52 protein-coding genes (2 of these 52 cut by a window edge) are annotated in these 57,671 nt (G+C 36.4%); 46 read left to right on the forward strand and 6 right to left on the reverse strand.

What is annotated here, in order from left to right:
* On the forward strand, nucleotides 1-520 hold the final stretch of the coding sequence (locus EHW90_RS02815) for an AAA family ATPase (RefSeq protein ID WP_124951076.1). 632 nt of this gene lie to the left of the window's left edge; 520 of the gene's 1,152 nt are visible here — the last part of the coding sequence; its start codon lies off the left edge, out of view; the stop codon is at nucleotides 518-520.
* A 12-nt stretch (nucleotides 521-532) separates the two neighbouring features.
* A complete protein-coding gene (locus EHW90_RS02820; protein ID WP_124952623.1) occupies nucleotides 533-1,051 on the forward strand; it encodes a hypothetical protein in 519 nt (172 codons plus the stop codon).
* A gap of 140 nt (nucleotides 1,052-1,191) precedes the next feature.
* Here the strand turns inward: EHW90_RS02820 and glmS are convergent, their stop codons facing one another.
* Nucleotides 1,192-3,033, reverse strand: coding sequence for a glutamine--fructose-6-phosphate transaminase (isomerizing) (gene glmS, locus EHW90_RS02825; protein ID WP_124951078.1), 1,842 nt, complete (start codon nucleotides 3,031-3,033; stop codon nucleotides 1,192-1,194).
* Nucleotides 3,034-3,350: 317 nt separating this feature from the next.
* Here glmS and EHW90_RS02830 point away from each other — a divergent pair, with 317 nt between their 5' ends.
* From EHW90_RS02830 to EHW90_RS02885, 10 genes are all read left to right on the forward strand, one after another.
* The gene (locus tag EHW90_RS02830) at nucleotides 3,351-4,358 is read left to right on the forward strand and encodes a hypothetical protein (protein WP_124951080.1); all 1,008 of its coding nucleotides are present in this window, start codon (nucleotides 3,351-3,353) and stop codon (nucleotides 4,356-4,358) included.
* Between the two features lie 83 nt (nucleotides 4,359-4,441).
* Nucleotides 4,442-5,995 carry a glutamine-hydrolyzing GMP synthase gene (gene guaA, locus EHW90_RS02835; protein WP_124951082.1) on the forward strand — a complete coding sequence of 518 codons (1,554 nt, stop codon included), beginning with the start codon at nucleotides 4,442-4,444 and terminating at the stop codon, nucleotides 5,993-5,995.
* Between the two features lie 289 nt (nucleotides 5,996-6,284).
* Nucleotides 6,285-7,676, forward strand: a complete 1,392-nt coding sequence (locus tag EHW90_RS02840; RefSeq protein WP_124951084.1) for an SIR2 family protein — start codon at nucleotides 6,285-6,287, stop codon at nucleotides 7,674-7,676.
* Between the two features lie 962 nt (nucleotides 7,677-8,638).
* A complete protein-coding gene (locus EHW90_RS02855) occupies nucleotides 8,639-9,292 on the forward strand; it encodes a virulence RhuM family protein (RefSeq protein ID WP_124951086.1) in 654 nt (217 codons plus the stop codon).
* A gap of 129 nt (nucleotides 9,293-9,421) precedes the next feature.
* A complete protein-coding gene (locus EHW90_RS02860; RefSeq protein ID WP_124951088.1) occupies nucleotides 9,422-10,126 on the forward strand; it encodes a lantibiotic protection ABC transporter ATP-binding subunit in 705 nt (234 codons plus the stop codon).
* Nucleotides 10,116-10,874 carry an ABC-2 family transporter permease gene (locus EHW90_RS02865; RefSeq protein WP_243113896.1) on the forward strand — a complete coding sequence of 253 codons (759 nt, stop codon included), beginning with the start codon at nucleotides 10,116-10,118 and terminating at the stop codon, nucleotides 10,872-10,874. Before EHW90_RS02860 ends, EHW90_RS02865 begins: the two co-directional genes overlap by 11 nt.
* Nucleotides 10,867-11,598, forward strand: a complete 732-nt coding sequence (locus tag EHW90_RS02870) for an ABC-2 family transporter permease (RefSeq protein ID WP_060930390.1) — start codon at nucleotides 10,867-10,869, stop codon at nucleotides 11,596-11,598. Before EHW90_RS02865 ends, EHW90_RS02870 begins: the two co-directional genes overlap by 8 nt.
* A gap of 5 nt (nucleotides 11,599-11,603) precedes the next feature.
* On the forward strand, nucleotides 11,604-12,272 hold the full coding sequence (locus EHW90_RS02875) for a response regulator transcription factor (protein ID WP_060930391.1): 669 nt from the start codon (nucleotides 11,604-11,606) through the stop codon (nucleotides 12,270-12,272).
* Nucleotides 12,251-13,594: a sensor histidine kinase gene (locus tag EHW90_RS02880; protein WP_124951090.1), complete on the forward strand. Its 1,344-nt coding sequence runs from the start codon at nucleotides 12,251-12,253 to the stop codon at nucleotides 13,592-13,594. The genes EHW90_RS02875 and EHW90_RS02880 overlap by 22 nt, the downstream gene beginning before the upstream one ends.
* 55 nt (nucleotides 13,595-13,649) lie before the next feature.
* Complete coding sequence (locus EHW90_RS02885) at nucleotides 13,650-14,219, forward strand: hypothetical protein (protein WP_009446453.1); 570 nt, start codon at nucleotides 13,650-13,652, stop codon at nucleotides 14,217-14,219.
* Nucleotides 14,220-14,275: 56 nt separating this feature from the next.
* Here the strand turns inward: EHW90_RS02885 and EHW90_RS02890 are convergent, their stop codons facing one another.
* Entirely contained in the window at nucleotides 14,276-14,785 is a 510-nt protein-coding gene (locus EHW90_RS02890) for an SMI1/KNR4 family protein (RefSeq protein ID WP_124951092.1), read from the reverse strand.
* A gap of 113 nt (nucleotides 14,786-14,898) precedes the next feature.
* Between EHW90_RS02890 and EHW90_RS02895 the strand changes: the two genes are divergently transcribed.
* From EHW90_RS02895 to EHW90_RS02915, 5 genes are read left to right on the forward strand one after another with little or no spacing between them, the layout of a single operon-like run.
* The gene (locus tag EHW90_RS02895) at nucleotides 14,899-15,327 is read left to right on the forward strand and encodes a hypothetical protein (RefSeq protein ID WP_009446451.1); all 429 of its coding nucleotides are present in this window, start codon (nucleotides 14,899-14,901) and stop codon (nucleotides 15,325-15,327) included.
* Between the two features lie 8 nt (nucleotides 15,328-15,335).
* Nucleotides 15,336-15,845 carry a HEPN domain-containing protein gene (locus tag EHW90_RS02900; protein WP_124951094.1) on the forward strand — a complete coding sequence of 170 codons (510 nt, stop codon included), beginning with the start codon at nucleotides 15,336-15,338 and terminating at the stop codon, nucleotides 15,843-15,845.
* Between the two features lie 17 nt (nucleotides 15,846-15,862).
* Nucleotides 15,863-16,135, forward strand: coding sequence for a hypothetical protein (locus EHW90_RS02905; protein ID WP_330507728.1), 273 nt, complete (start codon nucleotides 15,863-15,865; stop codon nucleotides 16,133-16,135).
* A gap of 10 nt (nucleotides 16,136-16,145) precedes the next feature.
* Nucleotides 16,146-16,514 (forward strand): fluoride efflux transporter CrcB, encoded by a 369-nt coding sequence (gene crcB, locus EHW90_RS02910; protein ID WP_124951096.1) that lies wholly within the window; start codon nucleotides 16,146-16,148, stop codon nucleotides 16,512-16,514.
* Between the two features lie 30 nt (nucleotides 16,515-16,544).
* Complete coding sequence (locus EHW90_RS02915) at nucleotides 16,545-16,973, forward strand: hypothetical protein (protein ID WP_124951098.1); 429 nt, start codon at nucleotides 16,545-16,547, stop codon at nucleotides 16,971-16,973.
* A 47-nt stretch (nucleotides 16,974-17,020) separates the two neighbouring features.
* On the opposite strand, the gene EHW90_RS02920 is transcribed toward EHW90_RS02915, so the two are convergent.
* Nucleotides 17,021-18,709 carry an amino acid ABC transporter ATP-binding/permease protein gene (locus EHW90_RS02920; RefSeq protein ID WP_124951100.1) on the reverse strand — a complete coding sequence of 563 codons (1,689 nt, stop codon included), beginning with the start codon at nucleotides 18,707-18,709 and terminating at the stop codon, nucleotides 17,021-17,023.
* The gene (locus EHW90_RS02925; protein WP_124951102.1) at nucleotides 18,709-20,457 is read right to left on the reverse strand and encodes an ABC transporter ATP-binding protein/permease; all 1,749 of its coding nucleotides are present in this window, start codon (nucleotides 20,455-20,457) and stop codon (nucleotides 18,709-18,711) included. Before EHW90_RS02925 ends, EHW90_RS02920 begins: the two co-directional genes overlap by 1 nt.
* Before the next feature lie 165 nt (nucleotides 20,458-20,622).
* Here EHW90_RS02925 and pfkB point away from each other — a divergent pair, with 165 nt between their 5' ends.
* From pfkB to EHW90_RS03030, 21 genes are all read left to right on the forward strand, one after another.
* Nucleotides 20,623-21,543: a 1-phosphofructokinase gene (gene pfkB / locus EHW90_RS02930; protein WP_124951104.1), complete on the forward strand. Its 921-nt coding sequence runs from the start codon at nucleotides 20,623-20,625 to the stop codon at nucleotides 21,541-21,543.
* Between the two features lie 10 nt (nucleotides 21,544-21,553).
* Nucleotides 21,554-23,503 (forward strand): PTS fructose transporter subunit IIABC, encoded by a 1,950-nt coding sequence (locus EHW90_RS02935; protein ID WP_124951106.1) that lies wholly within the window; start codon nucleotides 21,554-21,556, stop codon nucleotides 23,501-23,503.
* 123 nt (nucleotides 23,504-23,626) lie between these two features.
* Nucleotides 23,627-24,106, forward strand: coding sequence for a pyridoxamine 5'-phosphate oxidase family protein (locus EHW90_RS02940; protein ID WP_124951109.1), 480 nt, complete (start codon nucleotides 23,627-23,629; stop codon nucleotides 24,104-24,106).
* An 83-nt stretch (nucleotides 24,107-24,189) separates the two neighbouring features.
* Nucleotides 24,190-26,415, forward strand: a complete 2,226-nt coding sequence (locus EHW90_RS02945; RefSeq protein ID WP_124951111.1) for a beta-carotene 15,15'-monooxygenase — start codon at nucleotides 24,190-24,192, stop codon at nucleotides 26,413-26,415.
* Nucleotides 26,416-26,439: 24 nt separating this feature from the next.
* Complete coding sequence (locus tag EHW90_RS02950) at nucleotides 26,440-27,720, forward strand: VWA domain-containing protein (RefSeq protein WP_124951113.1); 1,281 nt, start codon at nucleotides 26,440-26,442, stop codon at nucleotides 27,718-27,720.
* A gap of 12 nt (nucleotides 27,721-27,732) precedes the next feature.
* Nucleotides 27,733-28,908 carry a macro domain-containing protein gene (locus tag EHW90_RS02955; protein WP_124951115.1) on the forward strand — a complete coding sequence of 392 codons (1,176 nt, stop codon included), beginning with the start codon at nucleotides 27,733-27,735 and terminating at the stop codon, nucleotides 28,906-28,908.
* 80 nt (nucleotides 28,909-28,988) lie between these two features.
* Complete coding sequence (locus EHW90_RS02960) at nucleotides 28,989-29,669, forward strand: vWA domain-containing protein (protein WP_124951117.1); 681 nt, start codon at nucleotides 28,989-28,991, stop codon at nucleotides 29,667-29,669.
* A 66-nt stretch (nucleotides 29,670-29,735) separates the two neighbouring features.
* On the forward strand, nucleotides 29,736-30,341 hold the full coding sequence (locus EHW90_RS02965; RefSeq protein WP_124951119.1) for a ClpP family protease: 606 nt from the start codon (nucleotides 29,736-29,738) through the stop codon (nucleotides 30,339-30,341).
* Entirely contained in the window at nucleotides 30,341-31,780 is a 1,440-nt protein-coding gene (locus tag EHW90_RS02970) for a type IV secretory system conjugative DNA transfer family protein (RefSeq protein ID WP_124951121.1), read from the forward strand. The genes EHW90_RS02965 and EHW90_RS02970 overlap by 1 nt, the downstream gene beginning before the upstream one ends.
* A gap of 29 nt (nucleotides 31,781-31,809) precedes the next feature.
* On the forward strand, nucleotides 31,810-32,679 hold the full coding sequence (locus EHW90_RS02975) for an MBL fold metallo-hydrolase (RefSeq protein WP_124951123.1): 870 nt from the start codon (nucleotides 31,810-31,812) through the stop codon (nucleotides 32,677-32,679).
* A gap of 37 nt (nucleotides 32,680-32,716) precedes the next feature.
* Nucleotides 32,717-33,106, forward strand: a complete 390-nt coding sequence (locus EHW90_RS02980) for a thioesterase family protein (RefSeq protein WP_124951125.1) — start codon at nucleotides 32,717-32,719, stop codon at nucleotides 33,104-33,106.
* Nucleotides 33,107-33,218: 112 nt separating this feature from the next.
* A complete protein-coding gene (locus EHW90_RS02985) occupies nucleotides 33,219-34,700 on the forward strand; it encodes a hypothetical protein (protein WP_124951127.1) in 1,482 nt (493 codons plus the stop codon).
* Nucleotide 34,701: 1 nt separating this feature from the next.
* A complete protein-coding gene (gene dinB, locus EHW90_RS02990) occupies nucleotides 34,702-35,931 on the forward strand; it encodes a DNA polymerase IV (protein ID WP_124951129.1) in 1,230 nt (409 codons plus the stop codon).
* A 34-nt stretch (nucleotides 35,932-35,965) separates the two neighbouring features.
* Nucleotides 35,966-37,507, forward strand: a complete 1,542-nt coding sequence (locus EHW90_RS02995) for an SWIM zinc finger family protein (RefSeq protein ID WP_124951131.1) — start codon at nucleotides 35,966-35,968, stop codon at nucleotides 37,505-37,507.
* 11 nt (nucleotides 37,508-37,518) lie between these two features.
* Nucleotides 37,519-38,352 (forward strand): HEAT repeat domain-containing protein, encoded by an 834-nt coding sequence (locus EHW90_RS03000; protein ID WP_124951133.1) that lies wholly within the window; start codon nucleotides 37,519-37,521, stop codon nucleotides 38,350-38,352.
* 12 nt (nucleotides 38,353-38,364) lie between these two features.
* A complete protein-coding gene (locus EHW90_RS03005; protein WP_124951135.1) occupies nucleotides 38,365-39,450 on the forward strand; it encodes an ATP-binding protein in 1,086 nt (361 codons plus the stop codon).
* Nucleotides 39,451-39,459: 9 nt separating this feature from the next.
* The gene (locus EHW90_RS03010) at nucleotides 39,460-41,688 is read left to right on the forward strand and encodes a DUF5682 family protein (RefSeq protein WP_124951137.1); all 2,229 of its coding nucleotides are present in this window, start codon (nucleotides 39,460-39,462) and stop codon (nucleotides 41,686-41,688) included.
* Nucleotides 41,689-41,697: 9 nt separating this feature from the next.
* On the forward strand, nucleotides 41,698-42,876 hold the full coding sequence (locus EHW90_RS03015; protein WP_124951139.1) for a VWA domain-containing protein: 1,179 nt from the start codon (nucleotides 41,698-41,700) through the stop codon (nucleotides 42,874-42,876).
* A 12-nt stretch (nucleotides 42,877-42,888) separates the two neighbouring features.
* Nucleotides 42,889-43,602, forward strand: coding sequence for a hypothetical protein (locus tag EHW90_RS03020; protein WP_124951141.1), 714 nt, complete (start codon nucleotides 42,889-42,891; stop codon nucleotides 43,600-43,602).
* Nucleotides 43,603-43,671: 69 nt separating this feature from the next.
* On the forward strand, nucleotides 43,672-44,142 hold the full coding sequence (locus EHW90_RS03025; protein ID WP_124951143.1) for a GNAT family N-acetyltransferase: 471 nt from the start codon (nucleotides 43,672-43,674) through the stop codon (nucleotides 44,140-44,142).
* A gap of 281 nt (nucleotides 44,143-44,423) precedes the next feature.
* Nucleotides 44,424-47,501, forward strand: coding sequence for a hypothetical protein (locus tag EHW90_RS03030; RefSeq protein WP_207667028.1), 3,078 nt, complete (start codon nucleotides 44,424-44,426; stop codon nucleotides 47,499-47,501).
* Nucleotides 47,502-47,563: 62 nt separating this feature from the next.
* Here the strand turns inward: EHW90_RS03030 and EHW90_RS03035 are convergent, their stop codons facing one another.
* Both EHW90_RS03035 and EHW90_RS03040 read right to left on the reverse strand, forming a co-directional pair.
* On the reverse strand, nucleotides 47,564-50,329 hold the full coding sequence (locus tag EHW90_RS03035) for an AAA family ATPase (protein WP_124951147.1): 2,766 nt from the start codon (nucleotides 50,327-50,329) through the stop codon (nucleotides 47,564-47,566).
* 1 nt (nucleotide 50,330) lies between these two features.
* Nucleotides 50,331-51,461 (reverse strand): exonuclease SbcCD subunit D, encoded by a 1,131-nt coding sequence (locus tag EHW90_RS03040; protein ID WP_124951149.1) that lies wholly within the window; start codon nucleotides 51,459-51,461, stop codon nucleotides 50,331-50,333.
* Between the two features lie 173 nt (nucleotides 51,462-51,634).
* Here EHW90_RS03040 and EHW90_RS03045 point away from each other — a divergent pair, with 173 nt between their 5' ends.
* The 8 genes from EHW90_RS03045 to EHW90_RS03080 all read left to right on the forward strand — a co-directional run.
* Nucleotides 51,635-52,021 (forward strand): SdpI family protein, encoded by a 387-nt coding sequence (locus EHW90_RS03045; RefSeq protein WP_124951151.1) that lies wholly within the window; start codon nucleotides 51,635-51,637, stop codon nucleotides 52,019-52,021.
* A 2-nt stretch (nucleotides 52,022-52,023) separates the two neighbouring features.
* Nucleotides 52,024-52,518, forward strand: a complete 495-nt coding sequence (locus EHW90_RS03050) for an NUDIX hydrolase (protein WP_124951153.1) — start codon at nucleotides 52,024-52,026, stop codon at nucleotides 52,516-52,518.
* A gap of 32 nt (nucleotides 52,519-52,550) precedes the next feature.
* Entirely contained in the window at nucleotides 52,551-53,420 is an 870-nt protein-coding gene (locus EHW90_RS03055; protein WP_124951155.1) for a DMT family transporter, read from the forward strand.
* Nucleotide 53,421: 1 nt separating this feature from the next.
* Entirely contained in the window at nucleotides 53,422-53,877 is a 456-nt protein-coding gene (locus tag EHW90_RS03060) for a DIP1984 family protein (RefSeq protein WP_124951157.1), read from the forward strand.
* A gap of 173 nt (nucleotides 53,878-54,050) precedes the next feature.
* Nucleotides 54,051-54,944, forward strand: coding sequence for a TIGR01212 family radical SAM protein (locus EHW90_RS03065; RefSeq protein ID WP_124951159.1), 894 nt, complete (start codon nucleotides 54,051-54,053; stop codon nucleotides 54,942-54,944).
* A gap of 60 nt (nucleotides 54,945-55,004) precedes the next feature.
* The gene (locus EHW90_RS03070; protein ID WP_124951161.1) at nucleotides 55,005-57,206 is read left to right on the forward strand and encodes an ATP-dependent helicase; all 2,202 of its coding nucleotides are present in this window, start codon (nucleotides 55,005-55,007) and stop codon (nucleotides 57,204-57,206) included.
* Between the two features lie 76 nt (nucleotides 57,207-57,282).
* A complete protein-coding gene (locus EHW90_RS03075; protein ID WP_040458151.1) occupies nucleotides 57,283-57,549 on the forward strand; it encodes a DUF4366 domain-containing protein in 267 nt (88 codons plus the stop codon).
* Nucleotides 57,550-57,628: 79 nt separating this feature from the next.
* Nucleotides 57,629-57,671, forward strand: partial view of a class I SAM-dependent RNA methyltransferase gene (locus EHW90_RS03080; RefSeq protein ID WP_124951163.1) — the 5' portion only. The gene runs 1,385 nt beyond the window's last position; only the first 43 of its 1,428 coding nucleotides appear in the window; it begins with the start codon at nucleotides 57,629-57,631; its stop codon lies off the right edge, out of view.

The raw sequence follows: 57,671 nt of genomic DNA on the forward strand, positions 1-57,671 counted from the left end.
TGATCCGACAATTGAAAAATTGTGTTTCGAACAGATAGAGGGAAAAACATTTATCCATTTGAAATTCAGGGACGATGAAGAGATTATTTTGAATAATGCGACAGACCTTGAACGGTATTTATCATCCGGTACAATCAAGGGTATCATTATATTCTCAATGATAAAAGAAGTTCTTCAGTCAGGCGGTTATCTTTTGGTAGATGAAATTGAGAATCACTTTAATAAAGAAATTGTGATAACTTTGATGCGCTTCTTTATGGACAGTAGACTTAACAGAAACGGTGGAACACTTGTTTTTACTACACATTATCCGGAACTGCTTGACGAGTATGATAGAAATGATGGAATTTGTATTGTAAGAAACCGAAACGGAATTACAGTAGAAAATTTGAGTTATATATTGAAACGTAACGACATTAAAAAGAGTGATGCATATCAGAGCGGTTTTCTTGAAGGTACAACTCCGGCATATGAGGCGTATATGCTTTTGAAGAAAAATCTTGATGCCTTAATCAGCTAGGGAGCAAATATGATGAAATTAGCAAAATATAAGGCATGCATATGTGAAGGTTCTTCAGAAGAAGCGGTTATCGACATTCTGATTGATCATGATCTACTGATTTTTAAGAGAGAAGAATTGTTGGAAGAACGTGTTATTCGATGCAGAAATGCCAAGCGATTTGAGGAGCGATACTTGCGAAAGGGATTCGATGAGAAGATTTCTGTGATAAGGATTTTGGATTCTCGCAGAGAAGAGTTTCGATTAAGTAAGGCATATGAAAAGAAAATTGATGTGATAAATATTATCACCGCTCCGGAAATTGAAATGTTAATTATTCATGCAGAAGGAGCATATAATCAATTTAAACGTTCAGGGAAAAAGCCAAGTGAATTTTGTAAATCAAGTCTTAGGATGCGTGATGTAAAATCGTATGATTTTGTGAAGGAGTACTTTAGTGACCCTAAGACCTTGGTAAAAGCTGTAAGAGAGTACCGTAGAACAGCAAATATTCATAATGGAGAGTATAGTTTGTCTGATTTACTTAGATAAGTTTGATGGGGTTTTGATACAATTGAAATAGATGCAAAGAGCATAAATTAAGTATAATAATCAATAAGAAGCGGTATCTGTATTGAATGAAATATTAAATACAGATGCCGCTTCAAGCAAATAATAAATAAAAAAGTTTTTTATTCCACCGTAACAGATTTTGCCAGGTTTCTCGGCTTATCAGGATCTAAGCCCTTTAGGAGGCTTACCTGATAGGATAAGAATTGTAATGGAACTACCAAAAGACTTCCTGCAAAGAGAGGTTGGGTCTTCGGGACACTAAGTATTTGTGCAAAGTCGTCTTCCTCTACTGAAATATCCTCCATGGTGAAAGCAAAGCATTTGGCACCACGGCTCTTTACCTCGTGAATATTTGAAATGCTCTTTGCGGCAAGCTCCTCTTGAGAAAGAAGCGCAATCACAGGACTGTCTTTTTCTATTAGACTTATTGTACCGTGCTTTAACTCGCCGCTGCTGTAGCTTTCACAGTGAATATAGCTGATTTCCTTAAGCTTCAAAGCTCCTTCCATAGAGACTGCCCAGTCAAGACCTCTTCCAAGAAAGAAAATATTTTTATCATCCTTCAGTTTTTTTGCCATAGTTAGGGTTTCACTGTCAAGTGAAAGACATTGTTGAATCTTTCCCGGAAGGCTGAATAGCTCCTCTTTAAGTATATGAGCCTCTTCGTCACCAATTTTGCCTTTTGTTTTAGCTAAAAGCAGTGAGAAAATATAGCCGGCAACAAGCTGGCAGCTATAGGCTTTTGTGGTGGCTACCGCAATTTCAGGTCCTGCCTGTGTATAAAATACAAAGTCGGATTCACCGGCAATGGCTGAGCCGTTTACATTTACTATGGAAAGGGTTTTAGCCCCCAATTTTTTGGCTTCCTTTATTGCGGCTAAAGTATCTGCAGTCTCTCCTGACTGGCTGATACCGATTACAATTTCGCCGTCCTCTAAAATCGGGTGATTGTAGCGAAACTCACTTGCAAGTTCAACCTGTACCGGAACTCTTGCCAAGCTCTCACAAACCGATTTTAATACATATCCTGCATGATAGGCGGAGCCACACGCAATGATTCTGATCCTTGTAATATCTCGGAAATCCTTTTCGCTCATTGAGAATGCTTCATAGGAAAATTCATTATTTTCCTTGTCGCAGGCGTAGAGCAGGGTATCCTGTACAGCTTGTGGCTGCTCAAAGATTTCCTTTTCCATAAAGTGAAGATATTCTCCTTTATGAATCATACTGCTGTCAAGCTCTGCGACAGAGGAGGAGCGCTTTACTTCCTCGCCGTTTTTATTGTATATATGTATTTCATTTTCAGTAAGACTTAAAATCTCTTTATTTTCTAATTTATAGAACTCCTTGGTATAATCAAGAAAGGCTGAGACATCTGAAGCCGGATAGAATCCGTTTTCGCCCTTTCCTACAACTAAAGGACTGTCCTTTCTCATGGCATAAAGTGTATTTGCATCATCCTTGAACATAATTGCAAAGGCGTAAGAACCTTTCAACTCATTTTGTACTGCGAGGAGTGCTTTTAAGACATTCTTTTCCTTTAGGTAAAAATACTCAATCAGATTTACAGCCACTTCAGTATCTGTGTCTGAATAGAAACTGTAGCCTTTTTCTTGTAAAAAGTTCTTCAAATCCGCAAAGTTTTCAATAATACCGTTATGTACCAACACCACTTCCTTATGCATTGACAGATGTGGGTGGGCATTTTTTTCATCGGCTTTACCATGAGTTGCCCAGCGTGTGTGACCGATTCCCATAGAGCAGGGAAGTTCACATTCCCCCGAAGCTGCGACCTTCTTTTTCAACTCTTTTAATTTACCGACAGCTTTTACCACAGTGAAAGGTCTTGAATATAGGGCTATTCCCGCAGAATCATAACCTCTGTATTCAAGACGCGAAAGACCGGACAGTAGAATATCCTTTGTATTCCCCTGCCCAACAAAACCGACAATACCGCACATAGTATTTTCTCCTATTCGATTGTTTATTGTGCGAAGAAAGCTTTTGTTACGATCTTGATTTCGCTTTTTGTCTTCCTCTTACGATACACTACTCCGAAACAGCATCCGCCGAATATTTCGATAACTGTTTACCTCGTCAGCTTGGGTCTCCCCGAAGCCCCGGCGCTAATCTTCCTTTTTTCCTCAGAAAAGAAAAATTTGTGTTATGATAACACATCAAAAAGAACTTGTGAATGCTTTTTTGCAAAAATTAAAAAAATTTTATATAAAATATGGTAGAATAATATTATATAAATGCAGTAAGGGAAGGGATAAGTATGAGCGTCAGATTAATATTTATAGGGTTAATGGTATTTCTGGGATTTTGGTATGTTGCTATACTTCTTTGGTTGATGAACAGGCTTAACAAAAGTTCCGAGTACGGTATAAGCGGAGAGAAAAGTTCTCAAAGCGGTAGCGGCAAAATGAAAATCAGTGATCTGTTTTTTCATATTTTGGTTATCGTTATTGTATTTTTTACAGTAATAAAGCTGATGAGTTATGTCGGACCGGCTTTTGCATCTCTTGGAGGTGTGATTGTAGCTATACCTGTCAGAGCACTTATAAATGCAAGCGGACGTAAGACCAACGTTATACTTACGTTTTCGGGGATGGCACTATTATTTGTTTATTTATGCTTTTGGTATATTCTTATCGGTGTACCGGTAAAGCCTCCTGTAATGACTGTAGGAGGGATGAAAGTAACACTGAGTAAGACAAGTGTAGAAGACCTTTTAGATAACGGATTTGATATATATATCATGAATGATGAGAATACATATGAGTACAGTGAAATGCTGACAAGCGGTTCTTACACTAAATATGACGAAAATCAGGATATTACTGTAGAAAAAGGATATAGAAGTACAGGAGAGACCTTAAGGGGAGCGCCATATTTATTGGCAAAAGATGATACACTTATAGGCGCAATAGATTTGTACGGAAGTCTTAATAAAGATGTGGATATAAAGGATTCCAAGGTCGTAAATTTCTATATGGATAAGGACTGTAAAGATACACTTAAAAGTTCGAATATAGATGTTAAGCTTGGTGATTTGAGTCTGTTGGGCACATTTTATACAGATGATTTAAAAAAGCTTTTTAAAAAGAGACTTTGGATGATACCGGATGAATCCAATCCTACGGATTCGGTATATGGAATAGCATGGCGTACCAACAGTGATTCTATATTCTGGAACGAGTATTATGCCTATATTCGAATTGATGAAAATAAGAATATGAGAGCTTTTATAATATCAACAAGCGTTGCAAAGGATAAGCATTAAAGACAACTTAATAATTGCGTTTTTTTTCTATTTAGGATATATTATTGTAAGTAAAATTATTTTATCAAGTATAGGAGATACAGATGGAATTAAAGCAGGAGCTTATAATTGTTTTGGACTTTGGAGGTCAGTACAATCAATTAGTTGCAAGAAGAGTAAGAGAGAACAATGTATATTGTGAGATTTACTCATATAAAACCCCTTTGGAAGAGATAAAGAAGAAAAATCCGAAGGGAATCATACTTACAGGAGGACCGGACAGTTGCTATCTGCCTGATTCGGCCACATATTCAAAAGAGCTTTTTGAACTTGGAGTTCCTGTACTTGGACTATGCTACGGTGCACAGCTTATGCAGCATCTGCTTGGCGGAAGGGTAGAGAGAGCAAGTGTAAGAGAATACGGTAAAATAAAGCTTACAGTTGATAAGGCTGACAGTGCATTGTTTGAGAATGTGCCTAAGGAAAGCATTGTATGGATGAGCCATACAGACTATATAAGTAAACTTGGTGAAGGATTTGAGATTACATCACATAGCGATGACTGTCCTGTAGCTTCATATGAGAATACAGCAAAGAATCTCTATGGAATACAGTTCCATCCTGAGGTTTTACATTCAGAATACGGTTCTGTAATGCTTGGAAACTTTATAAAGAATGTCTGCAAATGTGAATGTAACTGGAAAATGGATGCCTTTGTAGAAAACAGTATAAAGGCAATCAAAGAAAAGGTAGGCAACGGTAAGGTACTTTGTGCACTTTCAGGCGGTGTTGACTCATCAGTTGCAGCGGTAATGCTCAGCAAGGCGGTAGGTGAAAACCTTACTTGTGTATTTGTAGACCATGGACTTCTTAGAAAGAATGAAGGCGATGAGGTTGAGGCTGTATTCGGACCGAACGGCAATTATAAGCTGAACTTCATCAGAGTAAATGCAGCGGAAAGATTCTACTCAAAACTTGCAGGTGTAAGCGAGCCTGAAAAGAAGCGTAAGATAATAGGTGAGGAATTTATCAGAGTCTTTGAAGAAGAGGCTAAAAAAATCGGTAAGGTAGATTTCTTGGTACAGGGAACAATTTACCCTGATGTTGTAGAATCGGGACTTGGCGGAGAGAGTGTAGTAATCAAGTCACATCACAATGTAGGAGGACTTCCTGACTATGTTGATTTCAAGGAAATCATAGAGCCGCTTAGAGATCTTTTCAAGGATGAGGTAAGAAAGGCGGGACTTGAGCTGGGTATACCGAAGCATCTTGTATTCCGTCAGCCGTTCCCGGGACCGGGTCTCGGAATCAGAATTATCGGTGAAGTTACAGCCGAGAAGGTAAAAATCGTTCAGGATGCAGACGCTATATACCGTGAGGAGATAGATAAGGCAGGACTTTCACAGGAAATCAACCAGTACTTTGCAGCTCTTACAAATATGAGAAGCGTAGGAGTAATGGGCGATTACAGAACTTATGATTATGCTATAGCACTTCGTGCAGTTAAGACAATAGACTTTATGACAGCAGAGGCTGCAAGACTCCCTTGGGAAGTACTTGAAAAGGTGACAAACAGGATTATCAATGAGGTAGACCATGTAAACAGGGTACTCTATGATATCACCAGCAAGCCACCGGGAACTATTGAGCTGGAGTAAACAAAATAACGCCACAAATCCTTTAAATAAGGGTTTGTGGCGATTTTTCTATGTGGGTTGATTATAAAATTTATGTTTATTAAATATATAGTTTGATAAAATATTGTTATAGAGTATAATTAAAATAGTAATGTTAAATATATAATTTATACTGAATTGAGAATATATAATCTAAAACAATTAGTACTATTGTTTTAGATTATAGAATTTATTATAGTTAACGGTTAATTTAAAAATAATAAATAAACTTAAGATTAGTATAAAGCGAAATGGAGTAAAGCATAATTATATGAATAAAAAGGAATTACTTTTTGACAATGTGGACTCGTTGAAAAGATTTATAATATATATATTAAACGATCGTATTAGAGAAATAGAGGATATTACTGTAGATGATAGATTTAACTCTATTAATGTAAAGACAGATAAGATAGTAGATTTATTAAAAATCAAAGATAAAAACATAGGAGATACTACTATATTTTTGTTGTTTTTGGATTTAAAAAAGATAAAGAATATAAATATTCAGTTAAATAGGATTGAAAAAGAATTTGAAAATGATATAAATATTGTCATTGTTTCTGCATCAGATATAGAAAATTTAATAAAAAAAATTGAAAAAAAATATTGGATAGATTTTTGGGGAAAGGATAAACTAGAGGAACTAGTAAAAGTTAATAGGGTATATTACTCAAATTCATTAGATATTTCAAGATTATATAATAATAAAAATATAGATGAAATTAATGAATTAGACTTTAAAACATATAGAATAAATACTATAGAAAACCTAAAGAGTGTAGTGGATAGGAAAAGAATTTCTTTGGTATTAGGTGCGGGAGTGTCTTGTTCAGAGGGAGCATTGAGCTGGAAGAGTTTGATTGCTAATTTTGAATCAGAATTAAATTCAAGGTGTGGAATTAATATATCCCAAGTATTAAATAAGATAGGAGATAGTGATTTGATATCTGCACAGCTTTATAGAGAATTATTAACAGAAAACACATATTATGAAATAATCTTTAGAAGCATTTATAATAATTATAAGATACCTGATAAGAAGTATGATACTTTAGCTAATTGTATCGCGTGCTTAATTAAAAAGTGTGCTATAGCTAGGGACTTTAGAGTAATGACTTATAACTATGATAATTATTTAGAGCAATATTTAGATTACTATAGTGTGATATATGATGTAATGTTTGAAAGTAGTAATACACAGAAAGGTAATATACCAATTTATCATGTACATGGATATTTTCCAATGATCGGTTATGAGAAAAATAGTGAGCAAATTAAATTTGATTTTTCTCATTATAAAGGTATTTATGCAGATAGTATTAAGCTTACTGAAGATGACTATAATACAATGTATAACGATGCATATAAGTGGCAAATAGGGACTCAGCTTTCTTTTTTTAGAGAAAATAAATGCTTATTTATAGGGTGTAGTTTAACAGATCCAAATATTAGGAGGCTAATAAGGATGGCTGAAAAGGAAAGAAAAAAACATTTTGCCATTATATATAAAGGAGATATGAGTATTATAGATCTTGTGATTGCAACAAACCACTTTTCTAGAATGGGAGTAGATGTTATTTGGACATCAAGTTATGATGAATGCAAAGATATTATTAAAGGTTTTGTGAATAATTGTGGTTATAATGGTTTAATAAATTAATACATTTTTTTGGAACAAATTCTAATTAATATTATATGCTAAAATCAGTATAAAAGAGAGGATTTATTAGTATGTCTAGGCAAAGAAGAAATTTTAGCGCCAAATTTAAATCAGATCTTGTAATCTAGATACTTAAGGGGCGAGAAAAATCTCAATACACTTGTAACAGAGAATAATATTCAGCCAAATCTGATTGGTAATCAAAAAAGAATTTTTTAATAATGCCTCCGCTATGTTTGATGACAAGCGTGATGAGAATCTCAAAGATAAGCCTGACGAAGAATGCAGGTAAAAGCAGAGTATGCAAAAAAGTCGGTTAGTTAACCATGTAGGTTGAAAAGCACATAATATTAAGAGTATAATATCTTAAATATGTGCTTTTTATATGTATATCATCCATATTCACTACACATAAATTTTTGTTGTCTGCATTTATAAAGAGATAACAAAGAAAGGTTCGACAGGTTATATTTTATATGAGCTAAATTCCATGACACAGTAACTACATTAAAAAAAAGAAAATTTGATAAATCAGGGAAAATTGTATCCAATTTTATATCGGTCATTACAGGATATATGAGGAGTTAAATATCCAAAACACGGGAGATACTGATTATGCAGAACAAATTATTTTTAAAGGCATTCAATATATTTGAACTTTCGGAAGTAAAACATACATCGTCGTATGAGATCTTCAGAAATCTGAACAAATGACCGGGAAAACATGGATATTTGACGTTTAGAGGAAAGGTTTAGAAAAAATATATTGTTAAGCGTTTCTACGTAGTAGAAGATACCTGTGAGATTCCACAGAAAGAGGGAAATGAATGGTTTCTTACATAAGATTAAAATGTATCTATCAGTGGAAGAAATTGCCGAACTCTTTGGATTGTCAGTTTTGTTTGATTAATTTGAAGTACCGGAAATGTTATCGGTAAATATTCGTGGAGAGTAAATAAAGTATGAAGAATGAAATTGTATTATTTACAGATGGTGATATTAATATAGAAGTTCAAATCAATCCTGAACTGGAGACCGTTTGGCTGACACAAAAACAAATGGAAGTATTGTTTGATGTTAAACACGCTACAGTAAGCGAACATATTTCAAATATTATTGCTTCAGGAGAACTGGATGAGACTTCTGTCGGTTTTTCCGACAAAAGTACAGGGGGAAGAAAACCTAAAATTTATAATTTAGATATGATTTTGTCTGTCGGATATCGAGTTAATTCAAAAAGAGGTATAGCTTTCAGAAAATGGGCAAATAATGTTCTTAAAGAGTATATTTTGAAAGGCTATGCAATCAATGAAAAGCGTCTTCAAGCGCTTAAGAAAACAGTTGATATCCAGTCAAGGATGATTGCAGATGCACTCGATATAGAGGAAAAAGATGTGCTCAGAGCTGTGAATGAATACACGGATGCATTGATTCTTTTGGATCAATATGACCATCAGGCATTAAGTAAGCCGGAGGGAAGTACTCCGGTATACCGCATCACCTATGAAGATTGTGTTAAGATGGTTTGTCGGATGAAAGATTCTTTTGAAACAGATGTATTTGGCGTAGAAAATAATACAGCAAAAGCACATAGCTTAAAGACTTATAATCTTTAAGCTATGTGCTTTTTTATGTGCCTATTTTAACGAAATATATCCAGGCAGATCCATAAAATTTTTTACGGTTATAATTTAGTTATTTTTATCGGCTATAACAATACCATGAAAATGATGGAGGTTAATCAAATGAGTATTATATTGGAAACGAAAGGGCTGACAAAAAAATATAAAAATGGGATTGCACTGGATAATGTTTCAATTCAAGTGGAAAAAGGTACGGTATATGGTCTGTTAGGTCCTAACGGTGCCGGGAAATCAACATTATTGAAAGTCATAACAAGAGCGATTCCAAAAAGCTCGGGTGAAATGATGTTTGAAAATCATCTGTTAGCTGCAGATGATGTAAAGAAAATCGGGGCGATTATAGAACATCCTGCTATTTATCCGAATTTAACGGCTTATGAAAATTTAGAGGTTATTACTACTTTACTGAATATTGACAGAAAGAAAATTGATGAAGTACTTAGCATGGTTTCATTGATGAATACCGGTAAAAAGTTGGCAAAAGAGTTCTCCCTAGGTATGAAACAAAGACTGGGTATTGCAATGGCACTGATTAACAGCCCGTCATTACTGATTCTTGACGAACCTACAAACGGGTTAGACCCTGTGGGAATTCAAGAATTAAGAGAACTGATAAAAATGCTTTCAGGTCACGGTATCACAATCATACTATCAAGTCATATTTTGAGTGAAGTGGGGCAGATTGCGGATAAAATCGGTATACTTAATAAGGGACATTTAAGTTATGAAGGACAAAATACAGATTCGTCTAAGTTGGAAGATTTATTTATGGAAATTATCAGAAAGGATGTGACGAATGATGATTAAGATGCTGAAAGCGGAATGGATTAAGGAAAGGAGAGCTGCCAATTCTACATTAAAATATATAGTACCTGTTATTTTTGTGCTATTTAATCTATTTATGGTCAGTATCATGGGGCAAAGCCCTGTAGGAAGAAGTTATTTAATGGCTACAGCATTTAATTGGTATCCTGTTCTGATTTTACCTATTGTATTAAGTCTGCTTGTAGTTAATATTGCCGGTAAAGAGAAAGAAGAGCATATTGCCTTGTTGCAAAGATTGAATATACTTCCGGAAAAGATGTTAATTGCCAAGAACGGAATAGTTATTTTTGAATTATTTACTGTTTTGATATTGTCATCGACAGGAATATATTTAATAGGTAGATTTTTATTACATGAGGAGATTAGTCTTAAAATCATGATAGCAGCTACCTGTTGTTTATTTATTGGGAGTTTGCCGATAGTTGCTTTATCTTTTTTTATTTACAAATTATTTCATAAAAGGTTTTTAGTGATTTTAATTAATTTTATATTTACCTTTCCGTCGGCAATTATTGCTGTAACCTCGTATTGGAAATTTTTCCCTTGGGATTATAATTTACGTATACTATGTCCGATTATTGAGGTTCATCCTAACGGCACTTTTTTGGAAAAATCATCGCCTTTAACATCTATGAACGCAGTATATGTCGGATTAGTGTTAAGTGTCATGGTGTATATCATAATAACATTTATAAATATAGTGATGGAAAGAGGAAAAGGTCATGATTAATATTTTAAAGTCTTATCTGATAAGAACCAAAAGAACACCGGTCAGAATGGTAATTATCTTGTGTCCGTTAATTTTTACCGGTCTTTTTATTGTATATCTTTTAAGTGCAACAGGTTTAAAAGAAGTAGAGCTTGCCTACTTTTTTGGAGCTTATACGATTTTAGCAGGCTTTTCTGTCAGCTTTTTAATTCCCATGTTATATGAAAGCGATAAAAAAGCCGGGAACTATGCCAATGATTTGAGAATAGGGATTTGTCGAAAAAAATTGTTTTTTGTAAGATTTATCTTTATCTTTATTTTATTAATGGCTATTGAAGGTATAGCAATCTTACCGTTTATATTGTTTTTACACTTTTATGGAATCAATATTCAAATATTGGATTTGACAGTTTATGGTATGATCGGGTCTGTGGGATTGATTAGTATGGTACCTGTTTATCAATTTTTAAGTTTAAAATTCAATTATACAGGCTCTATTTTGGCAGGTACTATTTTCACTTTGGCTGCCGTTCTTTTAGGCACAACGGATTTAGGAACCGGTATATGGTATTACTTTCCGTTTGTGTATCCGATAAGACTTATATATGGATATGTCAGTGGACTCTTCAATGTAGATACTGTTATTTTTTACCTTTTTATATCTTTGTTGCTCTCATTTGTAAGTGTGGGAATATTTTCATTTTGGTATAATAGTTGGGACGGAATAAGTGAAATGGAGGAATAAAAGGTATGAATCTTCTCATAATAGATGATGACAAAGATTTGCTAAAATTATTAAAGCTAACCTTTGAGAAAGAATATAATGTTGTTATTTGTGATTCGGCACTGAAAATCCGGCCAAGTGATTTATGTAAATATGACTTGATTATTCTTGATATAATGATGGAAGAAATGTCGGGTTTTGAATTTTTGACTAAATACAGAAATATGATAGATATTCCTATTATTTTACTTACAGCGAAAGATTTTGAAAAAGATAAAGTCGAAGGATTTGCACTAGGGGCAGATGATTATGTGACAAAACCGTTTTCTCTTGCTGAAATTAGAGCAAGGATAGCAGCACATATCAGACGAGAAAATAGAGAAAAACATTCAAAACTTATAGATTATCCGATATCTTGTGATTTGCTTTCAAAAAAAATTTATTTTGATAATGAAAAGATAAGTTTTACAAATAGCGAATATGAAATTTGTGAGTTCTTATTAAAAAATAAAAATCAAGTATTTTCGAAAGAAAAAATTTATACGGAAATTTATGGCTATGACAAGGAAGGTGACAGTTCTACAACGATTACCGAAAGAATCAAATTAATAAGAAGTAAATTTGAGCCATATTATATAAATCCTATAAAAACAGTTTGGGGAGTTGGTTATCAGTGGGAAATAAAAAAAGTTTAAGATATTTAATCAGCAAATACGCAATTATGGAGTTGGTATATACTTTATTTATCATTTTGCTGTTTTATGTCGGATTAAATGTATTATTAAATACCGGAGTAGTATATCCGGCTAACTATGCTGACATTCAGTCGGAAAAAGTGGAAGCAGGTTTTCAAACAGAAGATTGGACAACGGCTGAAATACCATATTATTATGATTTTTTATATTTGAAAGACGGGAAAATAATAGAAAATACCATTGATAAAAAATATGATGATTTAGTAAAGGAAGCCATAAAAAACGGAAAGGCAACAAGCGATGAGGTTATAGGCTCAAATATTTTTAAAGCTTATACTATAGGAAATAGACAACTGGTAATAAGATACAGAGTTAATGCTATATTTGCCAGTGAAAAGCTTTATAGACTCTTTGAAAATTTCGAGTGTGGATATATTGTCCTGATACTAATTATTTGGTTTTTGGGATTCGCTTTGTTTCTCATTCGCTCATCAAATATATTAAAAAGGGAAATCCACAAAATTGCGATGGCTAATGATAACATCAGTCGTATGGATTTGGATTATGAGAGAGAATATTCTAAGTATAAAGAAATAGATGGAGTACTGGTTTCGATTGATGTACTGGCTAAAAATCTAAAAAAGTCTCTTGGTGAGCAATGGGATATGCAAGTTAAGCAAAAAGAGTTGGTGGAACAGCTTACCCATGACATAAGAACACCGATAACACTGATTAAAGGAAATTTAGAACTATTAAAAGAAGAGCATAGTGATTTATCTTCTGAAAGATTTGCAGATATTTCAAACGGTATTGACAGACTGGAAAAGTATATTGATAAATTGAAAAAATTTTCTTATACAATGGAAGGAAGAAAAGATGTTGTAAGTAATGAAGTGATTTTATATTGGATTGAGATAATGTCCGGTATATGTAGGTTAAACGGTTTGAATTTGGAAGTAATAAAAAGTGACTGTAGTAATATTAAGCTGGATAAAGAGGAAGTAGCTGTAGCTCTGCAAAATATAGTTACCAACGCGGTTGAATATTCTAAAAAAGGTTCTAAAATAACGGTAGAGTTTAAAGATGAACCTGAAGAGTTTATTTTGACAGTCAGAGATGAAGGAACAGGTTTTAATAAAGACTTATTACCTTTACTTACAGAAAAATTCATTTCCGGAAAAGTAAAAGATAAGTCTAATAAACATGGTTTAGGCTTATGGGTAGTAAAGAATATTGTCTCGGAAAATAACGGCAACTTGTATTTGAAAAATTATACAGGAGTGACTGCAGGGGCTGAGGTTAAAATGGTATTTAATAAATGATTGAAGAATAATTACGGTTAAGGATACCCTTTTCCAATAAGAGTAAGGAGGATAAATGAACGAATTTAATAAGTACAAATTATTAAGCGAAGGTAAAGCATTTGGAGATAGAGCTAAAATTGCTTTAGTATTACTTGATAGCAACACAGCTTATGAAGAACTAAAGGTGGAAGGTGCACAAACTTCAGTTGCCGGAAGTTATAGCTGTGTCGGTGGAGATCCGGCTTCAATACTTGAAATGATAACGATAGAGTTGATATGCCGCAATCCTCGTGATACCTGGTATTTGCCTGACAATGTAAAATTTTGGGACAGGAGATTTGGCAGTTTGTTTGAAACAAAGTTCTTTTGTTATGATGACGATGTAGAAACTTGGAGCAAAATACTGAATAAATTCTTTATAAAGCTGCAGTGGATGCCTAAAAGAGAAGATTACAGTTCAACAAAAAGTTATAATAATGCCTGGGGATATTTTGCAGAGCTTTTAGCGGTAGTAAAAGAAAACAATCATCCTGAATTTAATGTTTATTATGAGATTGCTACCGGGAAAGGTATGAGTGATTCAGTATTTGAAAGAAAGCTAAAAGAGCTGGCAGAATTAAAACAGTCATTTGAAAAAGGGTAAATATTATCATTTAATTAAGCCGACAGAGTTTAAATTCTGGCGGCTTTTTGAAAATTTTACTCAATTTCCCCTGAGGCTCTAAGCCCCAATATAAATTCTTCAAAGTTAGATGCAAGTATAATTATCTCGAAATCATCTTCTTGTATACATATTGATACCTTCGGTTCTCCGTCTTTGCCACAATCTCTGTAGTCTAAATATATCATTTCATGTCCACCTGAGATTGTATCGGCAATAATAACACCTACATTTCTTGGATATTCCCATTCATCATGCCAAAACTCATTTCCGAATTTTCCAAATAAGGAATCTTCTTTTTCTTCCGATATACTGTAGAATTCCTCTACATCAACACGGTACCTATTCTTTTCATCAAACCAGACATTTTTATTGGGTTTACCACCGTTTTGTGTTTTCATAAGCTCTATATATGATTTCGGTAACTTAACGCCCAGTCTTTTTTCAGCTTCTTGCACCATCTCATCTGTTAAATTCTCTCCGGTACAGACTTTATTTATATACTCACTTTCCTTCCAAAAACTTTTAAAGTCAATATTATCAAACATTGTTGATCCCCACTTTTTTCAAACTTGAATTAACTTATCAACTTATATTATAATCATGTTTAGCAATTAAAGTAAATATTAATAAAGATAAATCCTACCTAGGGGAGGTTTTAATGAGTGAAAATGGACTTATGGATTTGAAAAAATATATGATAAAGCTGATTGAACATTTAGGCAATGAAAATATTGTTACAGGTGTAAGTGCAAATGATTTAGGTAGTAAAACATTTGATGAGTTGGTTATTTTACTGAGAGATACACTCAAAGAAGAATACCCGAAGACAAAGTTGAAAAGAATTATGAAAAGCGTTCATTATGCAAACGGTTTTAGTGATTCGGATTTGAAACAAAGTGCATTTATACTTGATGAAATTGAACAGTATCTTTGTATAAACAAATTTCTTAATCATGATAAGTCGGTTAAGTATTTTAATAAGCGTATAGTATCAAACGAGTTTGAAATAAATCCACAAAATATGGTTTTGCTTATGATAGAAAGTTTACTTTGCAGTAAGGGTAAGTATAAAATTATAAGAATTTAGGAGAATATATGTATTTAGGTAATCGAAAGTTTTTGAAGGATTCTATAGAAGTTGCACATGAGTATCTTAAAACTGCTATGCAGGATGAAAAATCTGCGGTTATACTTGAGAGCAGGGAGCTTTATAATCAGGCTGCGTATTTTTATGTGCAGGCTATGGAAAAACAAATTAAAGCAAAAATTGCTCAGATTGTTGATGTGACAAATGCTTACTATAAGGAAATGATAAAAAAGACTATCGGGCATTCACTTGACAAGTCAATTGAGATATTGGTGCAGATATACGGCAAAGGTAATGCTATGGTTGAGGACAGGCTGAGAGAACAGCTGATTACAAAGGTTCTAGAGGATATCAAATTCTCGGCACTTCACAATAAAACCAGATATCCGGATTTTGATGAGAATAAGAAAAAATATGCTGTAATAGAGATGGCCAAGATAGATTGTGTGGAGCTTGCAAAAATGCTCAAAGCACTTAAGCAATACTTAACGGACTTGGAAAGATATACTGACTTATAGGAACGGAATGATTACGGTTGGTAAAAAATATGTGTGATTATTGTTCAGATATTAAAAAGACAGAATACTTTTCCTCGCCCAAACTATATGAAGAAACCATAGAGTATATTAAAGATCTGGTTGAAAACAGGGGTTTTATAGTAGTTGAGGAAAGTTGCAAATTAGGGGAACATATAAAAGACGGACATTGGATTGATGATATAATTTACCATGTGATAAAATGTCCGAAATGTGGGAAGAAATTTACCTGCACTGTAAATACATATAGAGGTGGCGGGTCTTTTAAATAAAGGAGGAATTATGAGTTTTTTATTTGTGGCACTTGGTGGAGCTATAGGAGCAATGGCGAGATATGCGATAAGTCTTATACCGGTTAAAACAGGATTTCCGATACTTACACTTATTACAAATATAGCAGGTGCGATATTGATCGGTTTTATTGTCGGGTTTACAAGTAACAAGGATAATATATCGGGTAATACCGTGCTGTTTTGGAAGACGGGTGTATGCGGCGGATTCACTACATTTTCAACATTCTCACTTGAGGCGTTTAACTTGCTTGATAATAAGCAATATACATCAGGCGGATTATATATTGTATTAAGTGTTGTATGCTGTATATTCGGTATCTTATGCGGAAAGAGGTTGGCTTCGGTGGTAAAGTTATAAAAATATAATATAACGGTGGAGGAGTAAGATATGCTGTTGGATGCAGAAAGATATGCAAGTGTTATCGAATACGGTAAGGACGCAGTAACTAAAATCAACGAAGGCAATTTAAAAGAGGGATTTGAAAGTGCAGATAAAGGCTGGAGTGCATTCCCGGAGTCCGGAGCCAAGTGGAATCAGGGCTATGGGTATGCCAAATCTTTCTTTAATAAAGCTATTGAAAATAATGATTTGGTAAATGCCAAAATATGGCTTGAAAGAATGACTGAAAATAATGATAACCTACATAATTTTGATGAAGAATTGGAGCATATGAAGGGAAAGTATGCATATGAAAGCGGTGAGCTCGATAAGGCGTTTGAAATATGGCAGAAACTTGTAAAGATAAAGGCGGTAAGTTACAGATACTTTGAATATGACGATCCAAAGTACAAGGAATTTTATAAGTCTAGGAAATAAAATATAAAGCACATAGCTTAAAAAATTCTGCTATGTGCTTTTTAATTTTATGAGAATCGGCCTTTAGCCATCTCATATGTCTCATCTGCAAGAGACATTGTAGATTTTCTATGTGAAACCAGTACAATAGTCTTTCCTGCGCTTTCCTCTGAGAGTGACTTTAAGATAATACCCTCGTTCAGTACATCAAGATTGCTGGTAGGCTCATCCAAAAGCAGAAAGTCACCGTCATGCAGGAAGGCTCTGGCAAGCCCTATACGCTGCTTCTCACCGTCTGACAGTGAATCACCCAGCTCACCGACATTGGTGTCATAGCCGTTTGGAAGACTTGATATAAAATCATGTATACTTGCTTTCTTAGCAGCATTTTGAATCTCTTCAAGAGTTGCATTTTGCTTTGCAACTCTTATATTATCTGCAATAGTTCCCTGAAACATCACAGTTTCCTGAGTAACATATCCTGTCATTTCACGAAGATCCTCGGTGTTAACATTTTTAATATTCTTACTTGAAATATGAACTTCACCTGTATTTACGTCCCAAAATCTCATTAAAAGCTTCAACAAGGTGGATTTACCGGATCCGCTTACACCATGTATTCCAAGGACCTTACCTTTTTTGATATCCAGTGAGACATTTTCAAGTATATTCTCTTCACCATATGAGAAGCTTACATTATCAACATCTGCACCTTCAAAGGATGTAGCTTCTTTTCCTGATACTTCTTCTACAGTAGGTTCTTCCTCAAGCAATGATAATACACGTTCACCACTTGCCAGAGTTTGACTAAGATTGTTTGAGAGAGAAGACAGTGCTGCGGTAGGACCGAATGAGCTGATCATAGCCAATGTTGCAAGGATAAGTTGAAGAAAATCGGATATTTTGTTCATATACAATATGAGCATAAAAAAGAACATTCCCCAAGAAAAAAAATGAATAACAAGATTGGTGACCGCTTTTTGAGAACCTTCAAATACACTTAGATCTTCCTGAGTGTAATATAGGTTTTGCAATCTTTCATCCATCTCATCCAATCGCGCCGACCCTTGATTATATTGAAGTATTTCATCAATTCCATAGGTACTGTTGATAATGAAGTTATCAAGTTCGCCCATATTGTTTCTATAATTTCTACCGCTATCGGCAGTACGTCGACGGTTCCAAATAGGAAGAATTACTCCTACAGAGATATAGGCAAATATTGAGAATACAGCTGCAAGAGGATGTTGGTACCACATGAATACAACCATTATAACGGATGTTATAAATGCTATTGCTATAGGCGATACGGTATGTGCAAAAAATACCTCCAACAGTTCTATATCGCAGGTGATTACAGTAATCAGATTTCCTTTTTCCTTGTTCTCAAGTTTTGCGGGACAGAGCTTTCTAAGTGCCGCAAAAACCTTGTGTCTTATGATTGCAAGAATACGGAATGCAATATAGTGGTTGCAATATTGTTCACCGTAGTGGAAAACAGCTCCTGCCACGGCGAATACTATAAGTGCCGTCATAAGTACTCCTGAAGCATCATAACCTACTGAAAAGCCGCCGTGAATGAATTTATAAATGCCGTATATTATACAATAACCTCCTGCAACTGTAAGGAAGATAGCGCATAAAAATCTAAGTACTCCAAGTAAAATTCCAAGTAACATAATGCCTGTTAACGGCTTTATCAAAACAATCAAACTCTTCATAATTGACAGTCCGGATCTTCTTGTGTTTTTTTCCATTATACTATTGCCTCCTTTTTCTTTGAGAAGTTCTCAAGATTCATTTGCTCTGTAAACAGCTTTTCATAAGCACCTTCATTGTTCATCAGTTCATCGTGACATCCGGATTCGATAATGCTTCCGTTTTCAAGCATAAATATTTCATCACTGTCAACTACATTGGCCAGTCTGTGTGATATAAGTATAACGGTTTTTGTTTTTGATAACTCATGTATTACATTCATTATTGTCTCTTCACTGTCTGCATCAATATTTGATGTTGCTTCATCAAAAATATATACAGGTGTATCATGAAGAAGAGCCCTTGCAAGCGAGAGCCTCTGCTTTTGTCCTCCTGAAAGGTTGCCCGCATTTGAAGTCAGGCATGTATCAAGTCCCTTTTGAGAGTTTACAAAGTCAAGAAGATTGACCTTCTTAAGTGCCTCATTCATTTTTTCCTCTGTAGCATTCGGGTCATCCATCAAAAGATTTTCTCTTACTGTACCTGCAAATATCCAACTGTTATGTCCCACTAAAGTAAAATGAGAGAGTATTGTTTTATTTGTAAGTTCAATATGTTCATCATGATTTATCTTAATACTTCCGCCGTAGTTTGAATGTCTTCCCATAAGTATGTTTGCTATGGTAGATTTACCTGAACCTGATACACCTACTATAGAAACAAAAGACTTCGGCTCAACAGTTAGATTTATTCCTTTCAATACGGTCTTACTTGAATCATATGAAAAAGAAAGATTCTTTAGTGATATTTTCACATTATTATCTGTTATCTCTTTATTACCTCTTTTTTGTTCAGGAAGGTCAAGGAATGCGAATATACGATCACTTGCTTTCATGCCGTTCATTCCTATATGGAAGAAGCTTCCAAGTGTTCTCATAGGAAGGAAGAACTCTGCGGCTAAGAATAAAACAATAAACGTATCCGACATAGTAATTCGGGATCGGGCATTGTAAAACTGTGATAAAGCGCTGATAATTCCTGCAGCTGCACCGCCATATGCTATGAAATCCATAATGAGAGTACTGTTAAGTTGCATCATTAAAACCTTCATAGTTATTTTTCTAAACTTTTCAGACTCTTTGTCCATATCATCAGCAGCTTTCTTATCGGCCTGATAAATCTTAAGCGTTGTCATACCGTTAAGCTTTTCAAGGAAACTGTCTCCAAGACCGTAATATATATCAAAATAACGACTTAGAAGTTTTTTTGAAATCGTTATTACAAGTATAATTACTATAGGAATCAGAAAAACTGCAATAAGCATAACAGTGGCGACTTTAATATTAATCTTCATTATAACAAAGAATAGAGTTATCGGAGCAATCAAAGAATATAATAATTGTCCAAGATATTTGCTGAAATACACTTCAAGCTGTTCTACGCCTTCACCTGCCATTTGAACTATTTCAGATGTGTGAATCTGTTCTTTGTATGAAGGGCCGAGACGGAGTATTTTTTCGTAAATAAGATTTCGCAATACCTTTTTTACATTGGCACCTGCATAAAAGTTTTGGGTTGTGTAGGCATAATCACATAATGCCCGTACCAAAATATAACCGATTATAAAAAGAGCATCTATGATAATTTCCTTTTTTGACAGTCGGTTTATTGTAATCATTCCTATGCGATCGGTAATGTTAAATACAATAGATATTTGCATAATGAGTGATACCCATTGCATCAGAACTCCGCATAATATATGTTTACCGGAGCCTTTCAACAGACGAATAAGCCTCATACTGATCATAAAATAAAGACCTCCATGATTTTGTTGTATAGAATAAATATATCATATATGGAGTTAAATTTTAAATGAAAGTGTATTCTTTTTTATTTTACACAATGTATAATAAGTATGTTATAATGTACCCACAAGTAGGGTATTTACTGTATATAGTCATGGAGGTTTTATATGTACTATACAATTACATTGAATCCGGCTATTGATATGCTTACAAAGGTTGAAAATTTTGAACTTGGTAAGCTCAACAGGACCGGTGAGTCGAAATATGTTGTGGGAGGCAAGGGAATAAACATTTCTCTGTTGTTAAAAAACATCGGTAAAAAGAGCAAAGCACTTGGCTTTATTGCCGGATTTACAGGGTATTACATCAAAGAGGAATTAAAGAAGCAACAAATAGATTCAGACTTTGTTGAAACGGACGGGTTTACAAGAATCAACATAAAACTTACTACAGAAACCGAGACTGAAATTAATTCACAGAGTAGCAGTGTAAATAAGAAAAATATAGATGATTTCTTTAAAACTTTAGACGGACTTTCAAGTGAGGACTGTGTATTTTTATCGGGAAACATTATACCGGGAATGGAAGCTGACGACTTTGTAAATATAGCAAAGAAAGTAAGAGAAAAAGGCGCCAAGCTCATAGTTGACAGTAATAAGGATATGGTACTGAATACTCTTAAATACAAACCTTTTGTAGTAAAGCCTAACGAGTTTGAACTTGGAGAGATGTTTGGTGTAAATATAGATACTGTTGAAGATATTGCAAAGTATGCAAGAAAGCTTCAGGAAATGGGCGCTTTAAATGTATTGGTTTCAAGAGGAAGCAAGGGAGCAATACTCTTTACAGGGGAAGGTGAAGTTTTCAGTGCAAATATTGCAAAGGGAAAGGTGGTTTCCACAATAGCTGCAGGTGACAGTATGCTTGCGATGTTTGTAGCAAAGTATGATGAGACCAAAGACTATAAGCTTAGTTTACAGTATGCATCGGCGGCAGGAGGAGCGACATCATTTTCTGCAGGTGTAGGAAGAAAAGAGCTTATTGATGAATTATTGGTACAAATAAAAGTAGATAAATGTAATCTGTAAAGGAGGTTATATGACTTTAACAGAGTTGATCAGATTTGATTTGATTCAGTTCGGGTTCAAAGCCACAGATAAAAAGGATGCTTTGAACAAACTGACCGATATGCTTGTGGAAAAGAAGGTTATCACTACAAAGGATGAGTTTTTAAATGCTCTTTTGGAGAGAGAAAAACTTTCCACAACCGGTGTGGGAGACGGGATAGCCATACCGCATGCCAAGGCAAGTTGCTTTGATAAAGCAATGATTATATATGCAAAAAGTGATGATGGTGTGGAGTGGGAGAGTTTTGACTCTCAGCCTGCAAAGCATATATTTATGATCTGTGCTCCTGCAAACGGAGCGGACGAGCATCTTAAGGCGCTGTCCACACTTTCTACGGCACTTATGAATCCTGAGGTGAAGGGCAGACTTGACAAAGCGACCACAAAGGAAGAGGTACAGAGTATATTTGAGGACTTTGTAAAATCGACTGAGGAGCCAAAAAAAGAGCCTGAAGAGGAAAGTACCAAGTCTGATGAGAAAAGAAAATATATTGTAGCCGTTACAGCCTGTCCTACAGGTATTGCGCATACATTTATGGCTGCCGAGAAGATAAAGGAAGCCGCAAAAGAGATGGGACTTGATGTAAAAGTTGAGACCAACGGACAGATCGGCGTTGAAAACAAGCTTACAAAGGAAGATATTGACAGGGCCGAGGGTATTATAGTAGCGGCTGATAAAAAGGTCGAGATTGCAAGATTTGACGGACATCCTACATTGTTTACAAAGGTTGCCGACGGCATCAATAAGCCTAAGGAACTTATACAGACAATACTTGACGGCAAGGTAAGCATATATCATCATAAGGGCGATGAGGGCAGCAGCGAAGGTGATGACGGTGAGAGCGTAGGAAGAAAAATCTACAAGTACTTGATGGACGGTGTCAGCAATATGCTTCCGTTTGTTGTGGCAGGCGGAATACTTATAGCTTTATCATTTTTCTGGGGCATCAATTCATTTAACCCTGAAGACCCGAGCTATAATAAGTTTGCCGAGCTTTTGTTTGTACTCGGTAAGCTGTCATTCAGTATGATGCTGCCTATACTTGCAGGTTTCATAGGAAGAAGTATTGCGGACAGACCGGGATTTATTGTAGGTATGGTAGGCGGTATACTTGCAGACCCTAGTATACTCGGTCTAAAGAGTGAGGCGTGGTTAAGCTATACACCTTCAGGATTTTTAGGCGCACTGGTAGCGGGATTCTTGGCAGGAGGCATTATAATCGTACTCAGATATGCATTCTCATGGATTCCCCGCTCAATGGACGGTATCAAACCGATATTTTTATTCCCTGTACTCGGATCATTTATAATGGGAGTGTTGATGTTGTTTGTAGTGAATGCACCTATGGCGTTTATTATGACGGCATTCAAAAACTTTATTGAAAGTATGAGCGGCGGTGAAAAGGTTGTATTAGGATTTATTGTAGGATCTATGATGGCTATAGATATGGGCGGTCCTATAAATAAGGCGGCATATGTCACAGGAACGGCACTTGTTACTACAGCAGGTACAGCCGGAAGTGATGTAATGGCGGCAGTTATGGTGGGAGGTATGGTACCTCCGCTTGCAATCGCACTTTCCGCTACAATTTCAAAGAAGCTTTGGTCACAGGCACAGAGAGGAAGCGCTTTGGTAAACTATGTTATGGGACTTTCATTTATAACTGAAGGGGCAATACCTTTTGCGGCAAGTAATCCTTTAAGGGTTATACCGCCTCTGTTTTTATCAAGCGGTGTGGCAGGAGCTTTGAGCATGGTATTTGATTGTAAATCAAAAGCACCTCACGGCGGAATGTTTGCAGTATTGGTAGGAGCAGTTTCAAATCCGATTATGTATATAATCGCACTGATTGTAGGTACGGTTATGGGCGCACTTCTTTTGATAGTGTCACTGAATCTTGGAAAAAAGAAAGAAAACTAGAACTTACAGGCTTATGGGTTTTACCATAGGCCTTTTTTTGCGTTAAAATTGTATTCAGTAAGAATTATTCTATGATATAATTATTTGTAAGACTTATATAGTTTGAAACAGAATGGAGATAAGATGGAATTTAGAGCAATGAGAAGATTCAAACAGCAACTTTCAGAAGATGAGTGCGTTGAAATATTAAAGAGTGCGCCAAGAGGAGTTATAGCTATGAACGGTGAGAACGGATATCCGTATGCCATTACTATAAATCAATATTTTGACGAGACTGACGGTAAAATATATTTTCACGGCGCACTTCAGGGGCTGAAGGTAGACCTTTTGGAAAAGGATAATAAGGTATGTTTTACAACTACAGACGAGGGGCATATAGAAGAGGGAGACTGGGCAAATACCTTCAAAAGTGTGGTATGTCTTGGTCATGTAGAGGAAGTGAACGATGTGGAAAAGATCTATGATAGGTTGAGAAGGCTTGCAAATGGATTTTATCCAAGTGAAGAATCCATTGAAAAGGAAATTGAAAAAGCAGGCAGTAGAGTAAAAATGTATGTGATAAATATTGATCATATGACGGGTAAACTGGTACATGAAAAGTAAGAAGTCGGCACATTGATAATGGTGCTTTGATGTTTTGTAAGATATGAGTATGAATTAAATTTTGGAACCGGCGGAGAATACATATGACAAAAAAGCGACTTATATGTGTATTGTTGTTTATAATTTCGGCTGCAATAAGTATATACAGCTACTTGCTGTTGGCTAATCAGACTCAAATATTGGAATATATAGAAGAGTCGGCCACAAAAGAATTATTTGTTGAGCATTTTTTACTTTTTATAGGTTTTTATCTGATTTTCAGAGTTGTAAAAAGTAAAAGTATAATTGTTTTTACGGTAAGCTTTATATCAGGAACATATTTGTATCTGCATCAGGCCGCCACGGCTTTGATTATAGTCTTTATATATGTTAAGGCGCTGATATGGCTTGGAGAAATATTACTACTGTTTATAAGAAAAAAATATAAAGAGGAGAGCAATATGACAAGGATGTTAAACAGCTTTGTTATAGGCAGTCTTTTTTATATTATTTCTGTTTGCATAATGTCGGCCTTACATATAGCTTCAATAGAAGTGCTGAGAGTATATACACTTTTGCTTGCAGCGCTCACTATAGTGTTATATCTTTGGCTTAGAATTTTTAAAGTTATAGAAATAAAGCCCGATTCTATATTTGAAGAAGAGTTTGTAAAGCTTAAGGGTAAAAATTACTTCTGTGTAGGTACTGCAATAATGCTTTCGGCTTTGCTTTTGCAGCTTGGCAGAATAAATATTGCGCTTGACTACGACTCATTAAGATACGGACTCAGGAGCTTGTCGGTACTTATCGGAAATACCGGAATCTATGACAAGCTTGGCACTGTAAATGATGTATATGTATACCCTAAAGGGCTTGAAATACTTACACTGGCTTTGAACAATAAAATTACTTTCGGTTTTGTACTCAGCTTCAATTATATTTGTGCAATATTGATGCTTATATGTGTATATGAGATAATATCGGTATGTACTGAAAGTATAAATAAGGCATGGCTTGGAGTTGTACTTGTATCAGTGACACCTGCCGTTATGAATATGAGCATATCTGCAAAGACGGATATGATAACATTGCTTATGCAGCTTGTTTCGGTGCTGAATATCTGCCTTTATATCAAAAGTAAGAAAAATCTCTATATAATATTTGCACTGACGGCATTGCTTGCAAGCATTATATATAAGCCCACAAGTCTTTTATTCAGTTTCGGAATAGGAGCGGCAAATCTTATTTATTTATTTTTTGAGCATATACTTAATAAAAACAATCCTGAGAGAGTAAAGGATAAGAAAAGTTTTGATGTAAGTTTTATATATCTGCTTGCATTTCCTTTGCTTGCCGCAGTATTTGTATATGCAAGGACATATATGCTTACAGGGCATATCATCACATCTGTGTATTCATCTGTATGGTATAAGCTTGGAATACAGACAAAGTATCCTTATACGATCGGAATATATAAAAGTGGCGGTATGAATATGTCATCCGGAGAGAGTGTGGATATGCTCTACAGGTTGTTTCAGCTTTTTATAGCTCCGACTAAGGAAGTGCATATCTATATTGCGTCGCCGACTGTACTTATAGCGGTATTGGCAGGTGTATCAATTATACTCTTTGTGAGATTTTTATTTAAGAAAAATAATAATAAGGAGATATTTGCATACATCGCTGTTTTATTGGCGGTGGATGCCTTGGTAAGTTTAATAAGCCTTTTTATATTGAATCAGATAGACGGCAATTATTTTATACTGCTTTTCACACTGATAATAACGGCAACCTGCTTTTTGGTGGAGAGAGATTCTCTAAAGTATCTCTTTAGAGGACTGCTACCCTGTATAGTTTTTGCATTTTTTATAACAGGTTTAACAAACTGGGCAGGCGTAAGAGGACTCAGTACAAAAATAAATGACGGAAGTACATTCGGAATCTACAATCATCATACCAAGTTTTTAGACAGAGACTTGAAAGAGAGAAAAGAGTTTGCAGACGCGTATGAGGATTTGAAGGAACTTGGAAATCCCAGAACGCTTTTATTGTCGGATGACGATTCATTATCCGCTCTGGGACTTGATATCAGGACATATACGGATATTACGGGAAGTGGCGGCAATCCTGCAGTGGTAAAGACACTTGACCACTTCAAAAGATACCTTGACTATGCACAGATTAAGTATATCTGTGTGGATAAGGAATATTTAAAGGACAGACAAAGAGCATCGGATGTGGTGAAATATATGTATGAAGAGGGCAGTACAAAAATTTATAAAAAATATGGTGATGTAGTGATATATAAAGTGGATGTGAAGCAGAACTAATCGGTAATTTTAGGGAGAAGAGATATGATAAGAGGTTGGAAAGATAAGCTTGAAAAGTATGTAAATTTGAATGAAGATATCTGTGTGGATATGCAGATTTGCGGTAATGCGGAGTATGATTTTTGCTGTTTCGGAGTGGACCGGGAAGGGAAACTCTCAGATGACAGATATATGGTGTTTTATAATCAAAGGCAAAGTCCTGAAGGTGAGTTATCCTTAGAAGATATAGGGAACGGTGTTAGGTTTAAACTTAAGCTTTCAAAGTTACCTGAAAAAATAGACAGACTGATTTTTACTCTGAGTATAGACGGCGCTCAGACGGTAGGGGAGATGCAAAGCCTTACTACAAAGGTATATCAGGCAGGCAAAGAAAGTATAGATTTGGAACTTAGCGGAAAAGACTTCTCAAATGAAAGGGCTGTTATAGTTATAGAAATCTATCGCAAAGATACCTGGAGAATCGGCTTTGTGGCAGGTGGATTTGACGGCGGACTTTCCGCGCTTTTGAAGCATTTCGGCGGAGAAGAGATAAAAGATGAAAATACTGATGATACGCTAAAAGAGACAAAGAAGCCTGAGGCTACAAACACCGGTTCTGAAAGTGTCACGGTCAAAAAAGTATCGCTTGAAAAGAAACTTGAAAAAGCTCCCCATCTTGTCAGCCTTGTAAAGCCGCTTGTATTTGAGCTTAAGAAAAAGAATCTTGAAACCACAGTTGCAAGAGTAGGGCTTGTTTTGGATATATCGGGATCTATGAGTCAGCGTTTTAAAAACGGAACTGTGCAGGAAATAGTGAATAAGACATTACCTTTAGCGGTACAGTTTGATGATGACGGTGAACTTGATTTTTGGTACTACGGTACTACAGCCAGAAGAATGAAGAGTGTAAATCTTGACAACTACATGGAGGCGGTTCCGGTTGATTGGAAGCGTCTTATGATGGAGCTTGGCGGAAGGAATAATGAGCCGACAGTACTTAAAATGGTGGTGGATGCCTATAAAAACACAAAGATACCTGCATATGTGCTGTTCATTACAGACGGAGGAGTCAACCATAAGAAAGAAATACAAAATATTATTACAGAGGCTTCACATCTTCCAATCTTTTGGCAGTTTGTAGGAGTCGGAGGACAAAACTACGGAATACTTGAAAGGCTGGATACTATGACGGGAAGATATGTTGATAATGCCGGTTTCTTTGCACTGGATGATTTCAAGAAAGTATCAAATGAAGAACTTTATGCAAGACTTTTGGAGGAGTTTCCGAAGTGGCTTGAGGAGATAAGGAAAAAGGGAATGATTTAGACGAGGTGATTTATGCCTTTTAAGATTATAAAAAATGATATAACAAAGGTAAAGGCGGACGCAATTGTAAATACGGTAAATCCGAATGTAAAGATAGGTGAAGGCGTTGAGTATGCCATATATAATGCGGCAGGTAAAGATGAGCTTTTAAAAGCAAGAGAAAAGCTTGGGTATATGCCGCCGGGTGAGGTGGGTATCACACCTGCCTTTAAGCTTGATGCAAAATATATTATTCATGTAAGCAGTCCGGTGTGGACAGGGATTTGGTACGGAGAACGCCCGCCTGAAAGTGTTTTTACAAAAGATACGATATTACTTACCGATTGCTATATGAAAGCTCTTTATATGGCGGCAGAAAACGGATGTAAGTCAATAGCTTTTCCTTTACTTGCGACAGGTACATACAAATTTCCGAAAGAGATAGGTATGGCTGTGGCGGTAAGAGCTTTTACAGAATTCTTGAAAAACTATGATATGGAAATTTTTCTGGTGGTATTCGGAAGGGATTCTTTTAATATTTCAGGAAGTCTGTTTAGAAAAGTAAAGAAATTTGTAGATTATGAAACAATATGTGCCGAGTTTGCTCCCGGAGACGATTCAAATTGGATTGACGGCAGTATAATTGATGATGATTCAGACAGTTTTGATGGAGGAAATCACTACTATTATAATGATGGGAGAGCTAAAAGTTATCGGGATATAAGTGAGGACGAGAAGCCAATTGAAAGTTATTGGGATATAAGTGAGGATGACAATGATGAATTATACTATAAAAGTTCGCAAAGGTCACATAAGTACTCCGAATCACGTAAGCACTCCAAATCTTTAGAGGAGTCGCTAAAGAAAATCCATAAGTATTCATTTGCAGGCTATTTGCAGCAGCTTATAAACAAAAAAGGAATGAAAAATTCCGAAGTTTATGCTACGGCAAATATTACAAAGCAATATTTTTCAAAGCTTATAAACGGCAAAGTAAATCCTTCAAAAGAGAAAGTGATTGCACTTGCAATCGGGCTGCACCTGAATATGGATGAGACAAAGGACATCTTGAAGATTGCGGGATATGCTTTCTCACCTTTTTCACAGACCGATACTGTAGTGAAATACTTTATAAACAATAAAGATTACAATGTAATAAAATTGGATATTTTACTTTATGATTTCGGATTGGATCCGATTTCAAGCTGACAAAGGTCGCCTCAGGGTTGACCTTTTTTATTTTAATTTGATGTATCATAAGTTTACAAAATAAATTTAAGGAGAATCTTATGGATAAGAATTTAACAGAGATAGTTTATATACTTGACAGAAGCGGTTCAATGAGCGGACTTGAGGCGGATACTATAGGCGGATTTAACTCTATGATATCAAAGCAAAAAGATACCGGTGAGAGTGCGTATATTTCAACAGTATTATTTGATACTGTAAACGAGGTGATACATGACAGAGTACCTATTGAAAAAGTGGAGGAGATGACGGAAAAGGAGTATTTTGTAAGAGGAGGTACCGCACTTTTGGATGCGGTGGGAGGTGCTATACGGCATATAGCAAATATCCACAAATATGCAAGGAAAGAGGACAGACCTGCAAAGACCGTTTTTATTATAACCACTGACGGAATGGAAAATTCCAGCAGATATTATAATTATGAACAGGTAAATAAGATGATAGAAAAGGAACAAAAAGAGTACGGCTGGGAGTTTATCTTTATCGGAGCAAATATTGATGCGGCAAGAGAGGCGGAAAAATTCGGTATCCGAAGAGACAGAGCACTAAATTATGTACCTGACGCAATGGGTACAGGTGCGGTATATGAAAGTATCTCAAATGTTACATGTGGTGCTATGAGAGCAAAGAACGCAGGTGATATAGGAGCATTTTTAGATAGTGGCGAGTGGGGAAAAGTTATAAAAAAAGACTTTGAAAAGAGAGCAAAAAAGCGCAGATAAGGCCATTACATATATGTTATAATGGTAGATGAGTAGAGTAATAATGCATGATTATAGGAGAGATTTATGAGTTCAACCACATTGATAAAGAATAACAGCGGTGTTACACAGGTTTCGCTGCAGGCAAAATTTTTAGGTAAAAGATGTATAAGCATCAGCGGAGAGATAAATGAGGAGTCGGCTGTTGACTTCACAGATAAGATACTTGATTTGAATCTGGAATCAAATGAGCCTATAACTGTGCTTATAAACAGTAACGGCGGTGAAATAAACAGTGGACTTTTGATGTATGATGCAATAGTAGGCTCAAAAGCTCCTATAAGAATGATATGCAGAGGTAAGGCTTACAGTATGGGTGCAGTACTTTTTGCCTGTGCAAAAGAAAGGTATATGCTTCCAAACAGTGAACTGATGTTACATCAGCCTATGCTTGGTGGCAGAGTTTCAGGAAATGCCTCAAGTATAAAGAGTATATCCGACAGTATGCTTGAAACAAAGAAAAAAATAAACAGGTTGCTCTCAAAACATACAAAAAAGAGTGAAGAAGAGATAGATGAGGCTACAGGTTTTGACCATTATTTCTCACCGGAGGAATCTATAGAATTCAATCTTTGTGATGAAATAATAGAGTTTTCAAAAGTTATTGACTTTATAAAAGAGGTGGAGTGGTAATGAAAGTTAAAGCAGACAGAGTGATTTTGGGTGAAGACTGTGTATACAGTACTGACAGCAATGTAACCGGTATCAACAATAATATTTTGGTAGTAGGAGGATCAGGTTCCGGAAAGACCGTTTCTATAGCTGAAGCATTTTTACTTGAGTCATATAACAGAAATATAATTGCTACAGTGACTAAAAGAAGAATAGTGAAAAAATATATTCCGCTTCTTATGGAGAGGGGATACAGTATCTGGGATCTTGACTTTGTACATCCTGAAAACGGAAATGTAGGCTATGATCCGCTTGATTTTGTGAAGAGCTATCAGGATATAGTATTTGTGGCAAAGAGTATAGTTGATGCAGATAAGAAAAAAGAAAACAGCAATGCAGACCCTTATTGGAATGAAGCCGCTACATCACTTTTTTCGGCCATCATAGCATATGTGCTTATGAAAAAGCTACATCCGAATTTTGCCGATGTGCTTGAGATGATTGACAAGCTTACATTTGAAGAGGACGGCGGATCGATAACAACCTGTTATGACTTTGAATTTTTCAAGCTTGAAAAGGAGAATCCGTCAAATTTTGCTACAGTGAACTGGAAATCTTTTAGAAAATTGCCTATAAGAACGGCAAGTTGTGTGTTCGGCGTACTAAATGCGGCAACCTCATATGTATTCACTCCGGAACTTAGAAAAATATTCAGGTTGAGAAGGAAGATAAGTTTTGAGAGATTGGCAAGAGAAAAAAGGGCGTTATTTGTGACCAGCAGTCCTGTAAATCCAAGTTTAAATACTTTTATAAATATGTTTTATGCACATATATTTAAGGAACTATTTGAGATAGGAGAAAGAAGAGAGAGCGGGGTGTTGCCAAGGCAGATACATATGCTGGCGGATGACTTTGCAACAGGCTGTCCTGTGCCTTTATTTGATCAGTATATCTCTATATTCAGAGAAAAGGGTATATCTGTGACACTTCTGGTACAGTCGGAGTCACAGCTTTCATCACTCTATGGAGACGACAAAGCCACAACTATCATTAATAACTGCGATACATATGTGTATATGGGTTCGAACGATTTGGAGACTGCAAAGAATATTGCAACAAGGGCAGGTATACTGACTGAAGACTGTTTGAATATGAAACTTGGCAATCAGATAATCTTCAGGAGAGGATCAAAACCGATATTTTCTAAAAGGTACAATATTTTTGAGAATAAACTTTACAAATCAATACCGGAGAGTTTTAATGGTGAAGATAAAATATATGCCTTAAATGAGGAAAGAAATTCATTTATCAGAGAACTTAGAGCCGGTATAGGTATGGATGAATATGATTGTTTTGATGAAAACGGTATGTTCAAACCGATGAGCAATGAGCATGAAGCATGCGAATATTTTGACAGTGAATATTTTAAAAAATATACGGACGGTGAAGATCCGTTTTAAAATAAGGTATCATATGAGGGGGGGATATAATGTCAAAATCCGATTCAAAATCACAAGTTAAATTTATGTCTGCGATGTTTAAAGGAAAGGAAATATTTAAGCCTTTAAATACAGGTTTTATTGATGAAAGAGTGAGTTGTATCAGGGAATATGTGGCCAATATTTTCTTTTATACAAAGAACGGTCATACGATAATGATTGATGCGGGGTATAACTACGAAAAACTTGCAGAAAAGATGAGCTGGCTGAATATTGATTACAAAGATATAAAAGAGATTTTAGTTACTCATTTGGATACTGACCATGTGGGAGCGATTGAAAAAGACAGTGAGGGTATATTCAAAGACTCGACAATATATATCGGAAGAATTGAAAACGAGTACTTAACGGGAAATAAGCGTAGAAAGGTCTTTTGGGGATTATATAAATTGCCGAGGGTAAACATTGATAATAAAAAGGTTTTAATTGATGACTCTCAAGTTATTTTTATCGGAGATATTAAGATAGAAGCCTTCATTGTGCCGGGGCATACATGGGGGCATCTGGTATATCTTATTGACGATATGTACCTGTTTACAGGGGATACAATTTGGTTCGGAGCTGACGGAGGATATGCATTTTTAAATACACTGGCGGAAGACGGAAAGCTTCAAATAAAATCGTTGAAAAGACTTGAAGAAATTCTTAGAAAAAGAAATCTTAATCTAAAGATTATTACAGGTCATACAGGTTGGACTGATGATATAGACTTTGCCTTTGCGCATACCGATGAAATTTGCAACTCGTTAAGGAGAAAGCCGAAAGTCCATGATCCTAAAGCACCTTATGACGGCTTTGATGAAAGCGGTGATAAGAAAGAAAATATAGAAAAAGGATTACCAAAAATATTGCAGAAGTAGTATAGTGTAAATATATTTTTATGCAAAGGAGAACATTATGTTGGAAGTAGGAATCAAAGGACAAAGAGAAACTGTAGTTACCAAGGAGAAGACTGCAACAGGTATCGGAAGCGGACTTTTGGAGGTATTTGCAACCCCTATTATGATTGCACTGATGGAAGAGTCGGCATTTATGAGCGTAAATGAAATACTGGATGAGGGCTTTACTACAGTAGGTATTGCAGTGGATATAAAGCATATAGCGGCAACACCTGTAGGTATGAAGGTGGTTGCAAAGTCTGAGCTTATAAAGATTGACGGAAGAGAGCTTACCTTTAATGTGGAGGCGTATGATGAAAAAGGACTTATAGGTGAGGGTGTTCACAAGAGATTCATTGTAAATAATGATAAGTTCCAGGCAAAGACTGACAGTAAATTGGAAAAGTAAATATATATAGCTAAAGTGCAAAGGCAAGAGCTGATGCACTTTTTTTATATTAAGACTATTGTTATATATAGTATTTTACTTTTATGATAAGATACATAAAAAGGAGGATGCTATGAAAAAGAGATTGTTATATTTGATTCCTGTAATATTTTTGCTTTCAGGCTGTGGTAAGAGCGTTTCCATATCTATAAATTTACCCGGAAGTGAAAGTAAGATAAGTGAAAGCAGCGATACAGACGAAAGTGAAGTTACAGATGCTCAAAAAGCCACAGATGCCACAAAAGAGAGCGAAAAAAAGGGCGTAGATATGCTTGATGCAAATGTGTATTATAAGCCTCAGGACGGGTATCAGCCGCCTGAAAATGTGATACCGCAGATAAGAGCAGACAATAAAAAACTTGAGGATACTGTAAAAAAGATAAATTCAGTTTGGACAAGCGACTATTCAAAAATACAGCTTACAAGGTATGATTCCAATATATTCAGCCTCTTGATAGATACTGTAACAGTTGACAATTCAGCTTCAAGTGAAGAGTTAAGAGGTGTCAATATAAGCTCAAGAACAGGCAAGGAGCTTAAGATTACGGCAGTTTTAAAGGATGCAAATACTCTGTATGAGAAATTGATGAGTGATCATGATTTTGTAGATAGTTATGATGATATTGATAACTTTAGTGAAAAGCTGAAATCGGTTTTGACAGAGCCCGATGCTTTTACTGACGGTGAGAACAAAAACAGTGATGTTGCCTGGTCACTAAGCAACGGTGCACTTATGATATATATGCTTGAAAATACAAAGTATGGAAAGCAGTCGGTGTCTATTCCTATCGACTATATAAAGTATAAGGAGTTCTTTAAGCCTGATATACTTACTTTACCGGATGATTATGCTTTCAAAATCATCCTCGATAGGGAGATGAGTGTAAATATAGACGGAACAGAGCGTATTGTGGAAGTCGATGAGGAAATTGACGAATACGGTGTATTACAGGAAGTTGAATTGAAAATTGACGGAGTCAAGAGAGAATATAAGGATGACAGCTACAGCTACGGTATTACAGATGCATATATTTTTAAAAAGGGAAATTTTGCATATCTCTACCTTGAATTGACTTATGATAATGACTATAGGAGTATTAAGGTAATTGATTTGAATAAGAATGGTGAACAGTCTGATATCAGTGAGTGTTTTGCGGATACCGCTCCTCTAAATCCGAATAAGTTCTACCTTGGCGAGAGGGTTGCAACTATAAGCACTGTAAATGTTGAAAGAAAGTACACATTAGGTGAGGAAGGCAGTCCTAAGGCATTGGAAAACTACTATACCATTGTTACTCCTGTAAGCTTGGTAGCTAAAATGGAGTTAAGCGGAGAGCGTTTAAAGGGAATAAACGGAAGTTATGACAGCAGTATTAATATTCCTGTAGGAATATTACTGACACCTGTAGGCAGTGACAATGAAAATTTTACAGATTACAGTACAAGTAGCGGAGATATTATAAGGATACCTATGCAAAAATCATCTGACGGTGAAATAACCATAAACGGTCGAGATGTAAGAGATGTATTTGACGGTACATTCTTTGCGGGTTGATATGAATACAAACCGGATTATTATTCATGTGGATATGGATGCCTTCTACGCTTCAGTAGAGATGAGGGATGATAAAACTCTTATAGGTAAGCCGCTTATTATAGGTTCTATGCCAAGTGAGAGGGGTGTTGTTGCAACCTGTAATTATGAAGCCAGAAAATACGGTATACGCTCAGGTATGAATATTAAGGAGGCATTTAATCGTTGTCCTAAGGGGATTTTCAAGCATCCGAATTTTGATAAGTATAGGGCGGTATCAAACAGCCTGCATAAAATACTTGAAAGCTATACCGATATAACGGAGTATATTGCACTTGATGAGGGTTATCTTGATCTGACAGAGAAGGTATCTTCGTGGGAGGAAGCCGGAAAAATAGGATTTGAGATCAAAAAAAGGGTAAGGGAGGAGCTATCTCTTACCTGTTCTGTAGGTTTGGCATATTCAAAGACCGCAGCAAAGACAGCAAGTGAAGAGAAAAAGCCTGACGGATATTTTGAAATAAAGACAAGAGAAGATTTTGTAAACCTTGTAATTGACAGGAATGTGAGAGCATTGTATACAGTGGGCAAAATGACTGCAGGGAAGCTTCATATGTATGGGGTAGATACTGTGAGAGATTTACAGGAAAAGTCGGATTTTGTAAAAAAATTCATGGGCAAACAGGGAGAATATCTTGTTGATCTGGCTTTCGGATATGATAACAGAAAGGTAATACCCTACAAACAGGAGGATGCCAAGTCAATCAGTAAGGAATTTACGTTTCAAAAGGACGTATCAAGCTTTAAACTTTTGGACGATGTGCTTTTTATTTTGTCTTTTCGTGTAGAGGAAAGAGCAAAAAGACTTGGACTCTACGGAGAGGGAGTTTCTCTTAAAATCACCTATTCCAATATGAAGAGTATCACAAGGTCAATGCTTGTAGATGAATGTAGCAATGATGCTTATACAATATACGAGAGTGCAAGTATGCTCTTAAAGAATGTGAAAAAGGGTGAGATAAGGCTTATAGGAACGGGAATATATCATCTGAGAGAGGAAGAGGGCAGGCAGCTTAGCTTTAACGATATTTTTTCCGGAGAGCGTTATATTATAAGCAAAAAAGTGGAGGATAGGTGGCGTGAACTGAAAAATTATTATAAAATAGATTTTGATGAGATAAAAAATTCATCAAACAGGCTTAAGACTTATGAATATATAGAAAAAATGAGAGAAGTTATGGAGTCTATGTAACAAAAGACTCAAAACATATAAGAAAGGATCATATATGAGAACTTTTGATGAGCAGGCTATAGTTTCTATAGCACCTAATGCGAATGCGGTTTCAAACGGCAGAAAGCTGTCATCAGGAAACAGTTTTGTAAAAAGAATGAAGTCGGCTGATGACAGTCTTTATTTTGGTGAGTGCAAAGGAAGTGGAAAGAGCAATTATAATGTTTCCATAGACTTTGAAAAAGAGGGTGAACCGGTATTTCGATGTTCTTGTCCAAGCAGACAGTTTCCATGCAAACATTCTATAGGCTTGATGTTTGAGATGAAAGAGGGCAAGAGCTTTGAAACGGCTGAGATTCCTCAGGATATTTTGGATAAGAGAGAAAAGATAGAGGCAAGAGAAAAGAAAAAGGCCGAGAAGGAAATTGAAAAGGAGAAAAATCCTGACAAGCCGAAAAAAACAAGTACAGCCTCAAAAGCGGCTAAAACAAAGAAGATAAAGAAGCAGATTGAGGGCTTGGATCTGTTAAAAGATGTTATGAGTCAAATAACAGGTTCAGGTGTGGCAGCTTGCGTGGATAAAGCATTTGATAAAAAATATGATGAACTGGCAAAACAGTTGGGAGATTACTATTTGTCGGGAGTACAGATAATATTTAAAAGATTTTTAAAATCTCTAAGAACGATAAAAAATGATTTGTTTATAGAAGAAATAATAAATGATTATCCTAAGAGCTATATAGATGAGTTAAGAAACGACTATCCAAATGACTATGTTGAGGAGTATTTGTTGTCTTTAGCGGTAAAGGAGCTAACAAAGCTTAGATATATCGAAAAGAGAGCAAGGGATTACCTTAATAAAAAGCTTGAAAGTGATTCTACCGACCCTGATGATAATATACTCTATGAGGCACTTGGCGGAGTATGGAAGCTTGAAGAACTTGGAGAAACAGGTCTTAAAAAGGAAAATGTATCAATTGCGGAGTTAAGCTTTATATCGGAATATGATGATGTAAAAGCAGAGTATATAGATAAAGGCTATTGGATAGATCTTGATACAGGAGATATAAATTATACAGCCAATTATTGCCCACTAAAAGCAAAGAAATATATTCAAAGAGATGACAGCTTCTTTGGTAAAAAGTTTATTGAAAAGCTGTATTTCTATCCTGCAAATGAGGGAGAAAACAGAAGAATCCGTTATGAGAGCGGCAGAGATGAAGATTTGGACATAGATGATATTAAAAAAATAAGAAGTTTTGCAAAGAAGAACATAACAGAGTTTTTAAAGCCTGCTAAAAATATATTGAAGGCTACTTTATCAGATAATGCTTATGGGGTACTTTTTGAGTTTGCAAAGATAGGTACAAACGGCAGTGATGTTGTAGCAGAGGATAAAGAAGGAAAGCAGATTTTACTAAGGGCTATGACTAAGGATAAAACAGCTATGGACGCAATATTCGGACTTCCAAGTAAAGACTATCTTAAAAATCAGGTGTTATTCGGACTGGCACATTATGACTCGATGCTGAAGCAGATTTGTGTAGAGCCAAGAAGTATTATCACGGAAAACGAAATACTCAGATTGGCATATTAAGGGAGGCTATTATGAATTTGGATATTTTATATAAATTACAGGAACAATTAAGAAACAGTGTAATTACAGGCAGCTCTCTTATAAAGGAAGACTTCAGACTGAAAAAATGTGTAGATGATATGGAAGCACTTTCAAAGGCGGCGCCTGTGTTTGCTCAGATTAAAAAGCAGGCAGATGAGCTGTTTGTATGTGATGATCCGGGTGAGAAGACTTTGGATCTGCTTGCACTTGTGGATGCGGTTCTTGAAACTCAGGCAGGTATATATGAAACCGGTGAGCTTTCAGATATTGAAAAAAGCTGTGGAAGGGTCAATGGAAATTATTCTTATAAGATGCTTGAGCCTGTTATAACTGCACTTACTACAACAGGAAGCGGAAGATGGGATATATTGGTGGAAGCCAGAAAAGAAAACCCTGATATATTCTTAGATTATAGAATATTGCCGAAGTTTATTGCAGGACTTGGAGACGGATACAGTGAGATCTCATTTGCGATCGGAAGATGGATCATGCAAAACGGAAAGATGATGGTAGAGCCGCTAAAAAGAGGCTTTGATCCGATGGGAAAGAGTGAGATGTATCTAAGATTTGATATTATCGCGGACCTCGCAAAAGAAGAGGAAAATGATTTTTATTTGTCTGTTATAAACGGTGAGGCAAGGAAAGATATAAGAAAGAGGGCTATAAGGTCTTTGATGTATAGTGAAGATAATATAGACTTTTTGATTGAACTTGCAAAAACATCCGATAGAGCAAGTAAAACCGATGCTATAGAGACTTTAAAGACATTTAATAATGAAAAGGCGATCGAATTTTTAAAAACTGTAGAAGTTAAGAAGAAATAAAAGGTGATAGATATGAGCGAAGAATTACAAAGGCTTCCGGCGGAGGTCATGTTCCAAAAAGAAATAGATGCACTTATTGCGGCTGAAAAAAATCCTGTTCCTGTCGGGTGGAAGATGTCACCGAAATCCGTACTTACTTACATTATGGGCGGTGAGTGCAATGGTGTTAAAATAATACCGAAATACATAGGAAATAAGAGAATAGTCGAAATAGCAATAGCCACTTTGGTAACAGACAGAGCATTACTTCTGATAGGTGAGCCGGGTACTGCAAAGTCATGGTTGTCGGAGCATCTATGCGCCGCTATAAACGGTAACTCAACCTGTGTTATACAGGGAACTGCAGGAACTACAGAGGAGCAGATAAGATACTCATGGAATTATGCCATGCTTATAGCAGAAGGCCCAAGTGATAAGGCAATTATAAAGAGTCCTGTTTTTGAGGCTATGGAAGAAGGTAAGATTGCCAGATTTGAAGAGATATCACGTTGTGCCTCCGAGGTACAGGATGCCCTTATTTCAATTCTCTCCGAAAAGAGAATTTCTATTCCGGAACTTGGTAAGGACAGTGCGGCTAAGAAGGGATTTTCCATAATAGCTACAGCAAATACCAGAGACCGCGGTGTAAATGACATGAGTGCAGCTCTAAAGAGAAGATTTAATATAGTGGTGCTTCCAAGTCCGAATACTCTTGAAGAGGAGATGGATATAGTAAAGACCAGAATCGAGAAGCTTTCAGAAGGTATGGCATTGCTTTCAAAGGTGCCTGAGGCTGAGGTAATAAAGAAGGTTTGTACAATATTCAGAGAGCTTAGACAGGGTGAGACACTTGACGGAAAGCAAAAAATCAAGTCTACAGCAAATGTACTTTCTACCGCAGAGGCTATATCCTTACTTACAAACAGTATGTCTTTGGCAGGCAGCTTCGGAGACGGTGAGATAAGTGATGCGGACCTTGCAGCAGGACTTCAAGGTGCAATAGTAAAGGAAGATTCCAAAGACTCAAAAGTTTGGGAAGAGTACCTTGAGAATATAATGAAAAAGCGCGGAAAAGAGTGGATTGGACTCTACAATGAATGTAGGATGCTCAATGGCTAGGAGGCAGCCATGAAAACTTTTGGAATTAGACATTTTTCACCTGCAGGTGCATATTTTCTAAGACAGTTTTTGGATGAAGTAAAGCCTTCACTTGTGCTTATAGAGGGACCGGCGGATTTTGACTTTTTGATAGAGGATATTGTATCAAAAAAACTTGTTCCTCCGTTTGCCATTATGGCATATACAAAGGAAGCACCTATTGACACAATTCTCTATCCGTTTGCAGAATATTCGCCGGAGTATCAGGCAATTCTTTGGGCAAGGGAAAATAATACGGAATGTCATTTTTTTGACTTGGAATCCGATATTATTTTGGAACTTGAAAAAAGGGATGATGAAACTAAAGATGAAGAGATTATCTCAGAAACAAATCCGAAGAAAAGTATTGAAACGGATATGGAAGTTTTTTGGGAAAGAACCTTGGAGCAGAGTGAGGATATGCAGGCCTATAGAGCCGGCAGTGCTTTGCTTGGAGAAAGCATAAGAAAAGATACAAATGCAGATGACAAATCCTTTATAAGAGATATAGTCCGTGAAAGCTTTATGAAAAGAAAGATAAAGGAATATATAGAAAAGGGATTTGATACTGAAAAAATAGTGGCTATAACAGGTGCTTTTCATACATCAGCTATTGAAAGTCTCGAAGGAGCAATGTCCGATAAGGAATATAAGGCATTGGTAAGAAGAGAATCCAATGTCACATTGATGCCGTATTCTTACTACAGACTTAGTAAAAGAACCGGTTATGGTTCGGGAAATGCGGCACCGGCGTATTATGAGTTACTTTGGCAGGGATTTTTAAACGGTGATATTACTTATCATGAAAGAAAGTATCTGAGCAGTTTGGCAAAGTATATGAGAGAGCATGGCGGAATCGTTTCATCCGCTCAGGTAATAGAGGCGACAAGGCTTGCAAGAGAACTTGCTGTTATTCGTGGAGGCTCTGTTCCCACACTTGAAGATTTAAAGGATGCAAGTATTACCTGTATGGGTGGTGGAAGTTTCGGTGAGATGGCAATGGGCTTTGCAGAGACCGATATAGGAAAAAAGATAGGCAGTGTTCCACAGGATGCTATGCAGACTTCTATACAAAGCGACTTTACTTCTAAACTTAAGCAGTTAAAGCTTGAAAAATATAAGGAACTTGTAGCAACACCATTGCAGCTTGATTTAAGAGAAAACTTAAGAGTGAAGTCAAAGGAGAGTGCTTTTCTTGATTTAAACAGATCATTTTTCTTGTACAGGCTTGTTGTACTTGGAATAGATTTTGCTAAGATAAAAAGAAGCAGTCAGGATAATGCAACCTGGGCCGAGAACTGGATACTTCAGTGGACACCGGAGGCAGAAATACAGATAGTTGAAAGTGTATTAAAGGGAGACACTATAGCGGATGCTGTAGCTTTTGTATTGAGCGAAAGGCTCCTTGAGGCTACGAAGATATCTGAAATAGCGGATGTTATAGAAGATGCGTTTAATTGCGGACTTCCTAAGATAGTTGAGGGTGCGAAAAGAAGTCTTGATGAGACGGCAAACGGTGCAATAGCTATGTGTGATATTGCGGATACCGTGAGCAAACTTTCAAATATGATTTCATTCGGTGATATCAGAAAACTGGACAGAGAACCTCTGATACCTATTGTAAAAAGACTTTGTATCAGAGCTTCACTTATGCTTGTCGGGGAGTCGGCTTGTGATGATATAGCGGCAGCTGCATTGGCGGAGGACATTCAAAAAATACATAATGTTTTTATGTTACAGGACTTTTTGGATGAGAGCCTTTGGTTTGATAAGCTTATAGAACTCTCAAATAGAGATGATTTGAATACAAAAATCTCAGGACTTGCTACAGCAATACTGCTTGATGCAGGTAAGATAGATGAGCCGACTCTTAGAAAAGAGGTATCAAGACGACTTTCTGTAGGTATGCCTGCAGAACTTGGTGCAAACTGGTTTGCCGGTCTGTCTATGAGAAATCATTATGCTCTTATAGGGAGACTTACACTTTGGGAAAGCCTTAGTGAGTATCTGGATACTTTGGATGAAGAGGAATTCAGACGTTCGGCAGTTTTTTTAAGAAGAGCTTTTGTAGAGTACAGCGCTAAGGAAAAAGATATGATTGCCGAAAATCTTGGTGAAATATGGGGACTCAATGCTCAGGAAGTAAGTGAAATAATAAACTCTGAGATAAAGGAAGTAGACACGGAGATTCTCGAAGACTTTGATTTTGGAGACTTTTAGGAGATATAAATGGATACAAATGACAGACTGAGGCGATGGAGACTGATACTTGGTTCTGAAGCACAAAAAAGAATGGAAGGTATGGGAGACGGACCGGATTTAAGTCAGGAAGATTTTATGATGGATACGGCACTTGATGCCATCTATAACAGGGATATGAAATTCGGCTTCGGAGGAGGAGCCGGGAAAGGCGCATCAAGTCCACAGATAAGCAGATGGCTTGGGGATGTGAGAACACTTTTTGATAAGGACATTGTAAAGATAATTCAGTCAGATGCTATGGAAAGATGCGGATTAAAGCAGCTGATATTTGAACCTGAGCTTCTTGAAAATATAGAGCCGGATATGCATATGGCAAGTATGATACTTACCCTAAAGGATCAGATACCGAAACAGAGTAAGGAAAATGCCAGAGAGTTTATAAGAAAAATAGTGGAGCAGATAAATGCGCTGCTTGAAACAGATTTAAAAAGGGCGGTTACGGCAAGTATAAACAGAAAGTTACATTCTCCTATTCCTTCCGCATCAGCACTTGATTTTCAGACTACGATAAGAAAGGGTATCAAAGACTACAATACAAAGTTAAAGAAAATAATCCCTCAAAAGTATTATTTCTTTGAGAGAAGTGCAACAACCGCCGCCAATAAATATACTGTTATTTTGGATATTGACCAAAGCGGTTCTATGGGAGAGTCGGTAATATATTCATCTATAATGAGCTGTATCCTGGCAAGTATGAGTGCTATAAAGACTAAGGTTGTGGCTTTTGATACCAATATCGTGGATTTGAGTGAAAAATGTGAGGACCCTATTGATTTACTTTTCGGATTTACTCTCGGCGGTGGAACAGATATAGAAAAATCAATAAAGTATTGCACTAAATATATAGAGAACCCGAAGAAGACGATTTTCTTTTTGATTTCAGACCTTGAAGAGGGCGGAAACCGTGCAGGACTTCTCAGAAGATTGACACAGATGAAGGAAGACGGTGTTATTGTGATTTGCCTGCTTGCCATATCAGACTCAGGCAAACCTTATTATGATGCAAATATGGCACAAAGAATTGCAAATAACGGTATTCCCTGTTTTGCAGCCGCTCCGCAGATGTTGCCGAGGCTCTTAGAAAAGGCGATGAAAAATGAGGATATGAGTGAGTTTACCACAGGTAAATTCGGTGTGGAAAAATAAGGAGATAAGAAAATGAGAAAATTATTTATTATGACACTTGGATTATATTGTGCAGTTGCACTTATGGGATGCAAAGCCGATGCTGCAAAAACTTCAGAGTCTAAGACCGCTATAGAGTCACAGACAAGTTCTGTTGCAACTACAGATACAAGTGTTGCACAGAGCGGTGAAGATGCTCCGGTTGTCGGCGGTTGGAGTATAAACGAGAAGCTTTCACCAAGTGATAACAGTGATGCAATGAGAGCCTTTGATATGGCCGTCAAGAATTTGGAAGGTTATTCATATGAGGTTGTAGCCGTACTTGGCTCACAGACTGTATCGGGAACAAATTATTCATATCTTTGTAAAGGGATAGCAGTGACACCTGATGCCAAAGCGGAATATGCTGTTGTCAATGTATATGAGGATTTAAGTGGAAATTCAAAGATCACAGGAAGTTTGGAACTGTTGGAAGGTAAAGAAGGCTGGGAGTACAATGAAGGAAGTGCAAAGTTGGAGGATAATGCCGATGCCAAGACAGCTTTTGATAAGTCTCTTGAGGCCTTGGCAGGTGCAAACTATGAGCCTATAGCCTATATAGGTAAAAAGGACAATTCATATGCTATACTTGCAAAGATTTCAACAGAGGGTTCCGATTCACAGACAACAATATCAATGGTTTATGTAACTTCTACAGATTCCGGAGCGATGATTGATGATATCAAGGATGTGGATATATCTATGTAGGATACAAAGTACCTAAGGAGCAAATAGAGTATCTTATAGGAGTTGTAAAATAAATAATTAGGGGGAAATATGAATTTCAGATTTGCGAAAAGAGATGATTGCGCTTTAATACTTTATTTTATAAAGGAACTGGCGTCATATGAGAAAATGCTTGATGAAGTGGTTGCTGATGAGAAGATTTTAGAAGAGTGGATTTTTGATAAGCAGAAAGCGGAAGTTGTTTTTGTAATGGAGAATGAAAAGGAAGTCGGGTTTGCACTTTTCTTTCACAACTTCTCTACATTCCTAGGCAGAGCGGGAATATATCTTGAGGATCTTTTTGTACTGCCTGAGTTTAGAGGAAGAGGATATGGTAAGGCTTTATTAAAGAAACTTGCCTCCATCGCTGTAGAGAGAGGCTGCGGCAGACTTGAGTGGTGGTGCCTTGACTGGAATAAGCCGAGCATTGACTTCTACCTGTCTCTTGGTGCCGAGCCGATGTCGGACTGGACAACATACAGGATAACAGGGGATACATTAAAGAGGATGGCAGAATTATAACTTAATGATAACTTGAAACAGGGTACTGTAAAATCTGATTTATAACGATTTTGCAGTACCTTTTTTATTTTAAATTATATAGGCAAAAAATCAGTGGTACAGGCGATATTAGACTACTTTTACATAGTATTTATAACTTTGTTGTTATATAAGTAAATTAGTTTATTGTATAAAAATAAAGGAGGAACGTGACAAAAAATACAGAACATAATGGTGGTATATTGTTAAAAAATAATGATTTTTGAGGGAAGGATATGAAAAGAAATATTTTTAGATGCTTTATGGCATATATTTTGAGCATATTACTGTTAAGTAACAGCTTGGAAGTATTTGCAAGTACTTTGACAAACGGGATAGAGATAACATCAGAAACCGAAGAAAGAAGTGATACCGTTATTTCAAAGGCAACGGATTCAAATGCAAAAGAATGGGAATTTACGTATTTCGGACCTTCTACATCTACAATTACAAATACTGTAAATGATGATGCAGATATAGATGGAGAAATAATTTTAAAATCAGCAACATATAAAAAAGACGGAAGTATAAATAAAAAAGGTGGAAAGTTCGTGTCTTCCGATCCTGCTGACGGAATAAGTTTCTATTATACAAAAATAGATCCGAGTAAAGAAAATTTTATTCTTGAGGCGGATGTAAGGATTGATTATATGAATCCGAAACCTGATGGACAGGAGGGATTTGCACTGATGGTAAGGGACTCTATAGGTGAAAAAGGAGATCCGGCAAGTTCTGAATCAAATTTGGTATCTATAGGAGCAACACAATTACCTAAGGGAGAACTCAATTCTACAACTCAAGTAAAGGATATGCTTGGAGTAAGGGCGTACACAGGTATTGATAATAAGATAAAGCCTAATCCGGATACATTTAAAGTTTACAGATTAGGATTTGACAAGGACGGGGGCAAGGTAAGCAGTGGAGATACTTACAGAGTAAGGTTGGAGAAAAATTCTTCAAGCTATGTTGTATATCAGCTTGCTATGGACGGCTCTGAGCTTTATAAGTATGAAATTCCTATACAGGCAAAGGATATTCGTGCAAACAGTATAAGCGGATATGAAGAGTTAAACGACCCTATGAATGTACAGGATCGTTTTGCATATGTAGGATTTGCTGTTGCAAGAGGTATGAATGTCACATATTCCAATATAAAATTTGAAAAGAGTGAGTTTGATGCAAATGATTGGAGACCTCAAGAAAGCAGATATATAGATCTACAGGCTAAGATTACAAGTCCTGATACTGCGGCAGAAGAAAATTATACATTAGTATTTAAAGCCAATGCAAACGGAACGGCTAAAATTTATCAGGATAATGTACTTAAAGACAGCGTGGAAGTCGTTAATAATGAGGAACTTAAGAAAGATTATGATTTATCATCAGGTAAAAACTTCAGCGTTGAGTTTACCCCGGAAGCAGGTTATGAACCTGAACCTTTTGTGAAGCTTAAATCTTATGAAACTGTTACATTAAATAAAAGTGTATCATTAAGGACTATAGGAAAAGACTCTTATATTTATGTATCAAATACAGGCTTGGATGGAAATGACGGTTCAGGGTATGATAATGCGATAAGCTTGGAGTCTGCAATAAAGTATGCAAGGCCTGGGCAGACAATATTATTGAAGCCTGAAGTTTATGATATGTCAAATAAGTCTCTAATTGTACAAAAGGGAAGAAACGGAAGAGAAGATAATCCTATAAGAATACAGGGAGACGGTGGTTTTGCAACATTAGACTTTAATAGAAGCGGCAAGGGATTTAGCCTTGGCGGAGATTATTGGGAACTTAAGCAGTTTAATATTACAAATACTGCAGATGGATACAAAGGACTTGGAATCTCGGGAAGCCATAATAAAGCGGAAAGGCTAAATTCGTTTAACAACGGAACAACCGGACTGCAGATTTCAGGTAGCAGCGAAGATTCTAAAGATAAATGGCCAAGTTACAACTATATTTTAAACTGTACGTCAATGAATAATGCCGATTCGGCTATGGAAGATGCCGACGGATTTGCAGCTAAGATCACATCGGGAGTAGGTAATGTTTTTGACGGTTGTATTGCGGCATATAATGCTGATGACGGCTGGGATTTGTTTGCCAAAGTGGCAACCGGGTCTATAGGAGATGTAACCATAAAAAACAGTGTGGCTTATAGAAACGGATATATACTGATAAAGAACGGCGGTAATAAAAAGAACTTTGAATTTGCATCGGGAACAGTGGATGAGTCTGGAAATTTGTCGTTTGAAAAGCCCAATATAATGTTGGATGCCGGAAACGGTAACGGATTTAAAATGGGCGGATCAAATGTATCCGGTGCACATAAACTTGATAATTCAATTTCATATGAAAATAAAGCAAAGGGAATTGATTCAAATTCAGGCCCGAATATAAAGATTTCAAATTCAACATCATATAATAACGGAAGTTATAATGTTGCTTTGTATACAAGTGATAAAACATTAAAAACAGAGTTCAGTGCTAAAGGTATATTGTCATTTAGAAAGGGAACAAATATAGGAGAGCAGCTTTCTTTGCAAAGCCAAGCCGGTTCCGATGTAATGGACGGAACAAACTTTTATTGGAATAAAGATGAGAATATTTCAAAAAATACTGCTTCAAAAGTAATTACCGTGGTTGAAAATGATTTTATTAACCTTGATACTAAAAATGATCCGAAGCGAAACGGAGAGGGAAAAATCGATATGAACGGGCTTTTGCTTTTAAAACCGGAAGCTAAAGAAAAACTTTCTTCAGGTGCAGGGGGTAGAGCCTTTGGGGAAGAGGAGATTATTCCTGATACACCAAGTAAAAACAACAATATAACTGAAGAAAAGCCAAAGGATGAATTATCAAATGATACTATCGAGAACCCGAAAGATAAATTATCAAACGGTGGTGGACAGGATAATAATGCAGGTAAAAATCCTCATACGGAAGTAGCGGCTCAAACAGAAGTATCCGATAATAAGAATAAGCCGGCATCAGATGATAGCAGAGTCGTTATACCAAAGAACTCAAACAGCAAGGCAAAAAACCGTAGGTCAAGTTCATCAAGTAGCTCGTCTAAGGGATCTAAGAAAGTATTTCATAATACTTTTACAGGATGGAAAACAGAAACCGTAAACGGTCACAATGTTTGGAAATATGTGGAAAACGGGAAGAATGTAACATCTCAGTGGGCATACATATTTAATCCTTATACAAATAGAAATGCATGGTTTAAGTTTGATAAAGACGGAATTATGGAGACCGGATGGATTAATGAAAACGGAATAAATTATTATCTTAGTGAGATTTCAGACGGATCTTTGGGAGAGTGGATTAAAAAATAGTATATAAAGCTTTAAATTTAAAAAGGGCTGCAGTAATCGAAAATGACTACTACAGCCTTTGTTTATGCTATTATTTCAGCCCTGCTTCCGCCGGTCTTGTCCTTTTTAACAATAATTTGTTTGTCGATTTTTTGCTTTAGTTCACCCACATGGGAGATGATGCCGATAAGCTTATTGCTGCTTGCAAGTGAGGCAAGGGCATTCATTGCCTGAGCGAGGGAGTCTTCATCAAGTGAGCCGAATCCCTCATCAATAAACATGGTATCAAGTTGAATACCGCCGGCTGAGGATTGAATCTCATCAGAGAGTCCAAGTGCCAGAGCCAAAGAAGCTTTAAAGGATTCGCCGCCTGAGAGCGATTTCACACTTCGCTCAGTACCGTTGTAGTGGTCTATTACATCAAGGTCCAGGCCGCTTTGCCCCATCTTACTTGCAGCTTCCTTTCTTCTTACAAGATCGTACTGACCGCCTGTCATTATCACAAGTCTTGCATTTGCTCTTGAGATAATTCTGTCAAAATAATGCATCTGGATATAGGTTTCAAGCATTATCTTGTCCTTTCCTGTAATGTTGCCGTTGGCCGTATCGGACAGAGCCTTCACAATTGTATATTGTTTTTCAGCCTCTATAAGTTCATCAGATTTCAGATTGATATTTTTATAATTAGACTGATTGTTTACTATTCGACTGTGAATCTCTTCCTTGTATGCTCTAAGTCTGCTTATATTGCCCTCAAGCTCATTTAATTTGATTTTTTCATTGTCAAGGTTAATTTCTTCCTTACCATCAAGCTGCTTTGAAAGCTCTGCCTTGGTGGCGGTGGCTGAAGCAAGTTTTTCATTACATTCATTAAGCCTTTTTGTGGCAAGCTCTATAGCTTTTTGAATCTTTAAAACGGTATCATTGTTACTTTTTATCTTTGCATCCGCCTCAAGCTTTGAGGAGAAAAGCAGCTTACTCTTTAAACTTTTAATTCTTTCTTCAATTGCTTTGTTCTCGGAGGTATAAGTAGTAACAGTATTTGATATGGTATTGATACTGTCTTGCAGTTCTTCAAGTCGTTTTGTTGACTGTGGCAAAATCTTTTCGATACTGTCTTTTCTTGAAATATTTTTGCTTAACTGCTCAATCTCACTGTTAATGCTCTTTATTTTGGCTTGAAGTTCACTGATATTTTCTTTTGCAATATCTGTGGCACTGTTCATATTGATATCACCAAGCAGCTCCTTTATAGATGTGAGAGTGGCTTCCATCTTTTCATTTATAGCACCATTTAGTTTGCCGGCCGCCTGACTTGCGTGTTCCACTTCTTTATTGGCGGCTGAAAGCCTGTTTTGTAAAGTATCAAGTTCCTCTTTTGTAGGAACATCTACAGGTTTTGAGGCTTTTTTAGGATGTGATAGCGATCCGCATACGGGACATGGCATATTTTCTTCTAAGCTTTCCGCCAAAATACCTGCCTGTGCGTCAAGATACAGTTTGTGCCCTTCTTTGTAGGAAGCATCTAAGCTATCGACATTTGACTTCTTTTCTTTGTAAATTTGTACAGCCTTTTTATGCTCCTCATGATTTTTCTTTAAAGCTTCCATACTCTGAAGTAATTGTTGAAGTTTTGAAAGCCTGTCATTAAGACTGAGTATATTATTTTCAAGTATTATTTTTTGTTCGCCGCATTTTTCCAATGTCTTTGCCTCGGCAGATAAGCTTTCAATCTGTGACTTTAAGGTATCTATATCTGTCTTTGCCTTATTCAGAGTCAGATTATTCTGTTCTATAAGAGAAATATTTTTAGCCAAGGCTGCCTGTTTTTGACTCAGCTCGTCATACTCAGGTAACTGTGCCGATATGGTAGCGGAATCCTTTGTAAGTTTTTCAATTTCAACGGATTTTTTATTCTCATCATCTAAAGAGGCGGCAAGTGTGATTTTTTCACTTGAAAGCTTTTCAAGCAGTGCCCCGGTTTGTTCAAGTAAAAGCTTTGCTCTTGATATACTTTCACCCTGTTGTATATTAAGCTTAATCGTATCGGCTTGTTTTTCAATATTTAGAATTTTTTCAGCTGTTTTTTCTTCGGATTGTGAGTCTTCAGCCAGCAGCTTTTCAAGTAATGATATACATTCATCTATAGGTAACTCATTATTTTTGGCTTTTGAAACCTGTACACAATGTAGTGAAGATTCGTCACAATTTATACCTGCAATATATTGTGTGATGCTTTGCCTTATCTTTGAACAGTTGTTATCAAGAGATGAGGCCTCCTGCTTTAACTTGTTTTGAAGATCCGAATACAGCTTGGTTTTGAAAATATGTCTGAATATTTCTATTCTATCCTTTGTGGGAGCAAGTAAAAGTTTTAAGAAATCACCCTGTGCAATCATTGCAATCTGACAGAACTGATTTTTATCAATTCCCATTATGTTTTTTATGGCGGTATCCACTTCTTTTGTCTTTGTAAGTACCTTTCCGTCAGGAAGAGTAAGCTCTACACCGGCTGTTTGTTTGGTGACACCGGATCCTCTTTGTGAGGCCCTTTCGTATTCGGGGTTTCTTTTGACGGTATATTCATTATCCTTATATTTGAAAGTAAGTTTTACAAAGGTAGGTGTTTCAAGGTCTGCATATTTTGAACGAAACATTGAAACTTCTCTGTTATTACCGCTGGGATCTCCATAAAGTGCATAGGTAATTGCATCAAATATGGTTGTTTTACCGGCTCCAGTATCACCTGTTATAAGGTAAAGTCCGCCTGTGCCGAGCTTGTCAAAGTCAAAATCCGTCTTGCCTGCGTAAGGACCGAAGGCTGAAAGTGTAAGTTTTAACGGTCTCATATTATTTCCATACTCCTTCTATAATATTTTCAAGGAAAATTCTCTGAGCATCACTTAAATGATTGCCGTTTTGAATTTCATAGAATGTATCAAAAAGTTCAAGCGGTGACATGGAGTCTACAGCATTTATAAGATTGATTTCGGAACTTTTTCTCGTCCTTTGATTGTCATAGTCAAGTTTCATAATATTTTTGTATATCACACGAAGCTTTGTTATAACATCAGGTATATCCTCTTCATCTGTCAATGTGATATGTACATAGTCGGTTGGAAGAGAAGTGTTTTCATAGAAGCTTTTAAGCATCAGTTCGTTGTAGCTTCCTTTTATTTCAACCATATCTCTAAGCGGTGTGAGAGGGATAAAGTCAAGTTTTATATCACCTTTTTCTTTTATATCAATAACTGTTATACTTTTTGTATCTTTTGATTCTGAAAAGGAGTATTTTAGCGGTGTTCCGCAGTATCTGATATATTCACTGCCGCAACTTTGGGAACGATGTATATGACCAAGTGCAACATAGTCAAAGTCTTTAAAAATATCTGCATCCACATTGTCACTGCCGCCTACAGAAACATCTTCGGACTCCGTGCGTGAAGAGCCTGTAACAAACTGATGTGTTATAAGTATATTTCTTTTTGTGTTGTCAATATTCATATCTGTGATAACGGCATTCAGGGCGTCCGTATATGTGGAAATGGAAGCATCAGGGAAAAATCTTCTTACATGAACAGGTTTGATAAAAGGTAACATATAAAAATTGATATCACCGCATTCATCATCTACAGATATCGGAAGAATTTTACCGTTATATACAGGTGAGAGGTATATACCGCTTTTATCAAATAATCTGGAGCCGAAGGCAATGCGCTCCGCGGAGTCGTGATTGCCGCTGATTATAAATACATATAGATTTCTTTTTGACAGCTTATATAAGAAATCGTCAAAAAGCTCAACCGCTTCAGCAGGCGGGATGGGTTTGTCATATATATCCCCTGCGAGTATGATAACTTTCGGTTTTTGCTCATCTATGATATTTATTATTTCGTTGAGAATGTAGGTTTGATCTTCAATCATGGAAAACTCATTCACACGTTTCCCAAGATGAAGGTCTGACAGATGCATTATTTTCATAAATTTGCCCTTTCATTGTAAAAATCACGATTACTAACTTGTTTGTCCAAATTTTCTATTGAAAAATAAAAAGATTGGCACTTTAAGTCTAAAAGTATATATGCTAATATTATAGCATAACTGTGATTGTTAGTAAAAATTTTTGACAAACATCAAAACAGACTGGGGGCTTTATGAAGACTTGGATTTTTATGTTGTTGGTTGATTTGCTTATACCTGCCGTAATGGTGTTTTTCGGACTTAGATTTGAAAAGAAAACACCGAAACCTGCAAGGAGTATGTTTTCGTTCGGTTATAGAACCGTAATGTCTATGAAGAGCAAGGAGACATGGGATTTTGCACATAAGACTGTGGGTAAGTTGTATGTTATTATGGGAATAATATTGGCGGTGTTGAGCATTGTTGTATTACTGTTTACAATAGGTAAAGACAAAGATACAATCGGATTTACAGGAATGATTATATGCTATGTTCAGATAGTGGGAATGCTTTTGCCATGTATACCTACTGAGCTGGCACTTAGAAGAAATTTTGATAAAAACGGAAAGAGAAAGAACTGATAATGAAAGAAGCCGCACTTTGCACACTGTGCTATATTGAAAGAGATGATAAATACTTAATGTTACACAGAGTGAGTAAGAAAAATGATATCAATAAGGATAAGTGGATCGGTGTCGGAGGTCATTTTAAAGATTTGGAAAGTCCTGAGGATTGTCTTATCAGAGAGGTAAGAGAAGAGACGGGATATGAGCTTTGTGACTTTGATTTTAGAGGAATTGTAACATTCGTGTGTGGAAAGACCGGAGCGGAAGTAGTGGAATATATGCACCTGTATGTCGGCAGAAATGTAGTCGGAGAGCCTATTGAATGTGATGAAGGAAAGCTTGTCTGGGTAGATAAAAAGGAAGTGTTTAATCTCAATCTGTGGGAGGGAGACAAAATTTTCCTAAGATTACTTAATGAGAGCAAGGACCTTTTCTCATTGAAGCTTGTATATGATGAGAATGAGCAACTCAAAAGCGCTGTATTAAACGGGAAGGCGATGGATATAGAATAGATTTTTATGTGTTTTAGAAGTAGGGGGAGTTTATGGAAAAGAAGTTTCGTATAAGAGGCGAGATATATTTATTGTTGTCCGGATTTTTCTTCGGACTGCAGCCTTTTTTTGCAAAGATAATATATGCTCACGGTGGAGATGCATACAGTCTGCTGGTTCTTAGGTTTTTTGTAAGCGGAATTGTATTTGCCATAATTTCTATGCTTATCGGTACAGGTATGAAACTTAGCAAAGATGAGTTTCTTTCCGTGCTGATTTTGTCTGTTCCTGAGACCGTTATGTGCATATTGCTGTTTGTATCATACAGCTATATTTCATCCGGACTTGCATCTACGCTGCATTTTTCATATCCGGCGGCGGTTATATTACTTGAGTTATTGATTTTTAGAAAGAAAATAAGTAAAATCAAACTGTTATGTCTGATATTTTGCGCTATAGGTATAGGAGTATTTTATCAGCCTGACGGAAATATAAATATTCTCGGTATGGTCTTGGCACTTGCCTCAGGTGTGGGGTATGCAATATATATTATAGTGTTGACTCATGGAAAATCTTCAAGAATACCTGTAGTTAAGATGTCTGCATGGCTTTCTTTTTTGGTAGCCGTAGAAATAGCAATAATCATGGTTGTTCTCGGCAAGGTAAGGTTTGAGATGGATACTACAGCTGTTGCAATAAGTGTTTTCATGGCTGCTGTAATTTCCACATCCGCACTTTGTGCTTTTCAGGTGGGTGCGCCTATGTGCGGAGCGCAGACTGCAGCTCTGCTTAGTACAATTGAGCCTGTGAGCAGTATTTTACTTGGAGTCATATTCCTTGGCGAGAATATGAATATAAGGATTTTTATAGGTATATGTTTTATACTTTTATCAATAGTTATTCAAATAAAGGAGAAAAAATAATATGAGATTAGCGGTTGCATTACAGGAGAGAGCGGACCTGAATATTAAAATAGACGATTTAAAAGACAGACTTGAAAGAAATGTACTGGTTCAGGAAGGCGAAGAGCCGACAGAAGAGCCTATGGCTTTGAAAAAAGAGCTGGATTCCTGTATTGAAAGATTGTCATATCTGATAGCGGCTATCAATAAAACAAATTGTGAGACATTTATTGACGGAAAGTCTGTTACTCAATTGCTTGCAAGAAAGGATGCTCTTTCAGTAAAGGTAAGTGCATATAGAGATACCGTATATACAGGAAACAGTAATACTAACAGGGCGAGAAATACCGAGATAAAGATAATGCCTGCAATAGATGTAAAGGCTTGGCAAAAAGAGACGGATCTTATTGCAAAAGAAATAAGACTTATTGATAATAAAATTCAGGAAACCAACTGGACTACTGAACTTATAGAATAATATTTTTTAGACGGTAGCATATTCAGGGCGAGTAAAAACTGCACTTTGCACACATATCGACCTTGGGCAGGTCAAATATCATTGTTATGCCCAGACAGTGTACAAATGTATTATTATAGATAACCGTTATTACCGATTACTGACTGTTTGTGTGAGGGAGGGAAGAGGGATTTATGAAAAGATTATCAGATTATTGTAAAGAAAAATTTGGAACAAAAGTGTACAGATTGGCACTTAGCAGCGGAGCCACCTATCCCAACCGTGACGGAAAGGTTGGGGTGGGTGGCTGTAGTTTTTGCTCTGAAAAGGGTTCAGGTGAGTTTGCCATAGATGTTATGGATTTGGACTTGCAGATAGAAAGAGCCAAGGCGCTTATATCAAAAAAGTTTCCAAACTCGATAAATGCAGCCGACAGAAAGTATATCGCATATTTTCAATCATTTTCAAATACCTACGGTGATACTAAAAGACTCATCGGTTTGTTTGAACGAGCTATAAATAAGGATGAGGTAGTGGCACTTTCCGTTGCTACAAGACCAGATTGCTTCAGTGAAGAGATGTTAAATTCGCTTGAGAGATTAAATAAAATCAAACCTGTTTGGATTGAACTGGGGCTACAGACAATAAATGAAAATACGGCAAGGGCTTTTAACAGAGGTTATACGCTTGATGTATTTGAAAAGACATATACCGAGCTGAAGAAAAGGAATTTTGAAGTAATAGTTCATATGATTCTCGGTTTACCCGGTGAGAGTGAAGAGGATATGTATGCAACAGTTAAGTATTTAAGTAAAAAGAATATAGACGGCATTAAAATACACGGACTTCATATTTTAAAAGGGACAAGACTTGCAAGCGAGTATGAAAAGCATCCATTTAAGATAATGAGCCTTGAAGAGTATACAAGGGTGCTTATAAATTGCCTGAAGCTCTTACCAAAAGACACAGTTGTTCACAGAATGACAGGTGACGGAGATAAAAGAGTCTTGATTGAGCCTCAGTGGAGTGCGGATAAGAAAAGGGTGCTTAATTATATCAATAAGAAGATAAAAGAAGAACTTTTATAAGGCTTGCAAGAACATATGTTTTGGTCTACAATGAAGTAAAGAAAAGTTTTTAGAGGTACTATGTCTACTATATATGATAAATTAAATGATAAACAAAAGCAGGCTGTTTTTACTACAGAAGGACCGCTTTTGCTTTTGGCAGGTGCGGGTTCAGGTAAAACAGGTGTACTTATGCATAGGATTGCATATTTGATAAATGACAAGCATATAGATCCGTACAATATAATGGCGATAACCTTTACCAATAAGGCTGCCAAGGAGATGAAGGAGAGAATAACCAATCTTATCGGAGAAGACGGCAATTTTGTTTGGGTTATGACTTTCCACTCAAGCTGTGTAAGATTCCTTAGAAGATTTATAGATAAGATAGGTTTTGACAATAACTTCACTATATATGACAGTGACGACCAAAGAACTCTTATGAAAAAAATCTTTAAGGAGAATGATATCAACTCAAGGGTTTATAAGGAAAGAGCGGTACTGAATGCCATATCAAATTGTAAAAATGAGCTGATTTCACCGGTTGAGTATATGAAGTCAGCCACAGACAGCTATGAAAAGGGCGTGGCGAAGCTTTATGAAATATATCAAAGCACTTTAAAAAAGAATAATGCTCTGGATTTTGACGATCTGATTTGCAGGAGTGTGGAGCTGTTTGAGAACTGTCCCGATGTACTTGATTATTATCAAAACAGATTCAGATATATTATGGTAGACGAGTATCAGGATACCAATACGGCACAGTTCAGGCTTATATACCTTTTGGCACAGAAATACAAAAATATCTGTGTGGTAGGTGACGATGACCAGAGTATTTATAAGTTCAGAGGTGCAAATATTGAGAATATCCTAAGCTTTGAAGACAAGTTTGATGATGTAAAGGTTATTAAGCTTGAACAAAATTACAGATCTACAGGCAATATTCTGGACGCGGCAAATGCTGTTATAAAAAATAACAGAGGCAGAAAGGATAAGAGCCTTTGGACAGAGGGAGAGACAGGAGCCAATATAGAACTGCAACAGTTTGCAAATGCCAATGCCGAAGCGGATTATATAATAAAGGATATAAGGTCCAAGGCAAATGACAATTTCAAAGATTTTGCCGTACTTTACAGGACCAATGCACAGTCCAGACTTTTGGAGGAGAGATGTGTTGCACTCGGAGTGCCTTATCAGCTTGTAGGAGGTGTGAACTTCTACCAAAGGAAAGAAATAAAGGATGTACTTGCCTACCTTAAGACAATTGCAAACGGAAGCGACGATATTGCACTGCTTAGAATAATAAATGTGCCCAAGAGAGGAATAGGTGCGACCACCATTTCAAAAGTGGTTGATTATGCCAATGAAAACGGTATCAGCCTATATGATGCTATGACTATCTGTGAAAATATAGGAATAGGTAAGTCGGCGGATAAAATCAAGAGCTTTATTGCAATGATTGAAGAATTCAGAGACAAGGTGGCACAAAAGGCAAATATTGCAAATATGATTGAAGAACTCCTGGATAGAACGGGTTATATACAGAGTCTGTATGATGAGGGTGAAATCGAAGGAGAGAGCAGAAAAGAAAATATAGAAGAGCTTGTAAACAAGTCGGTTGACTATGAGGACGGTGAGCTTTCACTTTTCCTTGAAGAGGTATCTTTGGTTGCGGATATTGACAGAATGGATGAAAATGCCGACAGAATCACTCTTATGACTTTACACGGTGCCAAAGGGCTTGAGTTTGATACTGTATACCTTGCAGGCATGGAAGAGGGGCTTTTTCCAAGTGCTATGAGTTCAAACTCAAGAGAGGACTTGGAGGAGGAGAGAAGACTTGCCTATGTAGGTATTACAAGGGCTAAGAAAAACCTGATCTTAACCTCAGCAAAGCAAAGAATGATAAACGGTGAGACAAGGTACTCTCTGCTTTCAAGATTTGTAAGTGAAATTCCAAGGGATTTACTTAATAAACATGTGCTTGACAGTGAAAAAAAGTATACGCAGAGGACTTATTCTTACGATGAAGCTCTGCCTTGGGAGAATAAGTCTAAACCTGATAATGTCAAAAACACTTTGAATTTCGGAAAGCAGTTTAAGGTGGAAAGACCAAAAAGCCTTGATTACAAGGTGGGAGATACTGTAAAGCATATAAAGTTCGGTATCGGTAAGGTGCTTGAAATAGTGGACGGAGAAAAGGATTTTGAAGTAAAGGTGAATTTTGAAAAATTCGGCATAAAAAAGATGTATGCGGGATTTGCCAAGTTGGAAAAAGTATGATAAAATTCTTTAATTGAGTGGTTAAGCTTAACGGCTGACTTGATATGAAAATATATCTTTAAAGAGAGGTATGGTTATGGATAAATTTAATGATTTGAGTTCCAAGATGGAAGAATTGGTTAATGCTTCAAGACTTAACAGGCTGTTGACTAAGAAGGAAGAAGATGAGAAGAAGAAAAATACCATTATATGGGTTTTGGCTATTATCGGTGCTATTGCCGCTGTAGCAGGTATTGCATTTGCGGTATATAAGTTCTTCACACCGGATTATCTTGAAGATTTCGAAGATGACTTCGATGATGATTTTGACTATGACTTTGATGATGATGAAAAAGAAGATTAATTTTTAAATGTGGATGGCGACCTTTTGGTCGCCATATTTTGTAAGAGGATAAATATTTGTAATATCTTGTGAGGTGATGATGAAAAAAGGTGATATCTTAAGCGGACAGATTGTGGAAAGTA

Origin of the sequence: Lachnoanaerobaculum orale (genome assembly GCF_003862485.1) — a bacterium.
In the GTDB taxonomy this organism is placed as follows: Bacteria; Bacillota; Clostridia; order Lachnospirales; family Lachnospiraceae; genus Lachnoanaerobaculum; species Lachnoanaerobaculum orale.

Bases quoted from the DNA above. Each gene is read 5' to 3' on its own strand.
- EHW90_RS02950 (WP_124951113.1), top strand. From the start codon at position 26,440: ATGATAAGAGGTTGGAAAGATAAGCTTGAAAAGTATGTAAATTTGAAT.
- EHW90_RS03055 (WP_124951155.1), top strand. From the start codon at position 52,551: ATGGAAAAGAAGTTTCGTATAAGAGGCGAGATATATTTATTGTTGTCC.
- EHW90_RS03030 (WP_207667028.1), top strand. From the start codon at position 44,424: ATGGCATATATTTTGAGCATATTACTGTTAAGTAACAGCTTGGAAGTA.
- EHW90_RS03000 (WP_124951133.1), top strand. From the start codon at position 37,519: ATGAATTTGGATATTTTATATAAATTACAGGAACAATTAAGAAACAGT.
- EHW90_RS03010 (WP_124951137.1), top strand. From the start codon at position 39,460: ATGAAAACTTTTGGAATTAGACATTTTTCACCTGCAGGTGCATATTTT.
- EHW90_RS02830 (WP_124951080.1), top strand. From the start codon at position 3,351: ATGAGCGTCAGATTAATATTTATAGGGTTAATGGTATTTCTGGGATTT.
- EHW90_RS02955 (WP_124951115.1), top strand. From the start codon at position 27,733: ATGCCTTTTAAGATTATAAAAAATGATATAACAAAGGTAAAGGCGGAC.
- EHW90_RS02975 (WP_124951123.1), top strand. From the start codon at position 31,810: ATGTCAAAATCCGATTCAAAATCACAAGTTAAATTTATGTCTGCGATG.
- EHW90_RS03035 (WP_124951147.1), bottom strand. From the start codon at position 50,329: ATGAGACCGTTAAAACTTACACTTTCAGCCTTCGGTCCTTACGCAGGC.
- EHW90_RS02900 (WP_124951094.1), top strand. From the start codon at position 15,336: ATGTATTTAGGTAATCGAAAGTTTTTGAAGGATTCTATAGAAGTTGCA.
- EHW90_RS02860 (WP_124951088.1), top strand. From the start codon at position 9,422: ATGAGTATTATATTGGAAACGAAAGGGCTGACAAAAAAATATAAAAAT.
- EHW90_RS03050 (WP_124951153.1), top strand. From the start codon at position 52,024: ATGAAAGAAGCCGCACTTTGCACACTGTGCTATATTGAAAGAGATGAT.
- EHW90_RS03015 (WP_124951139.1), top strand. From the start codon at position 41,698: ATGGATACAAATGACAGACTGAGGCGATGGAGACTGATACTTGGTTCT.
- EHW90_RS02865 (WP_243113896.1), top strand. From the start codon at position 10,116: ATGATGATTAAGATGCTGAAAGCGGAATGGATTAAGGAAAGGAGAGCT.
- dinB (WP_124951129.1), top strand. From the start codon at position 34,702: ATGAATACAAACCGGATTATTATTCATGTGGATATGGATGCCTTCTAC.
- EHW90_RS02840 (WP_124951084.1), top strand. From the start codon at position 6,285: ATGAATAAAAAGGAATTACTTTTTGACAATGTGGACTCGTTGAAAAGA.
- EHW90_RS03060 (WP_124951157.1), top strand. From the start codon at position 53,422: ATGAGATTAGCGGTTGCATTACAGGAGAGAGCGGACCTGAATATTAAA.
- EHW90_RS02820 (WP_124952623.1), top strand. From the start codon at position 533: ATGAAATTAGCAAAATATAAGGCATGCATATGTGAAGGTTCTTCAGAA.
- EHW90_RS02945 (WP_124951111.1), top strand. From the start codon at position 24,190: ATGACAAAAAAGCGACTTATATGTGTATTGTTGTTTATAATTTCGGCT.
- EHW90_RS02875 (WP_060930391.1), top strand. From the start codon at position 11,604: ATGAATCTTCTCATAATAGATGATGACAAAGATTTGCTAAAATTATTA.
- EHW90_RS02935 (WP_124951106.1), top strand. From the start codon at position 21,554: ATGACTTTAACAGAGTTGATCAGATTTGATTTGATTCAGTTCGGGTTC.
- EHW90_RS03045 (WP_124951151.1), top strand. From the start codon at position 51,635: ATGAAGACTTGGATTTTTATGTTGTTGGTTGATTTGCTTATACCTGCC.
- EHW90_RS02920 (WP_124951100.1), bottom strand. From the start codon at position 18,709: ATGGAAAAAAACACAAGAAGATCCGGACTGTCAATTATGAAGAGTTTG.
- guaA (WP_124951082.1), top strand. From the start codon at position 4,442: ATGGAATTAAAGCAGGAGCTTATAATTGTTTTGGACTTTGGAGGTCAG.
- EHW90_RS02890 (WP_124951092.1), bottom strand. From the start codon at position 14,785: ATGTTTGATAATATTGACTTTAAAAGTTTTTGGAAGGAAAGTGAGTAT.
- EHW90_RS03020 (WP_124951141.1), top strand. From the start codon at position 42,889: ATGAGAAAATTATTTATTATGACACTTGGATTATATTGTGCAGTTGCA.
- EHW90_RS03005 (WP_124951135.1), top strand. From the start codon at position 38,365: ATGAGCGAAGAATTACAAAGGCTTCCGGCGGAGGTCATGTTCCAAAAA.
- EHW90_RS03065 (WP_124951159.1), top strand. From the start codon at position 54,051: ATGAAAAGATTATCAGATTATTGTAAAGAAAAATTTGGAACAAAAGTG.
- EHW90_RS02870 (WP_060930390.1), top strand. From the start codon at position 10,867: ATGATTAATATTTTAAAGTCTTATCTGATAAGAACCAAAAGAACACCG.
- EHW90_RS03040 (WP_124951149.1), bottom strand. From the start codon at position 51,461: ATGAAAATAATGCATCTGTCAGACCTTCATCTTGGGAAACGTGTGAAT.
- EHW90_RS02885 (WP_009446453.1), top strand. From the start codon at position 13,650: ATGAACGAATTTAATAAGTACAAATTATTAAGCGAAGGTAAAGCATTT.
- crcB (WP_124951096.1), top strand. From the start codon at position 16,146: ATGAGTTTTTTATTTGTGGCACTTGGTGGAGCTATAGGAGCAATGGCG.
- EHW90_RS03075 (WP_040458151.1), top strand. From the start codon at position 57,283: ATGGATAAATTTAATGATTTGAGTTCCAAGATGGAAGAATTGGTTAAT.
- EHW90_RS02940 (WP_124951109.1), top strand. From the start codon at position 23,627: ATGGAATTTAGAGCAATGAGAAGATTCAAACAGCAACTTTCAGAAGAT.
- EHW90_RS02855 (WP_124951086.1), top strand. From the start codon at position 8,639: ATGAAGAATGAAATTGTATTATTTACAGATGGTGATATTAATATAGAA.
- EHW90_RS03070 (WP_124951161.1), top strand. From the start codon at position 55,005: ATGTCTACTATATATGATAAATTAAATGATAAACAAAAGCAGGCTGTT.
- pfkB (WP_124951104.1), top strand. From the start codon at position 20,623: ATGTACTATACAATTACATTGAATCCGGCTATTGATATGCTTACAAAG.
- EHW90_RS02995 (WP_124951131.1), top strand. From the start codon at position 35,966: ATGAGAACTTTTGATGAGCAGGCTATAGTTTCTATAGCACCTAATGCG.
- EHW90_RS02980 (WP_124951125.1), top strand. From the start codon at position 32,717: ATGTTGGAAGTAGGAATCAAAGGACAAAGAGAAACTGTAGTTACCAAG.
- EHW90_RS02895 (WP_009446451.1), top strand. From the start codon at position 14,899: ATGAGTGAAAATGGACTTATGGATTTGAAAAAATATATGATAAAGCTG.
- EHW90_RS02915 (WP_124951098.1), top strand. From the start codon at position 16,545: ATGCTGTTGGATGCAGAAAGATATGCAAGTGTTATCGAATACGGTAAG.
- EHW90_RS02970 (WP_124951121.1), top strand. From the start codon at position 30,341: ATGAAAGTTAAAGCAGACAGAGTGATTTTGGGTGAAGACTGTGTATAC.
- EHW90_RS02965 (WP_124951119.1), top strand. From the start codon at position 29,736: ATGAGTTCAACCACATTGATAAAGAATAACAGCGGTGTTACACAGGTT.
- glmS (WP_124951078.1), bottom strand. From the start codon at position 3,033: ATGTGCGGTATTGTCGGTTTTGTTGGGCAGGGGAATACAAAGGATATT.
- EHW90_RS02925 (WP_124951102.1), bottom strand. From the start codon at position 20,457: ATGATCAGTATGAGGCTTATTCGTCTGTTGAAAGGCTCCGGTAAACAT.
- EHW90_RS02985 (WP_124951127.1), top strand. From the start codon at position 33,219: ATGAAAAAGAGATTGTTATATTTGATTCCTGTAATATTTTTGCTTTCA.
- EHW90_RS02960 (WP_124951117.1), top strand. From the start codon at position 28,989: ATGGATAAGAATTTAACAGAGATAGTTTATATACTTGACAGAAGCGGT.
- EHW90_RS03025 (WP_124951143.1), top strand. From the start codon at position 43,672: ATGAATTTCAGATTTGCGAAAAGAGATGATTGCGCTTTAATACTTTAT.